The organism is Blastopirellula marina (assembly GCF_002967715.1).
GTDB lineage: Bacteria > Planctomycetota > Planctomycetia > Pirellulales > Pirellulaceae > Bremerella > Bremerella marina_B.
This window is the reverse complement of sequence record NZ_PUIA01000057.1, coordinates 1-57,671: the sequence shown is the minus strand read 5'-3', so window position 1 is coordinate 57,671 and position 57,671 is coordinate 1. Positions and strand designations below refer to the sequence as shown.

48 protein-coding genes (1 of these 48 running past the window's edge) are annotated in these 57,671 nt (G+C 54.2%); 24 read left to right on the top strand and 24 right to left on the bottom strand.

Annotated elements, in window-relative coordinates; genetic code table 11:
- The 9 genes from C5Y96_RS17385 to C5Y96_RS17345 form a co-directional block, all read left to right on the top strand.
- Window positions 1-1,911, top strand: partial view of a CHASE domain-containing protein gene (locus C5Y96_RS17385; protein ID WP_158261291.1) — the 3' portion only. It extends 1,674 nt beyond the left edge of the window; only the last 1,911 of its 3,585 coding nucleotides appear in the window; its start codon lies off the left edge, out of view; its stop codon occupies window positions 1,909-1,911.
- 171 nt (window positions 1,912-2,082) lie between these two features.
- Window positions 2,083-3,042, top strand: coding sequence for an AAA family ATPase (locus C5Y96_RS17380; protein WP_105355928.1), 960 nt, complete (start codon window positions 2,083-2,085; stop codon window positions 3,040-3,042).
- Between the two features lie 7 nt (window positions 3,043-3,049).
- Window positions 3,050-3,967, top strand: coding sequence for a DUF58 domain-containing protein (locus tag C5Y96_RS17375; protein WP_105355926.1), 918 nt, complete (start codon window positions 3,050-3,052; stop codon window positions 3,965-3,967).
- Entirely contained in the window at window positions 3,967-4,446 is a 480-nt protein-coding gene (locus tag C5Y96_RS17370; protein ID WP_105355924.1) for a DUF4381 domain-containing protein, read from the top strand. Before C5Y96_RS17375 ends, C5Y96_RS17370 begins: the two co-directional genes overlap by 1 nt.
- 8 nt (window positions 4,447-4,454) lie before the next feature.
- Entirely contained in the window at window positions 4,455-5,492 is a 1,038-nt protein-coding gene (locus tag C5Y96_RS17365; RefSeq protein WP_105355921.1) for a VWA domain-containing protein, read from the top strand.
- Window positions 5,489-6,427: a VWA domain-containing protein gene (locus tag C5Y96_RS17360; RefSeq protein ID WP_105355919.1), complete on the top strand. Its 939-nt coding sequence runs from the start codon at window positions 5,489-5,491 to the stop codon at window positions 6,425-6,427. Before C5Y96_RS17365 ends, C5Y96_RS17360 begins: the two co-directional genes overlap by 4 nt.
- Window positions 6,424-7,005, top strand: a complete 582-nt coding sequence (locus C5Y96_RS17355; RefSeq protein ID WP_105355917.1) for a tetratricopeptide repeat protein — start codon at window positions 6,424-6,426, stop codon at window positions 7,003-7,005. Before C5Y96_RS17360 ends, C5Y96_RS17355 begins: the two co-directional genes overlap by 4 nt.
- Window positions 7,002-8,258, top strand: coding sequence for a BatD family protein (locus tag C5Y96_RS17350; RefSeq protein ID WP_105355914.1), 1,257 nt, complete (start codon window positions 7,002-7,004; stop codon window positions 8,256-8,258). The genes C5Y96_RS17355 and C5Y96_RS17350 overlap by 4 nt, the downstream gene beginning before the upstream one ends.
- Before the next feature lie 243 nt (window positions 8,259-8,501).
- Window positions 8,502-11,279, top strand: a complete 2,778-nt coding sequence (locus tag C5Y96_RS17345) for a c-type cytochrome domain-containing protein (RefSeq protein WP_105355912.1) — start codon at window positions 8,502-8,504, stop codon at window positions 11,277-11,279.
- A 17-nt stretch (window positions 11,280-11,296) separates the two neighbouring features.
- Here C5Y96_RS17345 and C5Y96_RS17340 read toward each other — a convergent pair whose 3' ends face one another.
- The 7 genes from C5Y96_RS17340 to C5Y96_RS17310 form a co-directional block, all read right to left on the bottom strand.
- Complete coding sequence (locus tag C5Y96_RS17340; protein WP_105355910.1) at window positions 11,297-12,715, bottom strand: DUF1501 domain-containing protein; 1,419 nt, start codon at window positions 12,713-12,715, stop codon at window positions 11,297-11,299.
- Complete coding sequence (locus tag C5Y96_RS17335; RefSeq protein WP_105355908.1) at window positions 12,712-14,910, bottom strand: serine protease; 2,199 nt, start codon at window positions 14,908-14,910, stop codon at window positions 12,712-12,714. The genes C5Y96_RS17340 and C5Y96_RS17335 overlap by 4 nt, the downstream gene beginning before the upstream one ends.
- An 8-nt stretch (window positions 14,911-14,918) precedes the next feature.
- Complete coding sequence (locus C5Y96_RS17330; RefSeq protein ID WP_105355897.1) at window positions 14,919-17,156, bottom strand: DUF1549 domain-containing protein; 2,238 nt, start codon at window positions 17,154-17,156, stop codon at window positions 14,919-14,921.
- 244 nt (window positions 17,157-17,400) lie between these two features.
- Complete coding sequence (locus C5Y96_RS17325; protein ID WP_105355895.1) at window positions 17,401-18,351, bottom strand: amidohydrolase family protein; 951 nt, start codon at window positions 18,349-18,351, stop codon at window positions 17,401-17,403.
- The gene (locus C5Y96_RS17320) at window positions 18,352-19,596 is read right to left on the bottom strand and encodes an MFS transporter (RefSeq protein WP_105355893.1); all 1,245 of its coding nucleotides are present in this window, start codon (window positions 19,594-19,596) and stop codon (window positions 18,352-18,354) included.
- Entirely contained in the window at window positions 19,593-20,873 is a 1,281-nt protein-coding gene (locus C5Y96_RS17315; protein ID WP_233199005.1) for a M20 family metallopeptidase, read from the bottom strand. The genes C5Y96_RS17320 and C5Y96_RS17315 overlap by 4 nt, the downstream gene beginning before the upstream one ends.
- Before the next feature lie 76 nt (window positions 20,874-20,949).
- The gene (locus tag C5Y96_RS17310) at window positions 20,950-22,110 is read right to left on the bottom strand and encodes an aminotransferase class V-fold PLP-dependent enzyme (RefSeq protein WP_105355889.1); all 1,161 of its coding nucleotides are present in this window, start codon (window positions 22,108-22,110) and stop codon (window positions 20,950-20,952) included.
- Window positions 22,111-22,388: 278 nt separating this feature from the next.
- Between C5Y96_RS17310 and C5Y96_RS17305 the strand changes: the two genes are divergently transcribed.
- The gene (locus C5Y96_RS17305) at window positions 22,389-23,309 is read left to right on the top strand and encodes a LysR family transcriptional regulator (protein WP_158261289.1); all 921 of its coding nucleotides are present in this window, start codon (window positions 22,389-22,391) and stop codon (window positions 23,307-23,309) included.
- A 68-nt stretch (window positions 23,310-23,377) separates the two neighbouring features.
- Here C5Y96_RS17305 and C5Y96_RS17300 read toward each other — a convergent pair whose 3' ends face one another.
- From C5Y96_RS17300 to C5Y96_RS17235, 16 genes are all read right to left on the bottom strand, one after another.
- Window positions 23,378-24,112: a tetratricopeptide repeat protein gene (locus C5Y96_RS17300; protein ID WP_158261288.1), complete on the bottom strand. Its 735-nt coding sequence runs from the start codon at window positions 24,110-24,112 to the stop codon at window positions 23,378-23,380.
- Window positions 24,113-24,122: 10 nt separating this feature from the next.
- On the bottom strand, window positions 24,123-24,689 hold the full coding sequence (locus C5Y96_RS27450; protein WP_158261287.1) for a hypothetical protein: 567 nt from the start codon (window positions 24,687-24,689) through the stop codon (window positions 24,123-24,125).
- Window positions 24,690-24,724: 35 nt separating this feature from the next.
- The gene (locus C5Y96_RS17295; RefSeq protein WP_158261286.1) at window positions 24,725-26,584 is read right to left on the bottom strand and encodes a type II and III secretion system protein family protein; all 1,860 of its coding nucleotides are present in this window, start codon (window positions 26,582-26,584) and stop codon (window positions 24,725-24,727) included.
- Window positions 26,585-26,761: 177 nt separating this feature from the next.
- A complete protein-coding gene (locus C5Y96_RS28170) occupies window positions 26,762-27,166 on the bottom strand; it encodes a DUF192 domain-containing protein (protein ID WP_105355881.1) in 405 nt (134 codons plus the stop codon).
- On the bottom strand, window positions 27,166-28,086 hold the full coding sequence (locus C5Y96_RS17285) for a type II secretion system F family protein (protein ID WP_105355879.1): 921 nt from the start codon (window positions 28,084-28,086) through the stop codon (window positions 27,166-27,168). Before C5Y96_RS17285 ends, C5Y96_RS28170 begins: the two co-directional genes overlap by 1 nt.
- A 1-nt stretch (window position 28,087) precedes the next feature.
- Window positions 28,088-28,948, bottom strand: a complete 861-nt coding sequence (locus C5Y96_RS17280) for a type II secretion system F family protein (RefSeq protein WP_105355877.1) — start codon at window positions 28,946-28,948, stop codon at window positions 28,088-28,090.
- Entirely contained in the window at window positions 28,948-30,345 is a 1,398-nt protein-coding gene (locus C5Y96_RS17275; RefSeq protein WP_105355876.1) for a CpaF family protein, read from the bottom strand. Before C5Y96_RS17275 ends, C5Y96_RS17280 begins: the two co-directional genes overlap by 1 nt.
- Window positions 30,342-31,598, bottom strand: a complete 1,257-nt coding sequence (locus C5Y96_RS17270) for a CpaE family protein (protein WP_105355874.1) — start codon at window positions 31,596-31,598, stop codon at window positions 30,342-30,344. The genes C5Y96_RS17275 and C5Y96_RS17270 overlap by 4 nt, the downstream gene beginning before the upstream one ends.
- A 5-nt stretch (window positions 31,599-31,603) precedes the next feature.
- On the bottom strand, window positions 31,604-32,605 hold the full coding sequence (locus C5Y96_RS17265; protein ID WP_158261285.1) for a pilus assembly protein TadG-related protein: 1,002 nt from the start codon (window positions 32,603-32,605) through the stop codon (window positions 31,604-31,606).
- Window positions 32,606-32,649: 44 nt separating this feature from the next.
- On the bottom strand, window positions 32,650-34,509 hold the full coding sequence (locus C5Y96_RS17260; RefSeq protein ID WP_146115709.1) for a hypothetical protein: 1,860 nt from the start codon (window positions 34,507-34,509) through the stop codon (window positions 32,650-32,652).
- A gap of 15 nt (window positions 34,510-34,524) precedes the next feature.
- Window positions 34,525-35,382: a TadE/TadG family type IV pilus assembly protein gene (locus tag C5Y96_RS17255; RefSeq protein WP_105355868.1), complete on the bottom strand. Its 858-nt coding sequence runs from the start codon at window positions 35,380-35,382 to the stop codon at window positions 34,525-34,527.
- Between the two features lie 51 nt (window positions 35,383-35,433).
- Window positions 35,434-35,874 carry a prepilin peptidase gene (locus tag C5Y96_RS17250; RefSeq protein WP_233199004.1) on the bottom strand — a complete coding sequence of 147 codons (441 nt, stop codon included), beginning with the start codon at window positions 35,872-35,874 and terminating at the stop codon, window positions 35,434-35,436.
- Window positions 35,875-35,975: 101 nt separating this feature from the next.
- A complete protein-coding gene (locus C5Y96_RS17245) occupies window positions 35,976-36,326 on the bottom strand; it encodes a Flp family type IVb pilin (RefSeq protein ID WP_105355866.1) in 351 nt (116 codons plus the stop codon).
- Between the two features lie 403 nt (window positions 36,327-36,729).
- On the bottom strand, window positions 36,730-37,227 hold the full coding sequence (locus C5Y96_RS27115; protein ID WP_146115708.1) for a DUF2946 family protein: 498 nt from the start codon (window positions 37,225-37,227) through the stop codon (window positions 36,730-36,732).
- Window positions 37,228-37,355: 128 nt separating this feature from the next.
- Window positions 37,356-37,778, bottom strand: a complete 423-nt coding sequence (locus tag C5Y96_RS17240; RefSeq protein ID WP_105355864.1) for a carboxypeptidase regulatory-like domain-containing protein — start codon at window positions 37,776-37,778, stop codon at window positions 37,356-37,358.
- The gene (locus C5Y96_RS17235; protein ID WP_158261284.1) at window positions 37,775-38,737 is read right to left on the bottom strand and encodes a DUF1559 domain-containing protein; all 963 of its coding nucleotides are present in this window, start codon (window positions 38,735-38,737) and stop codon (window positions 37,775-37,777) included. The genes C5Y96_RS17240 and C5Y96_RS17235 overlap by 4 nt, the downstream gene beginning before the upstream one ends.
- A gap of 369 nt (window positions 38,738-39,106) precedes the next feature.
- Between C5Y96_RS17235 and C5Y96_RS17230 the strand changes: the two genes are divergently transcribed.
- From C5Y96_RS17230 to C5Y96_RS17160, 14 genes are all read left to right on the top strand, one after another.
- On the top strand, window positions 39,107-39,595 hold the full coding sequence (locus C5Y96_RS17230) for a hypothetical protein (RefSeq protein ID WP_146115707.1): 489 nt from the start codon (window positions 39,107-39,109) through the stop codon (window positions 39,593-39,595).
- Between the two features lie 477 nt (window positions 39,596-40,072).
- Window positions 40,073-40,531 carry a hypothetical protein gene (locus C5Y96_RS17225; protein ID WP_146115706.1) on the top strand — a complete coding sequence of 153 codons (459 nt, stop codon included), beginning with the start codon at window positions 40,073-40,075 and terminating at the stop codon, window positions 40,529-40,531.
- 44 nt (window positions 40,532-40,575) lie between these two features.
- Window positions 40,576-41,832: a zinc metallochaperone GTPase ZigA gene (gene zigA, locus C5Y96_RS17220; protein ID WP_105355856.1), complete on the top strand. Its 1,257-nt coding sequence runs from the start codon at window positions 40,576-40,578 to the stop codon at window positions 41,830-41,832.
- 1,181 nt (window positions 41,833-43,013) lie between these two features.
- The gene (locus C5Y96_RS17210) at window positions 43,014-43,238 is read left to right on the top strand and encodes a hypothetical protein (RefSeq protein ID WP_105355852.1); all 225 of its coding nucleotides are present in this window, start codon (window positions 43,014-43,016) and stop codon (window positions 43,236-43,238) included.
- Window positions 43,239-43,536: 298 nt separating this feature from the next.
- Window positions 43,537-44,793 (top strand): DUF58 domain-containing protein, encoded by a 1,257-nt coding sequence (locus tag C5Y96_RS17205; RefSeq protein WP_146115705.1) that lies wholly within the window; start codon window positions 43,537-43,539, stop codon window positions 44,791-44,793.
- Window positions 44,783-47,080: a transglutaminase-like domain-containing protein gene (locus tag C5Y96_RS17200; protein ID WP_146115704.1), complete on the top strand. Its 2,298-nt coding sequence runs from the start codon at window positions 44,783-44,785 to the stop codon at window positions 47,078-47,080. The genes C5Y96_RS17205 and C5Y96_RS17200 overlap by 11 nt, the downstream gene beginning before the upstream one ends.
- A gap of 62 nt (window positions 47,081-47,142) precedes the next feature.
- Window positions 47,143-48,057: an AAA family ATPase gene (locus C5Y96_RS17195; RefSeq protein WP_105356667.1), complete on the top strand. Its 915-nt coding sequence runs from the start codon at window positions 47,143-47,145 to the stop codon at window positions 48,055-48,057.
- 3 nt (window positions 48,058-48,060) lie between these two features.
- On the top strand, window positions 48,061-49,635 hold the full coding sequence (locus C5Y96_RS17190; protein WP_105355845.1) for a permease: 1,575 nt from the start codon (window positions 48,061-48,063) through the stop codon (window positions 49,633-49,635).
- Window positions 49,632-51,431 carry a protease modulator HflK gene (gene hflK / locus C5Y96_RS17185; protein WP_105355842.1) on the top strand — a complete coding sequence of 600 codons (1,800 nt, stop codon included), beginning with the start codon at window positions 49,632-49,634 and terminating at the stop codon, window positions 51,429-51,431. Before C5Y96_RS17190 ends, hflK (C5Y96_RS17185) begins: the two co-directional genes overlap by 4 nt.
- 78 nt (window positions 51,432-51,509) lie before the next feature.
- A complete protein-coding gene (gene hflC, locus C5Y96_RS17180; RefSeq protein ID WP_158261283.1) occupies window positions 51,510-52,481 on the top strand; it encodes a protease modulator HflC in 972 nt (323 codons plus the stop codon).
- On the top strand, window positions 52,478-53,563 hold the full coding sequence (gene hflK, locus C5Y96_RS17175; RefSeq protein ID WP_105355838.1) for a protease modulator HflK: 1,086 nt from the start codon (window positions 52,478-52,480) through the stop codon (window positions 53,561-53,563). The genes hflC and hflK (C5Y96_RS17175) overlap by 4 nt, the downstream gene beginning before the upstream one ends.
- Entirely contained in the window at window positions 53,560-55,500 is a 1,941-nt protein-coding gene (locus tag C5Y96_RS17170) for a heavy metal translocating P-type ATPase (RefSeq protein ID WP_105355828.1), read from the top strand. Before hflK (C5Y96_RS17175) ends, C5Y96_RS17170 begins: the two co-directional genes overlap by 4 nt.
- 47 nt (window positions 55,501-55,547) lie before the next feature.
- Complete coding sequence (locus C5Y96_RS17165) at window positions 55,548-56,306, top strand: sulfite exporter TauE/SafE family protein (RefSeq protein WP_105355826.1); 759 nt, start codon at window positions 55,548-55,550, stop codon at window positions 56,304-56,306.
- A 448-nt stretch (window positions 56,307-56,754) separates the two neighbouring features.
- A complete protein-coding gene (locus C5Y96_RS17160) occupies window positions 56,755-57,324 on the top strand; it encodes a recombinase family protein (protein WP_158261282.1) in 570 nt (189 codons plus the stop codon).
- Here C5Y96_RS17160 and C5Y96_RS17155 read toward each other — a convergent pair.
- Window positions 57,319-57,671, bottom strand: a 353-nt coding sequence (locus tag C5Y96_RS17155) for an integrase core domain-containing protein (RefSeq protein ID WP_146115703.1), incomplete at its 5' end; no start/stop codon positions are given. The two genes, C5Y96_RS17160 and C5Y96_RS17155, sit on opposite strands and share 6 nt — an antisense overlap.

Below are 57,671 nucleotides of genomic sequence, written 5' to 3'. Positions count from 1 at the left end.
GCGATTATCGGTCTGACCGACTCGGTGCTGAGGACGGAACTTACCGAAGATCAACGTGACTACCTGAGCACGGTGTCCGACTCGTCAAATACTTTATTGCAGATTATCAACGACATTCTCGATATCTCGAAAATCGAGGCTGGCAAAATCGAATTGGATGAAGAAGAGTTTCAGCCTCGTGAGTTTATCGCGAATTTGCTGCGTGCTGTGACTGCCAAATTGCAAGACCGTCCTGTAGAACTTGTTTGCCAGATCGAACCGAATGTTCCGCGTGTGCTGATCGGAGACTCCCGGAGACTTGGCCAGGTTCTTCTGAATCTGCTGGGAAACGCCATGAAGTTTACCGAGCAGGGTGAGATCGAATTGCGTGTCGCGAGAGTTTCACAAGAGGGTAGGGCAGCAGAAGAAGTGTTGCTGGAGTTTGCCGTAAGGGATACAGGCATCGGCATCCCGGAAAGCAAGTTAGGTACGATCTTTGATGTGTTCGAACAAGCAGATACTTCGACCACGCGACGCTATGGGGGGACCGGACTGGGGTTGACGATTTCTTCGCGGCTTGTTGATCGCCTTGGAGGAGAGATTTCAGTTGAAAGCAAACTAAATGAGGGGAGCGTGTTTCGCTTTACCGCTCGGTTCAAGCCGAGCATTAGTCCAATTCCAACGGCGTGGAAGGAAACCATTAGTGGGCTGCAAGGCAGGAGGGCACTGATTGTTGATGACAGTGAGACGGACCTACTCATGCTGCGGGAAGTGACGCAGTCTTATCAAATCGAAACTACTTCGGCGGATTCTGGGCATGCAGCATTAACGGAATTGGCAAATGCAATTCAGGCGGGACAACCGTTTGATATGGTTCTTGTCGATTTGAAAATGCCCCATTTGGACGGATATGAGGTTATCGAGATAATCCAGAATGCCCCAGAAAAATATGGGAAACCGATGGTCATTCTGATTTCCGCCAGCAAGATAGGAAGCAAGGACCCAACACACGGTTTGAAGATCGCTTCGCGAATTCGAAAGCCGGTCAAGCCTTCCGAACTTCTCGAGGCGATGGTGGCAGGCCTCGGGCTAGAAATTCCGGACGACCTTTCCACTGGAGATAACCCCGAAGCGGACACAAATACCCAGCCGCTGGAGATTCTCTTGGCCGAGGATAGCCGAGCGAACCAAAAGGTTGCGACAGCGATACTAAAGCGACGTAACCATAATGTATCGATTGCGGAAAATGGTATCGAGGCAATTCGTGCGATTCAGGAAAACACATACGATGTCGTCCTGATGGACGTGCAAATGCCGGAGATGGACGGCCTGACGGCCGCCTATCATATTCGTCAGTACGAGCAACAAGTCGGCGGCCATATTCCTATTGTGGCCACGACTGCCCACGCGTTGAAAATGGATCGCGAACGGTGCCTTTCCGCGGGGATGGATGAATATATCTCTAAACCATTATCGCCTGATTCGCTTTTTGCTGCGATCGATAATGCCATTCGTAAGAGTCGAGGAGAAAGGATCATTGCTTGCGTTCGGGGGCCATTGGTTGCATCGGACGAAGATGAAGCAAATGCCGAGCCTCCCGTTCCCTGGGAAACACTGTTGAAACGGCTCGAGAACGACCGCGAGGCACTTGTCGAGATTGTAAACGCCTATATCCCGGAAATGACGAAGGGGATGGATCGAATCGACGAGGCTATTCAACAAGCAGACGATCATCTGCTGACGATTTCAGCCCACAAACTCAAGAGCGCACTACGCTTCTTCCATCAAATGGAAGCGAGCACAATTGCCCAAGATCTTGAGCTGAGGGGAACGAGAAACGACTTTGAATCCGCAGAACAAGAGGCCAGCCGATTGAGGGAAATGCTCACAGGGCTTTTACCTTGGCTCAGCACGTATTGTCGTGAGCAGTGAACATCGGGCAGGCAAGAGCTTTACGCACATTCAGTAAACAAATATGCTGAGAGATTATAGGCGAGACGGACCTCCTTTGAATCTTCCATTGGAGTCGAAACGAGCTTGTGCCAGCGGCAGATCTGACTTGCCGGGCGATATCTTTCCACCTTTCGATATATGAAGCGATACATGGACGCTCGTGAATCCTTTCTTCAACTATCGGACTCGCTCAATCAAGCTGTCCTGGGACAGACGGAAGTCGTTGAGCGACTGCTGATTGCCTTATTGGCCAATGGTCACGTGTTAATGGAAGGTTTGCCTGGTACGGCGAAGACGCGTTCCATAAAGACTCTCTCAAAATTGATCGACAGCCAGTTTAGTCGCATTCAATTTACGCCTGACCTGTTGCCTTCCGATGTCACAGGTGCCGAGATCTATCGCGAGCAAAACGGTACATTTGATTTTCAGCAAGGCCCGATCTTCGGCAACCTGGTCCTGGCTGACGAAATCAACCGTGCTCCAGCCAAGGTTCAAGCGGCGCTATTGGAAGCCATGGAGGAACGTCAGGTAACCGTGGCATCGCAAACGCATCCACTGCCAGACTTGTTTCTCGTGATGGCAACCCAGAATCCGATCGAGCAAGAGGGGACGTACCCATTGCCGGAAGCGCAAATGGATCGGTTCTTGTTGTACGTACGCGTCAATTATCCTGCGAGTGACAACGAACTGGCCATCCTGCGACTTGTGCGAAGTGAAAAGTCCGGCCAAAACGAAGCTACCACGGCGAGGATCTCGCAAGAGGTGATCTTTTCAGCGCGGAAGGAAGTCAATGCGATTCATGTGGCAGAGGGAGCAGAGAAGTATATTGTTGATCTTGTTCTCGGAACGCGAGAGCCAGACCGGTACGAAGGGGATTTGCCCAAATGGATTCGAATCGGTGCGAGCCCTCGCGGAACTATTGCTCTGGATGCTGCTGCCAGGGCACATGCGTGGTTGCAAGGGCAGGACTTTGTCTCCCCCGATAACATACGTGCGGTTGCCCCAGCTTGCCTGGCGCATCGCGTTCATTTGACTTATGAAGCGGAGGCCGCTGGCGTTACTCGAACAGACGTCATTAACACGCTGTTGAAAGTCGTGGTTCCTACGTAATTCTGCCATGGATGATCGAATTCAAATTTCGCTGGAAGAAATGGTGTTGCTCAAAGCAGACGCTCGGGGCTTTTCATTGCTGCCGCGACAGCCGGTCTCTTCCCTCCTGGCAGGTCGGCACGCCTCCCGGCTTCGCGGACGCGGTCTAGCATTCGAAGAACTGCGACAATATCACCAAGGAGACGACGTTCGCACGATTGATTGGAAGGCCACGGCTCGTCTACGTTCTCCCCAGGTGCGAATCTACAGTGAAGAACGTGAGCGTCCTGTCTTGTTCGTCGTCGACCAGCGATCTCCTATGTTTTTTGGAAGCCAGAGGACCATGAAGTCGGTTGCTGCCGCCGAACTGGTTGCCATCGGTGCGTGGCGGGCCTTGGATTCGGGAGATCGCGTTGGCGGCATCGTTTTCAGCGAGCAAGAAATCGTCCAGGTTCGTCCGCATCGCAGCCAAACTCGCATGCTACAGCTGTTTCATGAGACCGTTCGTTTCAACAAGCAATTAACAAGCAGCGAAACGATCGCCGGCACGCACACGTTGAACGACGCTTTAAGGAATGCCGCGAACATTGCCAATCACAGTCACCTCGTGGTGGTTGTCAGCGATATGGATGGTGCCGACGAACAGACCGAAAAGTTGACGACGCAAATTGCGGCGCACAATGACGTACTCGTTGTCGCAGTTTACGATCCACTGGGGGCCGCTTTGGTCGGCTCGCCGGGGATGATCGCGGCTGATCGTGGTCAGATGTGGGACATTCCGGACAGTTCGCATTTTTCGGAAGCATTTCTTCAGTCGTTCCAGGAGCGACTCGATAAGTGGACGCAACTGTTTCATAACCTTCGCGTACCTGTCTTGCCGATCACTACGGCGGTTCCGGTTGCGGTTCAGATTCGTTCCTTGCTCGGAGACCGGACTGGAAAGTGATGACAGACGACCCTGCAAGTCTCGATCTTCTCCACGATATCGTCGTTCCGCCAGAGGTGCCTTGGTGGCCGCTCGCTCCTGGCTGGTATATCCTGTTCGCGATCGCGCTGCTCAGTTTAACGTATTGGGCCTATCGATGTTGGGCAAAGTGGCAGGCCAATGCTTACCGTCGAGTCGCGCTTCAGGAACTTTCTGCTGCCGGTAGCATCGCCGACGTCTCCCAGCTTCTTCGCCGTACTGCTTTGAAGATCGCGCCTCGTCCGGTCATCGCCTCCTTGACCGGAAGCGAATGGCCTGAGTGGTTGGCAACCTGTTTCCCCGAGCCTATGCCAGATGCATGCCGGACGCAACTGGCCGACGGGGGCTATGCCCGTGTGTCGTCGAGCTCTGATCTGGAGACGTTAAAAGAATATGCCCACCGCTGGATCAAGTTGCACCATCCACCTGAAGTTTGCAGCGAGGTAAAGCCACAGGCCTAACGATTGGTATGTTTGTTTTTGCCCATCCCTGGCTACTGCTTATACTGCCGCTTCCGTGGCTGTTGCGACTGATGCTGCCCCCAATGGACAGCAATTGCGTGGCAGTTCGTGTTCCCTTCGGCGAACGCCTGACGGCCGTGCTAGGTAACGCAGAAACAACCTCTACGGGCCGCCGGCTCACGCGCCCCTTGGTGGTTTCTTTAGTGGTCTGGACATTGCTGGTCGCTGCGTTGGCTCGACCCCAATGGATTGAACCACCGATCACCAAGGAGATTCCCACGCGTGATTTATTGCTGTTGGTCGATCTTTCCGGTTCGATGGATCAAAAGGACTTTGTCAACGCAAAGAATGAAAAGGTCGATCGGCTCACGGCTGTGAAAGAGGTTCTGGGTGACTTCCTCTTGCGACGTAAGGGAGATCGCGTCGGTCTGGTAGTCTTTGGAGACGCTCCATACCTTCAGGCTCCCTTTTCAACTGATTTGAGCCTCGCGAAAAGATTGCTAGACGAATGCCAGGTTGGCATGGCAGGGCCGAGAACTGCCTTAGGAGATGCAATTGGTTTAGGCGTCAACTTATTTGACAATAGCAATGCTCCAGCAAAGACGATGATTGCGTTGACCGATGGAAACGATACCAAGAGCCTGGTGCCGCCGGTCGAAGCTGCTCGAGTAGCGGCGCAGCGCGACATTCAGATCTTTACCGTCGCGATTGGCGACCCGCAGACGACGGGCGAAGACAAGCTCGATGAACAGACCCTGCGCGACGTGTCCTTGGCAACCGGCGGTTCCTATTACTTCGCTGCAGACCGTAATGCACTCGCTGGCATCTACGACGAACTCGATAAGATCAACGTGCATGAAGTCAAAACGGTAAGCCATCGCCCTCGACACGATTTGTATATATGGTGGCTTTTGGCGGCGCTATTGATTTCGATGATCGACAAGCTTGTCGTGACCTTCAAGGAAAAGCGATCTCGCGCGAAAGTCAACGCGGCAAGTCGCGTAAATGTCAATCCACGAACCGGGAAGTTGGAGGTTGTTTCATGATCGAATCGATCTCTCAGTTTCACTTCATTCGCCCCGGCTGGCTGTTGCTGGTGCCCCTGGCCATTGGGTTATGGTCGCTGTGGCTGCGAAGCTCAGAGCCCTTACGCGGCTGGCGTTCGCAAATTGCTCCTGCACTACTAAAAGCCCTGACGGTCGGAGGCCATGCCGCACACTCGCAGCAAGCCCGTTGGCTGCTCGCGGGCTGGCTGTTAGCTGTCATCGCAATCGCTGGACCTACCTGGCGAAGGGAACCAAGTCCGTTCGCCGAAGAGTCGCCACCGCTGATGATCTTGCTGAAAGCTGACAAAGGCATGGAGCCGGCTAATCAACAACCGACGAGTTTGGAACGAGCCAAGTTGAAGATTGCCGATCTAGCGAATGCTCGAAAGGGGCAGCCTCTGGGATTGATCGTCTACGCAGGCTCCGCTCACCTCGTGCTTCCTCCCACCAAGGATACCGCAGTGATTGCCGAAATGGCCTCGGACATCACTTCCAGTATTATGCCAGCCGCCGGTGACCGGCTCGATCTGGCCATCGACGAGGCGCGAAGGATCATGACTTCGGAGAACGTCTCCGGTTCGTTTCTCGTTATCGCCGATGCCGTCGACACGGATACTCAGCAACTGGCTGCCGCGGAAAAGGGCTCGCACGGTAACGGGATTCAGATTTTGGCCATTACAGACAACGATCCGAGTAAGCTGCGTTCGATTCAAAACGCGGCAAGCACGCTGCATGGTTCGATTGTGGAATTGGCGATCGATGGCTCGGATATCACGACCATCGTTCACAAAGCGGATCGAACTTCGTTTGCCAGCGTTGCGGGTGAGGAGACACGTTGGCAAGAGGCTGGTTACTGGCTTGTTCCAATTCTTGTGATCTTGATGGCATTGACCTTCCGGCGTGAGTCGTCGCAACTCTCGGGAGGTGCTTCATGAGAATAATATTCTGCTTGCTGGCCATCTCGTGGACTGGTTTATGGTTGACGCCTGATCAGGCCGGCCAACGCTACTTCGATAAAAGGAGGTTTGCCGAAGCGGCTGCGACTTTTGAAGATCCCCTTTGGCAGGGAGCGGCTTGGTATCGAGCCGGTGAGTTCGAAAAGGCGACCCAGTCGTTTGCTAGGGTTCCCACCGCCGAAGGAAAGTTTAACGAAGGAAACTCCTGGTTGATGTTGGGTAAATACGACCAGGCAATTGCGAGTTACGATCAAGCTCTTAAGAAACGCCCCGAATGGAAGGAAGCGCGAGAGAACCTGGAACTGGCCAAAATTCGCAGGGATAGGATCAAACAGGAAGGGGGCGACCTGGGAGATCAGAAAGAAGGGGCCGATCAGATTGTATTCGATAAGAAGAAAGAGGGAGGACAGGAGACCCAGGTTGACGGTGAAAAGGCCACCTCGGACGCCGCTGTACAGGCCATTTGGCTGCGGCAAGTGCAAACCAAACCGGCGGACTTCCTCAAGGCCAAGTTCGCATATCAATACGCGAACGACGCTGAGGATTCTAGCCCATGATGGTCCTTCGATTGATCGTGTGGCTGGCTGTCCTCGTGTCGGCCTCATTGGCCATGGGGGCCGACGTGAAGCCCGTGACCCTTCGCCTGCCTGATCAGGATAAGACGTTCTGGGTTGGTCAGCGAATTCCCGTTTTTGTCGAGATTCGAGCCAAGGGTACGTTCAGCGGAGCAACGAACTTTTCGTTGCCACAGATTCTTCAATCGGTCTTTGTCCAAGTTGGTAATCCGGTCGTTTCGTCGGAAGAGCATGACGGAGACTCGTGGTTCGTGCAAGTTCACGAATTCGCGTTGTTTACGCAATCATCTGGAAGTATCGAGATTCCGGCATTCTCGGTTCGATACAGCAATCATGATGGTTTCACTGGCCCAGTGACCTCTCATAACGAGATAGTGCCTCAAGCGAAGTTGGAAGTGAAATCACCTCCGGATCGAGAGTCGCACGGCTTTCTGGTGACGACCGATAAGATTGACATTTCCGAGACTTGGCAGCCGAAGCCTGGCAGCGTGAAGCAAGGAGACATTGCCGTTCGGACGATCACGCAGTCAGCCGACCAGATGATCGGCATGGCACTGGCCCCCCCTCCGAACCAGACCATCGACGGAATTCAAGTCTATCCCGGAACCCCCACGGTTTCTCTCGCAATGGAGCGGGGCGAATTCCTCGGAACAAGAACGGACGAGATAACCTATCGTTTCGATAAAGCTGGCACACTTTCCATTCCTGAAGTGACCTACACCTGGTGGGATCCTGATAAACAGCAGTACCACTCACATACGCTGCCTGCGGTGGATTTTGAAGTCGCGGCAGTTGTGCAGCCAGGAAGCGCAACAGATACTGCCAAGAATTCAACGCACTGGCTAGTCTGGCTGCCTATTTCACTTGCGTTGGTCGGCCTTGGAGCCTGGCAGTACCCCAAGCTGAAAGTTTGGGGAGCCTCGATTTGGCAAAAACTGAATCCACCGGATAAGGTTGCTACTCGACAACTGTTACAAGCATGTCGCACGCATGACGTCCAGCAAGCTGAGATCGCCTGGGCCCAGTGGCAATCGACACAGATGCAGCCCTTGGACCTCTCAAAGGACCTGGAGGACGCCGTCAACGAGCTTCACCGCGTTATCTATGGAGCCGGACCGCATGTGCCATGGAATGGCAACGCATTGGCACATGCCTTTGAGCGGCAACGCCGTAACGAATTGAAATGTCAGCTCGCAAGCGATTCTGCATTGCCGCAGATGAATCCGGCGAACTGATGGTGTTGGTCGAAGGCACCAGAATTACGGATTGTTGTTTCAACTGAAATTGAGTGTGATATTATGGTAGATAGTCTGGAATGGATATCCCGTGTTAGACGACAAGTTCCCACCAAGACCAATGTCGCCCCGTGATTATCCATTCATCGAGCGAGCGGTAACGCTTTCTGCCCGATAGTGACCTCCCGCCTTTTATTCCTGCCGTACTGACTGGGCAACACCCACCTGCTTCAGGGTCTAACTATGCGACTCTTTCTGCTTAGCTGCGCAATTCTCTTGAGCTGCTGTACTGCCATCTTCGGTGAGCCGATAGCTATTGCAGATTTGCAGCGATCCAACCCGGTCTCATTCGAGAACGAGATCCTGCCGATCTTCCAACGCAGTTGCCTTGCCTGTCATAGTGCCAGTGAGGCCCAAGGAGAATTGGTGTTGGAGACTCCCGCGACCATTCGCAAAGGGGGGGATTCAGGTGAGGCTCTCGTTCCAGGCAAAGGAGCCGAGAGCCTGCTTCTCAAGCTGGCGGCGCACCAGGAAGAGTCATTCATGCCTCCGCCAGATAACGATGTAAATGCACCGAATCTGACCTCTCAGGAGCTGGGACTGGTTCGCCTATGGATCGACCAAGGTGCAGAAGGCACTTCCTCTGCTCCACCGACAATGCCGCAAAAATGGAGTTCGATTCCAAACAATCTGGAACCCGTCTATGCCGCAGCGCTTAGCCCCGACGGGCAATTCGTAGCCGCCACCAGAGCCAACCAACTGTTCCTTTATCACGTTGCATCTGGAAAGCTGATCGGAAGTCTAGAGGATTCATCGCTTGAGCCGCCCGCGGCGCATCGTGATTTAGTCCAATCGCTCGCATGGGGAAGCGATGGTACGCTGCTCGCCTCAGGCGGGTTTCGCGAAGCAAAGCTCTGGGAAAGGCCGCGTGATGCACGCGAGATGTCCTTCTCAACGAAAGCGAAAACCACGGCACTGGCTGTAAGCCTCGATCGCAAGTGGATGGCTACCGCAGGCGACAACCACGTTATTCAACTTTGGAGCCTAGAGACGGCACAGCCTGGACCGAAGATGACTGGGCATAGTAATTTGATTACTTCGCTGCGATTCACGGCAGATGGAACGCATTTGATTTCGGCTTCGCTCGACAAATCTATTCGGATCTGGAACTCTTCGGATGGAACACAGACGGGCCTTCTACAAGTGCCAACAGCGATCCAAGCAATCGAATTATTGCCAGCAGTTGCAGGTTCTGCCCCTCAGCAAACCTTGGTTGCCGGAGGTGACGACAAGATTCTCCGGACCTGGTTGGTAGACTCTAAAGCAACGGCCGAGACGTGGGCAATGATGGAAGCAAAGGAACTGCCAGGGCACACGGATGCGATTACTGCACTGGCTGTAGCCCCTGGGCATCCCATGCACTTCTATTCCGCGAGCCGCGACGGAAGCCTGCGTTACTGGGACCTAGAGAATCAAAAACAGCTAGGGATGTTCACGCATGGCACGCCTGTGCTGGCGGTTGCCGTTCGATCGGACGGACTTCGAATCGCTTCCGTTAGTGAAAACAACACGGCGAAGCTATGGGACAAGGATGGCAAACAAATTGCAGAGATGAAGGGAGACCCGCGACTGCAACAGCATGCAATTTGGGCAAAGCATTCTCTCGGGGCGGCGCAGCAGCGATTGAACATCGTCAAGCAGCGGCTAGTGACGGTAGAAGAGGTGCTTAAAAATCGGGTCGAGGCGAAAGCAACTGCCGATAAAGAACTGGCTGCGGCTGACGAAGATCTCGCGCAGAAGAAGGCTGCGCTCGACAAGATCAACAGCGAGTCAGCCGTATCCGAGTCGGTTGCTGCCGAAGATGCCGAGAAAGAAAAGAAACCGGACGATGCCGAAACCATGGAAGAATCGGCTCAAAAGGCGATAGAAGAGTCAACATCAGCCCAGCAACTGGCGACCAAGAAACAGACCTCCGCTGAGGGGGCCGTCAAACAGGCAGAAGAGTCGGTCACGTCTGTAAAGCAGTTAGTTGAGCAGGCTGCCGCGAATGTGGAAGAAGCTCAGGCCCGATCCGATTCGGCGAATAAGCTTTCAACCGAGTCCGAGCAGCCACTGCGCTCGGTTAGCTTCTCGCTCGATGGGACGAAATTGGCGACCGCTGGTAATTTCCCTTCCGTACAGATCTGGGATGCCGATACAGGCAGCCCGGTGGATGCTCTGGCGAAACAACCAGGCTCGCTTTCTCCGATCACATTTCTCGACAATGATCGCCTGCTATCTGGGTTCGGAACGACGGAGGCTGTTGTCTGGCAGCTGAATCCCACTTGGCGATTGCGACAGACCATTGGTTCCTCGGAAAAGGATGATCCGATCATGGGACGCGTTACATCACTCGATATCGACGCGAATGACGCCCGACTTCTTATTGGTAGCGGCCTGCCATCACGCAATGGAGAACTCGGGTTGTTCCGCCTGGAAGATGGTGCCCGCATCCATCACCTGCCCAACGCACATTCCGATGTGGTTTACTCCGCGAGATTTTCGCCGGATGGTACCCAGTTCATTTCCGGCGGTGCTGACAAATATGCGCGACTCTGGAACCTGACTGGTGAGAATTCACTCAAGCAGCTTGAAGGACATTCCGACTATGTGTTGGGAGTCTCTTGGAAGGAGGACGCGACATCGATTGCAACGGCGTCGTCCGATCAAACCATCAAGATCTGGGACGTGGAAACGGCCGATCAGTCGAGGGCTATCTCAGGCTTCGGAAGGGATATCACCTCGTTACGGTACATCGGAGAGACGGCTCATGTGGTTTCGAGCTGTGGCGACGGCATCGTTCGACTACATGATGCCGCCAATGGCAAGTCGCTCCGAACCTTTTCGGCAGGAGTCTGGCTGCACTGTGTCGATGCGACGTCAGACGAAAAGTTAGTCATCGCCGGGGGAGATGACGGGCGGCTATTCATCTGGGATGGGACGAATGGGAAGCAGCTGAAAGCGATCAACGTGGGCGAGTAAACGCCCACGGGCTTGCTTCAGGAAATCAGTTCCGGAATCGGTTCACCATGATCAATGATCGGCGTTGGACGACCGTTGAAGTCTTTGATAAAGACCTTTCGGCCATCGATTCCCAGATGATGATAGATCGTCGATAGGAAATCGCCCGGTCCGCAGATTCGCTCAACGGAATCTTCTCCCAGTTTGTCGGTAGCGCCGATAACGCGGCCTGTCTCGATGCCGCCACCGGCCCAGATATTCGAGAAGGCTCGTGGCCAGTGATCGCGTCCTGGTTGCTTGGTGCCTGCCGCGGCACTCGCATTACCGGCACCGGTGCTCGGCTGGTAGTTGACCTTGGGGGTTCGGCCGAACTCGCCGGTCACGACCACAAGGACTCGTTCGGAAAGCCCACGCTGGTAAACATCTTCGATGAGTGCCGAGACAGCCTGGTCGTATGCCTGGGCCCGAAACTTCAGGGCGTCGAAAACATGATGATTCACCGCGTGATCGTCCCAATTGCTCACGCGTCCGCAGAGTGGCCCATGCAAACTTGTCGTGAGAATCTCGACACCTGCCTCGACCAATCGACGAGCCAGTAGAAGTTGCTGCCCCCAGGTGTTTCTCCCGTAGCGATCACGAGTCTTATCGTCTTCTTTGCTGAGATCGAACGCTTCCTTCGTTTTGGGGTTGGTTAGCAGGGTCATTGCCTGTGTCTCGAATTCGTCGAGCGCGTTCATCTCGCCAGCCTTGTCGAAGGCTCGTTCGAGGGTGTCGAGTCGTTGCCGTAACGAGGCACGTCGTTCGAGATGAATGGCTTCGCCCGGATTCGCAACTCCGATATTCGGCACGGCAAAGCTTGGGCTGTTGGGATCGCCTGTTACTGCAAAGGGTGCATAGGCATCGCCCAAGTAGGCTGGGCCGGTGTAGTTTGTGGGTGGGTTTACCCCAGCGTAGATGGGCAGAGGATTGTTGCGGTCGGCGTCTTGAGATCGCAGATAATTGGCAACCGACATCCAGTCTGGCAGGCGAGGCGCTGGTTTGTCTCGCGTATCGGGGTCGCCTGAGAGTAGCTGCATCGAACCGGCCGGGTGTCCCCCGGCCGTCTGACGCATGGAACGCAAGACCGTGAACTTATCGGCGATCGCAGCTTGCATCGGTAGCAGTTCGGTAAAGTGCAGGCCCGGGACTTTCGTCTGGATCGTGCTGAATGGACCTCGGTATTCCACCGGTGCGTTTGGCTTCGGGTCGTAGGTGTCGATATGAGAGCATCCGCCTGGTTGCCAGACCATGATGACGGCATTCTTCTTGCGACTCGGATCGGCGGGACTTTCGGCCCGTAGCCGAAGCATGCCGGGCAAGCTCAACGAGGCAAATCCCGCGAGTCCCATTCGCATGAACCCACGACGCGAGGCAGGACCCGGACAGATGGCTGATGATGCGTTGAATGGATGCGTCATTTCGAGGTAACCTCAGTGGCGGGAATAACACGAATCTGAATCGGTTTCGAGACGATGATGTCGACGATGTCTTTCGGAGCCGCTGCTTTCTGGATCGTTTGCAAGCGTTTCTCCGCTGCAGTGACAGCAGCTTTGGCTTTTTCCTGCTCTTCTTCAGGTGCTTGCTCGGCGGACTTCTTGGCTGCTTCCAAAGCGAGTTCCGCTTCGGTTACTGCTGCCGTGTTATACGAATACTTGGCAACCGCACTGCCGTAGAAAGCGATGGTGTATGTGCCTGGTGCGGGTTTCAGCTTGGCCAGATCGAGCGAGACTTCGGATGAATCCTCCTTGAGAGAGACGTCAAATGCACCGTTTTTATCGAACGGTTCGCCAAATGTCTTCATGCTCATCGTCGGCCCCGAAAACTCGCAGCGGCGCGAGAGTGTCAGTGGAATGGTTAAGGACTGACCTTCTACCACTTCCCAAACCTTGTCCTCGGTCGGGCTGACGCTCAAAGGGGTAGTCTCGGAACCGCCCACGGAAACTGGTACGTCAGCAAGCAGTCGCGGGCTGGGGATCTCGGACCAGGCATTGGTTACCGGCCAGGCCATCGACGCGTAGCTTCCTTGTCGAGTGACCATCTTGCCGTCAATTTCTGCTCGCCCGAACAAACTGGCACTGGTCAAACCGCGGGGAGCATGTTCCTCGGCGGTTACCAGCAGCGTTCCGCAGCACTTACCAGGCGGAATGGTCAAGCCGCTGGCAGTCACCCCTTCCGGTAGATTCTCCATGCCCAGTTCAATCGGGCCGTCGTAGCCATCTCGGCGGACAACGACCACTTCGATGGGCATCGTAGCTCCACCTCGCAGGGCAATCGGCTTGGACAACGCATTGCGATCCCCGTTACGCAAGTTCATGTGGAGTGCCCATCCAACGATCGCAAAATCGGGTTGGGCTTTGCGGATAATCAGGCGATAGATGTTTCGCTCATCGTCGCGTGTGCCACCGAACAGGTCGGTTAATCGCAGTCGATAAACGCCATCTTCTTTGATCTCGACTTTCCCTAGAATGTCGGAGGAACCAGCATTGTATGGTGGGCCGTCGTAGCTGTATCCGTTGCTCGAAACTTTCACAGGGCTGGGAATATCCGAGAGCTGGGTGACGTCGATTTCTTCCTCTTGGTCACCACTTTTCTTCACTTGGTTTACGGTAATGGAGGGATCGGTTGGAAGTCCTAGTCTTTCTGAGGCAACCTCAACCCACCACACTTCTCCCTTCTTGGCGGTAAACTCGAAGGTATCGATATCAGCTGCGGGGAAGAAACTGCCCTCGATATCACACGGAAGCGTAATCTGCTGGGCCTTGGTGGATTGATTGTTGGGCTCGACTTCCGTCGATGCTGCCGTGAGTGCCAGGTCGGTGGGGGGCCAGGAGAATGCGTTGACATTGCGGGTAGATGCAGGTCGAGGGACGACTGCATCGGCTGCGATCTCCTCGACGGCCAGTCGATAGAAATAATACGGGCCACCTCCATATGTCAGGTCGTGAACCTTAATGACGAATTTGCCATCTGCTTCAGGGGTGAAATCAATCGCGCCGCCACGACGTTCAACCTGTAGGTCATTGCCGTCTTCGTCGGCGACAATCAGCACTGACTTAAGTTTCGAGTCGATGCCTGCCGCAGCGCTAGTGACAACCAGCCGTTGTCCCTTTTTTGCCTCGAACGTGTAGTAGTCGATCGCCTTGGCTTTCATCTGGCCATTGCAGATCGAATTAACTTGCAGCGGAGTTGCTGTTTCGAGCGTGTTATGCGACTCGGTGGCAACAATTTCGGGCAATTTGCCGACGCTGAAAACACGAGAACTCGAAAGCCCCAAGCGAGACATGATGCGTGCTTCGTGTACTCCGGCCGGACAATCAGGGGAGATCGTCACAGAGTATTGATTGGGAAGCGGAATCCCGTCGTCGCCCATCTTCGGAGCCGCTGTGATCCCAGGATGCGAGAATCGTAGTTCTCCCAGGTCGTCGAGATTTTCGCCACTGATCGTCACGTCGACGGTCGTCCCTGCCTGGCCACCCATCGGCAACGTTGTCAGCAGTCGCGGTGCCGGCAAACAAACCGACTGTGCCGCCCCAACAGACGGACAGACGACTGCGAACAGCAATAGCGGAAAAATTCGGAGGCAGGTTATCAGGTATACGCGTTTGATTCTCATCGCGTCCTCTAGTGGTTGAACAGGAATTCTTTGGAGTTCATCAAAGCCCAGATCAAATCTTGGTAGTTCTGTCGGGCAGCCTGATTCGCATCGATTGGTTTTCCATCGGCGTCCGTGGGGATCTGCTGCACGTATTCGATGGCAACTTGCAGCTCTTCCGCGGTTGGTTCCCTAGAAAACGCGACTCGGTAGATCTCGCCAATCTTCTCTTCCACCGCCGTCTCTTGCCCTGCCAGGTTAGTGGCACGACCTTTGGCAGCACCCAGTTTCGATTTGATTTCCGAGGAATTGATCAGATGCAGGCTCTGAGCCAAACTGGAAGACTGCACGCGTTCGCACTCGCATACGCTAGAGTTGTCAGGACGCCCGAAGACTCGCAGGAAGGGGGATGCCTTGTTGTAGCTGTTGTCGGGCAAGGCCACCGCCCGCGTGCCCAGCGGAAGATTGGGGAAGTCCGTTGGGGAAGCGGTAAGGTCGTTTACCGCGTCGAGAAGAACTTCCGCTTGAAGGCGACGTGGGTAATAACGCGAGTAGTTTTGCTCGTCGATCAAGTTGAATTCGTTAGGAGCCGAACTGAGTTGGTAAGCTTTCGATCGAGTGATTGCGCGGACCAGTTCTTTCAGGTCATAGCCGCTGTTGATGAAGTGCTCTTCCAAGGCGGTGAGTAGTTCAGGGTTCGATGGAGGATTGGTGTCCCGAATATCGTCTTCCGGCTCGATCAGTCCTCGCTTGAAGAAATGTTTCCAATACCGATTCACAACTGCCTTGGCAAAGAAGGGATTGTTCGGCTTAGAGATCCAATCGGCCAGCAGCAATCGTGGATCTTGTTCCGGAGTAATATCGCCGACCGAATCACCCAGGGCCGCAGGCCGCAGCTTTTCCCCGGTTTTCATGTTCGTGGCGGTGGCGATCCCTCGTTTATGGAAGATCATATCCTCGCCTCGCGTCTCGGTCGGTTTGCGACCTACCTGGCTAAAGAAAGCTGCGAGGCTGTAATAGTCGTCCTGGCTCCAGCGTTCAAAGGGGTGATGGTGACACTGGGCACACTGGAGGCGAACGCCTAGAAACAACTGAGCGACATCTTCGAGTTGTTCTTTCGGCTCCTTCACTCGCTTGTACCAGGCAACCGGTGGATTGGCGACGACAGTGCCTGTGGCGGCTAGAAGTTCACGAACGAGTTGATCGTACGGAACGTTATCCAGCAGGCTATCGCGAATCCAGGCATGAAAAGCGAAGTTCGATGTAATGTCGCTGGCATCGTCCCGGCGATTCTTCAACAGTGAAGTCCACTTATTAGCAAAGAAGTCCGCATAGCCAGGGCTACGCAGGAGTCGCTCGATGACTTGGTCTCGTTTGTCAGCGTCGGTGCTGCTTAAGAAGACCTCTGTTTCCTTGGCCGTCGGCAGCCGCCCGGTGATATCAAGAGTGACTCGTCGGAGGAAGGTGGCATCGTCGCTGACTGGTGAAGGGGGAATGCCTATCTCCTGCAAGTTGCCGAAGACGAGTTCGTCGATAAAGTTGTTGGGCGGGGGCAACTCGCCGATCGGTGCACCCAAGGGAATTGCTGCCGTGAAGACGGCTGACTTGTCCTGGTAACGCAGCATGATCGCCACGCGCCCCGGGATTTGCTGGATCTTAACAAGCCCGTCGGAAGATACCTCGGCCATTGCTTCCGAGTTCGACTCAAACAAGGCGAACTCGGTAACGTCGCGTTTGCTGCCATCCGAGAATGTGGCCAGCGCCTGAAGCTGTTGTTGGGCACCCATTTTCACGACGTTACGGTTGGGAATGACCTCCAGGGTTTCTAGCTTTAGGTCATTCGCGGTCTGGAACGCCGCGCCTTCACTGATCCAGCGGCGGATGATTTCGTACCCTTCGGAATCTTTCGATAATCTTACGCCACCGCCATGGGGTGTTTCTCCGGCAGCCTTGCGAAGGAGCAAGCTCTCTTCGGGAAGGGGAGGGAATAAGCGGCGGCCGCGTCCCTCGCGAACAATGGCTTCGTAATCTTCCGCGACCTCGAATCCTAGCAGCGACAACTGAAACCCATTCTGGCCTCCACCAGCTTTCGCGTGGCAGCCGCCGGTGTTGCAACTTGCTTTTGTCAGTACCGGGACAACGTCGTTGACGAAACTGACGGGTTGCTGAACGATGTCCGCCGATTGGGCGACGGAAACCAGCAATATCGTGATTGCCATGCCGACGAACTGGCGGCTTTTTGCCCAGAGATAGATAGGCAACACCATAATTAATCGCCCCGGAAAGGGTGGGAGGGGACTAAACGCCAGGGGGGCCAGCGTCAGGTGAGGTTGTAGGTAGGGGGAACTGTAAGGATACCATTGCAAGCAATATCAGTCCAGTTTTATCTAACTATCAGGCCACTTAATACACCAAAAATAACTCGTGACATCAGGGACGTAGGAGTTGATGCGTGCCCACGGCAATCTAGGGAGGATAAATAGAATCCGCCTAGGCGGAAGTCAGCCTGAATCATGATGCCGACCAGTAAACTTTCTGAGCGGTCTTCTGCAGTATCCACGACTTGTCTTCCTCGGTCAGGAAATCGAGACGATCTCGAATGAGTTCGATCGATGCGGCATAGGTGTGCGCGTCTTGTACCTGGTAAGGGCAGTCGCTTGCCCACATAAGCCTCTCGGGCCCGAATTTCTCGTACAGTTGTCGGATCATCGGGGCCAGATCGAGGTAGGGCGGCTTCTTTTCGCCCAGTGCGTAGAAGGCGGATGTCTTGATGAAGACTTCGGGAAGGTCGGCCAGCTTGCTCAGATTGTTGAGATCTTGCGAGCGGAATTTGCCATCGACACCGATCCGACCGAAGTGATCGATTACGACGCGCGTTCGCGGAAACTTGCGACATAGCGATTCAATCGCCGGCAAGGCATCGGGGTTGGCGAGCAGACAGATGGCCTGTCCTGTATCGCCGGCCGTCTTCCACATCACCGCCATTTCCGGAGAGTTGATCCACGACTTGGCCGACTCGGCATTGGCATATAAGCGAAAGCCGGTGACCCCTTGCTTTTGCAGAGCTTTCATCGTGGCCGCGGCTGATGCTTGCTGGTGGTCGATAATGCCGACACCTCGAAACGTGTCTGGGTACTTTGCAATGGCATCGAGCATGTACCGATTGTCGAACTTGTAGAAGCTCATTTGAATCAGAACGATGCGATCAACTCCGACAGGCCGGCACTGGGCAAAGAGTTCGTCCGGCGTAAAGCTGGTGGGACGCATGTCCGACTTCTGGAACCCTTCGGCCAATGGATACGCTTGCGTATCAGGCGTCCAAATATGAACGTGGGCATCGATCCAGCCATTCTTGGGAGGTTCGTTGGCCCAAATGGGTTTCGAACTGGCAACGGCCGCTACGGCCGCTGCCTGGATGACTTGACGCCTGGAAAGTTGCTTCGATACGGAAGAGTTATCCATCTAAGTAGCCCCTTGAAGTTCGTGGCTTTGATGTTGCCACTCGAGAGGAACGATTTGTCTTACCATGACGAGATAGCAGAACACGGCTGCTATCAGCACGACCGAGGCCGCCGCGAACGCGGAGTAATAACTGCCGGTCTCCTGGACCAGCCAGCCTGTCAGTGCTGGGGAAATGGCACTGCCGATATTGCCGATGGCATTTTGCAGTCCGGTCCATTGTCCGGCAGCATAAGGACCTGCCATGGTTTGGGTGATTGCCCAGACATTCGAGGTGTAGAAGCCAAGCGAAGCACAGGCCAGGCACAGCAGACCAATGCAAACGCGGTGATCGTTGGCCAGTACTGCGCCAAACATTGGCAACGCGCAAAGGGCCAGGCCACCCAGCATGAACGACTTTCGAACACGCGTGGTCGATGCTCCGCCGCGAATCAAACGGTCAGAGAGCCAACCACCTAAAATAGAAGTGATGGCCATGGCCAGGAACGGCAGCGAACCGAAGATCGCCATCGACTCCTTCGAGAAGTTGCGAGATTCTTCCAGATAGGCAGGCAACCAGGAAAGCAGGAACGCCCAGGTATAGCCCAAGCAGAAGAATCCCAGGCAAGTTCCCCAAAACTCCTGGCGTCGTAGTAGCGCAGAAACCGGAACGGTCGTCCGAGTGGCTGCGTGCTGTTTGGTATCTTTCTTTTGCGAAGGAACCAGCCATAACCAGGCAGGCAGCCACAACAAGCCACCCAAGCCGACAACGAGAAACAGCATTCGCCATCCACTGCTGGCTACCAGCAAACCTCCTAGCAGCAATGCCAAGGTCGGCCCCAATTTCGAGGCAGCGTCCAACAGGGCATTGGCAAGACCTCGGCGATGTTCTTCGAAGTTCAAAACGATCAGCTTGGAAGAAGCTGGAAAGGCAACACTCTCTCCCAAGCCCAACAGCAGCCGCAAAAGCAGAAATACGGCAAAGCTACTCGATACGGCCATCGAAACGGTAGCCAGCGACCATACTAGGAATCCACCGGCGTAAATCCATTTCACGTCGGTTCGGTCGACGAGCCAGCCAGCGAATATCTGCGATAACGCATAGCTCCAGAAAAATGCCGAGAACAGGAGTCCCAATTGCGTATTGGAAAGTTCGAATTCCGTAGCGACATCGGTCTTCACGACCGACAGACTCCCGCGGTCAATGTAGTTGATGCCGATGGCGAAAACCAAAAGAATAAGCAGTGTTACGGAACTCGCAGATTTCATCGAGAGGCTGTCTCCTGCGGGCAAATGCTGCTGGTGTGCGAGGTAACTCGCGGGAGCGGGTTGCAAAACATACGATAGTAGACTTCCGTCGCCTGATAGAGTTGGGTAATTTCGAGCCACTCATCGACGGTGTGGGCCTGGGCGATTGAGCCTGGTCCGAACACGACTGACGGAATGTGTCCTCTCACAGAAAAACAACTGGCGTTGGTACCATACCAGGCTCCTTGTTTCTCGCGCGGGCCGGCAACCGTCGCGACTTCCGCCAGTAAATGATTGGCTAGTTCCTGATTGTCATCGTCAGACAAAGAGTCGGCGTCGATCCAAGGGGGCAGCATTTCAAAGTCTGCTGTTGTCTGCTCTCGGAGGAAGCATTCGATATAGGCCAACACGTCCGCGGAGCACTCGCCGGGAATGGTCCTGCGATCGATTTCAATTTCACATTCGTCAGGAACGATGTTAACGCTCGTTCCGCCAGAAATCTTACCCACGCTTAACGTGGGTGGCCCACATAGCGGATGGGGTGTGACCTGCTGAGCGAGGTCGTTGGCATAACGTTGGAGTGCCGATACCACCGACGTCATCGCGTATATCGCGTTACGTCCTTCGTCCGGGCGTGAACTGTGGCAGGCGCGGCCTATGGTTCGCAATTTCCAACGCACAACTCCTCGGTGGGCAACCATGACATTCAGCTCGGTCGGTTCCGCGACGATGCAATAGTCGGGAGGAGTGGATACCAGTTCGCTACGCTTGGGCTCGGTCGTCCATTGCCTGGCCAGGTGGCGAGCTCCCGTTGCGGTATATTCTTCGTCGCAAGTGCAGGCCATTATCACGCTGGCACTGCCAGAAGGTTTTTGCCGGACCAGCGTCGCGAAGGCAGAAAGCATCGCGGCCATGCCTCCTTTCACATCACAAGCACCACGGCCATAGATCCGACCATCGCGGATCGTCGGGTGAAAGGGATCGATCGTCATTCCGCTAACAGGAACGGTATCTTGATGTGAGTCCAGTAGAATCGTCGGGGCGCTACTGTCCGATTCGTACTTGGCGATCACGTTGTAGCGTCCTGGCGCTACTTCATGACATTCGACTGGCACACCAAGTCCCTGGAAAAAACGCTGCAACCACTGGGTCATCTTCCCTTCGTAGTAGTCAGGGCCGCTACAGTCGATGCCCATAGGGTTGACGCTGGGGATTGCGATCAACGTTCGCAAGATCTCGAGCGGATCAACCGCGGCGACCATGGCTGTGTCACGTGAGTATTTTTGTTCAGACTCCACAGGCAGGCTCCTCTGCAGTCGTTCGCTGAGTTGTCTTCGGAACTAAGGGGGAATACGGCCGTGTCGGTTCGTTGCCCTAGGCAGGGCCATGTATGGGAATGGGATCTCGATCTCGGACGCATGCCAATGCTTCCAGAAACTGTTCGATCTGCTGCTCGTTGTTGTACCAATGCACGGCAACCCGAATACGGCCGTCGTCTCCTTGCACATAGCACCCGTGCAGGGCGAGTTCTTGTTTCCATCTGGTCGCCGCAGGACAACGGAAGGAAACGATGCCTGCTTGCCGCGATGGCTCTTCAGGCAGCAGGACGTCAAAGCCCATCTCAAGCAAGCGTTCTCGCACGTGTTGAATCAGAGAGGCCTGTTGCGATGCTTGTTCTTGAACTCGCTGGGGGGTATGGAACGCCAATGCCTCAGCAACTGAGTAAACACTCGCAAAGTTTGGCATACCGGCTTGGAATCGCTGGGCATCGCGGCGAGGGTGGAACGTATCGAATCGGTCTTCCGTGAAGCACGATTCTGCGGAAAGCCATCCTGCTGGCCCGATTATTTGTGAATTCAGCACGCGCGAGCTCACCGACATGATGGCTGTTCCGTGGATTGAATTGAGCCATTTAAACGCGCTGGCGATTGTGAAATCTGCCACGTCGCCGCGGACGGGGACTCGCCCGGCGGCTTGAGTCGCATCGACGCATAAGATCGTGTTCGTATCACGGACTCGCTGCCAGATTGGTTCCGGGTCAAGCTGCTCGCCGGTGGCATAGCTGACCTGGCTGATGGTTACCAACTTCGTGCGTGGGTTGATGTTTTCTAACAGTTCATCGATCGAGATCCCTGTCGGACCGGGGCTCACAATTCGCAGTCGAACGCCCATTCGCTGCAACATCACCCATGGAAAAATGTTCGACGGAAATTCGATCGAAGTCAGCAGGATTTCGTCGCCTGGTTGCCAATCGATCGATTGAGCGATTGTGTTCAACGCTTCAGTTGTGCTGCTCACCAAAGCAATTTGTGTGGGATCGACGGAAAACAGTTGGGCAGCACTTTCTTTAGCGCGTTGATACTGATTCCAGAAGAACACACGCCCAGGTTCGCCCAGGCACTTCTCGGTGCTGTATTGACGAACCGCGTCCAGGCACGAAGCAAGCGGTAAGCCTTCTGCTGCCGTATTCAGGTAAGGCTTGTCGTGATAGGCCGAATCGGCAGAAAGAACATCGTAAGGACTGCTTACTGGCATGAACACTTTCTCGGCTGGTGGAGCATGAGAGGATCATGCCGTAGAGTACGGCTGAACGACATCGTCATGCATATAGCAGGTTCACAAGTGTTGGTGGTACTCAAACTCTCTAGCATTCAGGCATTCGGTTTTCTCTTGAGAAATCATTCGCAGGTGATTTCCTGTCTCGATCTTAGGCGGTTTTCAGCTAAAATACGACAGTTCACCAGGTGCAATAATGTGAAATAGGGCATTGCATTCAGTGCAATGATTGGCTATTTATGGCGAGGAAGGCATCGTTGAAGCATGTCTACAAGGACATGTCCTATCAACAACTGCGAAGTTACTGCGAAACGGTTCGTCTTGGGAGCATGGCCTCCGCAGCCGAGTCGCTTCAGGTCTCTCATCCTACGGTCTGGAAGCAGGTCCGTGCGCTTGAAGACTTGTTAGGGCAAAAGCTAATTGAGTCGGACGGCAGGCGAAGCGAGATCACGCCGCAGGGAAGGATTCTCGCGGAACTGGCAACGCCCATTATTTCAGAGTTCGAGTCACTTCAGCAGCGTTTTGAAAAGGCCTGCGACGCGGCCCCGCGAATACTGAAGATCGCCTCACCCCCACGCAGCTATACCGATGATCTGCTCGGTGTGATTGCCGCCTTCCGTCAGAAGTTTCCTGAGGTCCAACTCATCATGCGCGAGGTGTTCGAGTCTCTGGGCAACGAGATGCTCGAAACCCGCGAGGTTGATTTCGTCATTGGCGACAGTAAATGTTGTCGTCGTCCCGAAGAGTTGATCGTCGAGCAGATGTACCAAATTGAGCCCATGGTGATTATGCCGCTGGGGCACCCGCTCGCTTCTAAACGAAAGATAATGCCTCAGGATCTGGCCAAGTACCCAGTCCTCAATCATCGAGAGTCGTATCCGGACGAAGAAGGGAAAGCGATCCTTACCAAAGCAGGCGTCTTCATGAATCCCGCACGCGGGTTTGATCTGGTGTTGGCCGCCTCGATTCGGAGCTGCGTGAAACAAGGCCATGGGATTGGTTTGGTAGGACGCGTCATCCCCTATTCCCCGGGAGACCCCGAGTTAGTCGAAAGATCCTTAGCCCACTGTCTACCGCCGACAATCTGTTATGGATATCGCGAGCATCGAATCTCTGAAGACCCAATCTTGCAGGCCTTTATTGATATTACCAAGCAGCATCTAGCGTCCGATGGCTAAAACCATCGTTTCACATGAGACGGAATATGGCGCGGTTGACTGTTATCTGAAAACCAACATGGGCAAAGCTATCTCAACTGAGTGGTCCCATTCGATCGTTGACGATTCGCGATCTCGGGTAGATTATCGAGGCTGGCCAGGAACTCTCGCGAAACGTCGAGTTTCGGATCCGCCTTAATCGCCTCTTGGAAGGCCATGCGGGCCTCGTGATCTCGGCCTGCCTGTGAAAAGAGGACACCCATGTTGTGGTGGGCATTTGCTGTCCCCAACGCGTTTTCATAGGTTGCGTAGGCTTCCTCCAGGCGGTTTTGCTTGAAGAGTGTCCGAGCTAGATTGGATTGTGCTAGTTGGTGTTGGGGAGCGATTTCTAGTGCTTTGCGGAACTGTTGTTCGGCTCGGGTATTGTCTCCTCGTTCCAAGAAAAAGAAGCCGAAGTCGTTATGAAGATTAGCATCGTTTGGGGTCTTGTCTAAGGCTATGGCAAACTCGTTTTCTGCCTTGTCGGATACGCCAAGCTCATCATAGAGCACGGCAAGTTGTCGGGAGTAGTCATGAGCGTTGGGTGCCTCTGCGCGTGCTCGTTCCAGTAGTAAGGCTGCTTCGCGGTAATGGCCTTCTTGGTGTAGAGTCTGGGCTGTTACGAGACAGGCCTTCACCTTTGGGCTAACCGGTGTTTTTGTAGCCGAAGCAACCAGTGGCGTTTCATGTGAATCGGTAAGCTTAGTGGGATTCCATGTCTTGCAGCCGGCCATGGGTAGCGTCACGGTGACTAAAAAAAACAAAGTTTGCCAGCGCCAGATCATGCTTTGTTCCTTAGTAGCCAAACTGGATAGAATTGCCGGCACCTGGGTTGCCTGAGAACCCTTGAGCACCGCCGGTTCTGATTTGGGATCCACCCAGGTAAGTGCTTGAGACGCTGGGAGCTTCAAAGCCATACATCGGCTCTGCTTTGGCGTACCCCAGCACGACCCATTGCTGCGGTTCTGGGAAGTCGGTTTTGGCAAGGACATCTTGAATGTAGGTCAGGCGAAGTTGATCGAGTTCCTGATTTTCTGAAACTTCAATCACGATCGGCGAGCCCAGTCGCAAAGCTAAATCAGGTAGGTCGCCCAAGTGCCGTTTTCCGAAGGGGCCAAGCTCTGCCGAAGCTCCAACCCATTCAGCGCGGTAAATCGTCAGCTTGTCGAGGTCTGCCGCGTTGGTATGGACCTGCTGCCAACCACACGCATAAGTTCCCAAGGGCTGAGGAATCGCTCCGGGCGGAATATCAGCACAGCGATCCCAGCAGAAAGGGCTGCCGCATTTGGCGCAGCAACCGGTTTGCCACAAGCAAATTGCCAGCACCAGCAGGGACCAGGCTTTGTTTTGATGTTGGGTCATGGCGGAATTTCTCGGGCTTCCGTTTCAGCGTGGCGTTATTTATACAGGATTGGTTGGTCGCAGCAGTTGAATGCACGCCCTGTAGGGCCGATTAGGAACTGGCATTCGTCGCAGTGATTGCCAACATGTTGGCGATGATGGTCGGTACGGACAGGGCTGCGGTAGCCTTTGGTGTGTCGACCTTCGAGTCGGTTCAGCAGGAAAAACTCAATGTCATTGGGTTCGTGCATGTCATCGCCAGGAAGTGCTGGCCCGGTGCAGGCATCGATGGGGTGCACCAGCTGGGGAGTAATCAGTACCACGAGTTCTTGCTCGTCTGCTGAGGTTTGGTTCAGGCCGCCTGTGTTTCCAATGATAGGGAGATCGCCCCAGAAAGGAATTCGCTGAGCGTTACTACCGAAGTTATGTTGAATCAAACCGGCGACTGCGAGTGTTTGTCCTTCACGCAACTCGACTGTCGTGCTGAAGTCATTCGATTGAAGCCCTGAAACACTGGTACCGCCTGCGGAACTGCTACCGCCGACATTCGTTCCGAGGTTTTCATCGCGGCTGCTGACCGTAGCATTGACTACAAGCCGAATTCGGTCGCGATCAACAATATTGGGTGTAAAGTTGAGCTGCACTCCGAAGGGGATAAACTGCACGCCTTGGGCCGACCCGCCGTTAGTGATGATTGCCGAAGGAACGGGGAATTGGCCGCCGGCGCTAAAGCTTGCCGTCTGCCCGTTGAGCGTGGTAAGCGTGGGTTCGGCCAACGATTTGGCGAGGTCCAGTTGGCGAAGTGCTCGAATGGCAATGTCCACCTGGCCGCCATCCAGTGAAGCCATGATATTTCCGGCATTAGCCGATGATGTAAGCCCGCCAGATAGAATACCGGCTGTCGTTTGTTGGAAAACGGTCCCGGCGTTGTTGGCCACTGAGAAATCCATCCCAATACTTCTTGCGGCGCTACGGTTCACTTCTGCAACGGTTACTTTCAACATGACCTGCTGGTCGCCGGGAATCTGCAGCAGGTTGACGATATTGGCGTCGCGAAGCTCTTGAGATAGCGACTCGATCTGCTGTTGAATGACATTGTCTGTCACCGTAGCAACCGTTTGATTTCGTAGGACGATTTCCCCGTCTTGAAGCTGTGGACGTGATGACGTACCTGGGGCGTTGGCAGCCACGACCTGCAAGATCTGGACGGCCTCGATCGAATCCTTGGCTTGTCCTCGAACCATCAATTGATTGCCAACAAACTGTAGTTCGACGTAGCTATTGGGGAAGGCCTGATTGATTTCATTGCTTAGATTGACGTAGGTTGCGGACAACTGCTGAGCTGTTTCAACATCCGGCAGAACACGAATCAAATAGCTAAGAATCCGCTGGCCATTCGGCTGCGTTGGATCAGCCACCCAAATATTGAGGACGGTCGTGCCTCGGCGAACACCCACCAATGAAATCTCTCGGTCGGAGATCACCTGATAGGTTGCTATTCGATCATCCGGCAGGTAGATCCGGATGGGGGTTTCTTTGAAGACCAGGATCCGGGGACGCCCCTCAATGATGGTGAGGGTATTCTCCGGATCGATCGTTCCCTGGACGAACTCGTTATATGTCTTCTGCACGGCTTCCGATGGTTGAGGGACCCGCAGTCCAGGTGGCAGATTCTCGAGGCGTTCCAGGCGATCGACTTGCGGTGTAACCGACGGTTGATTCAGCAGAATCGGAGGCTGGGCGACTTCGATCGGGCGATCAGGGGCCTGAGCTAGTCGAAACGCAGGCGTCTCACTTGCTGGCCGAAAGTCATGAACCAGAGGCTGCCGGGCAGTCTGAGCAATAGCAGTGGTAACCGTGCCAGATAGGACGATCAACCAAGCTAGAGTCGTTGGAAATAAGAAAGCACGCAACATCGAGCCATACCTGGTTCGAGGAAATACCATGCACACCAAGCGCAAGAACGCCGGCATGGTCTGAATAAATACAAGTCCCTTTGCGTGCTACCAAATAGTAACACTCTTTCATATCGACTTGATCGCCATATTCGATTCAGGCCAATTTCTCGTTTCAATCGGGATTCTGGCAGAGGCTTACGATTTAATGACGCTAGCGAGATGTCGGTGCCCTGAGAGTTTCTTAATCTCATCTCCCGCAAGAAAAATTGTTTGCCCAACTTCTAACAAAGGGTTTTCGCGAGCAGGGGTTTCAATCGCGAAGCTAGCGTTGCGATTAGCGGCAACGCTAATCCATGGTTTTGCGTTGAGCTTACGTGACAGCACCGTTCCAGTTGCCGAACAGAAGTAGATATCGATGGCAAACCGCATGAATTGCGTATGCACGGATCGGCAAGGAGCCAGTAGAAGTCCTTCGTCCCCAGCAAGTGGTGGCGAGAGTTGTAGGCCCCGAAAACGACTCCAGAAGTGGATAGCCAAGCGAAGGCGAGGGATCAGGACGACATCCGTCTGCGCGTCGATTAGTTGGATAACCCCGCGCATTAGAAATTCCGCACTTGAGTAAACGTATCCGCCATTTGAATTAACTGAATGAAGACAGGCCCCAGTGTCCAAACGAAAAGCCCAGGCAAGAAGCAGATCACCAGCGGAAACATTCGCTTGGTAGCCAGGCCCATGGCAAACATATTGGCCCGCTCACGGCGACGGGAACGTAGATCGTCAGCTTGTCGTCGGAGTACATCGGAAATCCCCATCCCAACCTGGTCCGCTTGCACTAAGGCCGAAGTGAGAATGGAAAGCCCCGGCACGTCCGCTCTCCAAGCCAGACGCCGCAGGCATTCCGAGCGTGCTCGGCCAGACATCACGTCTGCCTGGTAGCTTCGCAATTCCTTGCCCAGAGGGCGGACTGCCAAGCGGGTTTCCATCACTCGGGAAAGTGCCGCATCAAATCCGAGGCCTGCCTGGCTGAGTGTTGCGAGCAGTTCCATCGCCAGTGGTAAGTCCTGCTCAATCTTCAGGACTCGATCGCGTCGCCGCTGTCTAACGATTAGCCAAGGCGTCATTCCAAGAGTTATCGCCACGAACCAAGGAGCCAGATAAGCCAGCGGCAGAAAGACTTCGCCGGTTCCACCGGGGACGAGAGTGATCGTGCGAATCATCAATGTTTGCACACCGCTGATCACGAATAGTGTAGCGACGACGGCACCAATCGCCACGAACATGATTGTCGCGACCAGCCACCATGTCAAAGCTCCCTCGTTGCGATAACCGGCTCGGTAGAGCCATCGTTTGAGCCAGTGCATGTCACGAAGATCGGTTTCGCTCGTGGCTGCGGGCTCTTCGTGTGCTTCCCAGCGAGATTGGGTCAACTGCCACACCCGCAGCAAACGCCACAGAAAGACGATTCCAATGAATGAAATCATCCAGAAAGTAACGGCAATAAAGATCCATAACGCGTTCATTTCAAAACTTCGGTCGGCTCATCCAGTGCATCCAGACGATACCAACGGCTTGCAAAAGCATCGATCCTGCAACGAAGAACTCGCCCGTCGGTGAAGTAACGAAGGCCTCCATCTGATCTGGGCTGTTCCTCCACATCACCAAAGCAATAAAGTAAGTCAATCCCAGGATAGCAATGGTTGATATATCAGACTGAGTCGCATTGGAGCGAATACGTCGGGCGATTTCCAGGCGGTCGCGAATCGTCTGCCCAACGGCCGAAAGGGTAGGTGTTAGATTTCCCCCCACTTCCCAGTGAACCGACAAAGCGGATGCAAAAAGCAGGTAGGTGTCGAGTGGAACACGAGCAGCCAGTTGGGCGAAGACGAGTCTGGCATCATCCCCAAAGTTGATCCTGCCCAGCAACTCTTGGAACAGACCACGCAGTGGGTCGCGGAGTTCTTCAATTACAACGGACATGGAAGTGCTGAGACCTGCACCCGCACCGAGCGTGCCGATCATAAGGTCGATTGCTTCGGCTAGTTGCTCTTCTAGTTGGGCAGCCTGTCGCTGGGCATTCCAGACTTCTACGATCACGAACAGTAATGCCACAATCAGGCCCATCGTCAGAGAAATCACGGCACTAAAACCAACCAGCCAGAACGCGATGACCGAAGCGATTGCCCCACAAATCCATGGCAACCATAGGTAACGTCGAATGACTTGGCGCGGCTGCCTGGTTTTGGCGGGTTGCTCAGTGGTCGGTTCGGCGAATTCGATGGTCTGAAAACGATCGAGTGCCAAGGCCCGTAGTTGCACCTGGTGCATGCGATAGGCGACGATGCCGAGAACCCCGATCGTCCCAAGAAGAATGACCGTACCCACTATGCTCCTCCCGCCTGAAAGAGCGACATGGGCAGGTCAGTCCCCAGGGCACGTAGTTGATCAACCACGCGTGGGACGATTCCGGTGCAGTAATGCTGCCCCTGGATGCGTTTGCCTTCGCGTCCTTGGTGACGAAAGCGGTAAATCTCCTGGAGTTGAGGTGTATTCCCTTCCAGACCGGCGATCTCAGCGATCGCTTCCACCCTGCGGACGCCATCTTCATAACGACGTACATGCACAATGACTTGAATGGCAGAAACTATCTGTTCGCGAATAGCACGGGACGGAAGATCGAGCCCGGCCATCAAGACCATCGTCTCCAAGCGACTCAAAGCGTCCCGAGGGCTATTGGCATGGATCGTCGTGAGGCTACCATCGTGACCTGTATTCATGGCTTGCAGCATATCGAGTGCCTCGCCACTGCGAACTTCCCCCATAATGATCCGGTCGGGCCTCATGCGTAGCGAATTTACCATCAGATCGCGCGCCGTGATGACGCCTCGTCCTTCCACGTTGGGCGGACGGGTTTCCATGCGGACCACATGGGTTTGATCAAGCATCAATTCGGCCGCATCTTCGATCGTAACGATCCGTTCGCGGTCAGGGATCGCTTCGGCTACTGCTCCGAGGAACGTTGACTTCCCCGAACCGGTACCGCCCGAGACCAGGATGTTTCGTCGCCCGATCACCATGTATTGTAGAAACTGATGCATCGTTTCTGAAAACATTCCCAGTTGCATCAAGTCGTCCGCACGCAAGCGGCGTTTCCCAAAACGTCGAATAGAAAGCGTAGGCCCGTCGATCGTTGCAGGCGGGAGTGTGGCGTTCACACGACTGCCGTCGCCCAGGCGGGCATCAACCATGGGCGAGCCTTCGTCGATACGTCGTCCTACCCTGGAAGCTATTCGCTGAATGATTCGGATGAGATGGTCATCATCGCGGAACTGAGTTTTGGTTAGTTCCAACTGACCGAAACGTTCTACATAAACCTGGTGCGGACCGTTGACTAGGATGTCCGTAACGGCAGGATCGGCCATCAGGCTTGCCAAGGGGCCAACGCCAAGCGTCTCCTCCAGCAGGTCATCCACCAGGCGAGTTCTCTCCTGATCGTTCAAAGGAACGACCGTTTCTTCGAGTGCCTGGTCGACGAAGTCACGAACAAAGCGATTCAGGTCCTCTTCACTCGCTCCGATCAAGTTCCTTCGATCGAGATCATCAAGAAGCGTACGATGCAGATCGGCCTTAACATTCAGGTAGTTGACGCTACCAGAATCATTGGTCAGCGGCACGGGCGACTGGAGAGTCTGACTTCGTTTCTTCTCCTCGCGTTTTATGCGCTGAAGAGGCACGGCAGCCGTGTTGTGACCAAATAGGTCGCGTAGTGAGTCCTCGCTCATCGACTCTCCTCCACCGCTGCATTAGCAAAGTTGAGGCCGTTCCTTGGGGCGGTATTTTCTTTACCGTTAACGGGGTGCGAAACTCCATTGGCACGTAAATCACCGCGTGTGTTCGTCACATCACTAATGAATCGCTTCAGCTCGCGACCAAAACCGAAATAGCCACGCATAGTCGTTGCGATCGGGATGCCGGTGTTGGCGGCACCAATCACGTTTCGATCGTAAGGGAAGATCCAGTCGATCGGCCTTCCCAGTCGTGCAGCGATGTCGTGTGGCCTTAAGCTGCCGGAAACACGTTGTTGGCGGTTCAAAATGATTTCCGTTTGATCCGCGGGATAGGAAAACTTGTCAAGAAGCTCGATTAGTTTGGCCGTTCCCAATAGGGTCGGAATGACATTTTCGGTAACAACAAATGCCTTCGAGGTCAGGTCGAGGATTGCCAGAGAGATAGCGTCGAAGACTGGAAATGTGTCAACCACCACGTAGTCGTAAGAACGTCTCGCGAGTGAGAGAACTCGGGTCATGACCTCCTCGTCGACCTTCGCCGCTTCGACCGCATCGCGCGGGGCCGCCAATAAGTGCAAGCCTGACGAATGGGCTATGGCCATTTCCTGCATCAGTGTTGTATCGAGTCGACTCTGTTCTTTGGCGACTTCCGTCAATGTAGTGGCCGGGCGAAGATCGAGCATCGAGGCCGCAACGCCAAGTTGCAACGACGCATCCACCAGCAGAACGCGACCGGGGAATTGCTGAGCCAATCCAACTGCCGTATTGATAGCTAAAGTCGACTTGCCAACGCCCCCCTTGTTGCTCACGAACGCGACAACCGCGCCGAGCTTTGCCGGCGTCTTTTGGGCGTTCTGCTCGACACGGCGGACAAGTTCGTTTAGTTCTCCTAGCGAAAACGGATAGTGCAAAAAGTCTTTCACTCCGCTACGCAGCACATCGATAACAATTTGGCTTTCGGAAGCGTTGCCCGAGAAAGCTCCGTCGCGAATAACTCCCACCACCGTCGTGCTCGGAGAAATGGCCGCCATTTCGCGGGCGAACGTTTGAATCGGCAAGCTGCTTTCGCGCATCTCAACCAACGCGATCTCCGGCTGGCGAGTTCGCGCCACCTCCACGGCCTGACGATTGTCCTGAGCCGAGACCACCACAAACGAACGATCCTCAAACGAGGAGAGCAGGTCCTGCAGTTCGTCCCGCAGCTTAGGATCGCGGGTTACGGTGAGTACTTGGGGTTTGGTAGACACAGGCGTTAGTCTTCTTGAAATTCGTCAGCGGGGGTTGGCGACAAGCATATCGTCTGAACGAAACTATCCCCGATAATGTCAAAGAGCTGATGGTATTCAGCGAGGCTTGGGGGGGACGACGCATTAATCGCAGGAAATATGGTGCTGGTCGCATTTGCCGGTGCTATATGGCCAAGTTCCCTAGTTCCATCTGCGATAAAGCCGAAGCCGGCAATCCGATTCGGTTCTGTTGTCAACGGATCGTAGATTGCAATGTAGCCTGTTGGCAAAGTTGCTTGGATTGTCAGGCCAATCGGCGCGACGTCACCAACAGTGTATCGGGTTAGCTCCTCGCCGGGCTGGATTTCATGGACGATGGAATTCTCCCATTCGTTAATCGTTGCGACATATTGAACGCCATCAATCGTCTCGCCCGTCGGTTTAACAACTGTAGGCCCCATCGAAAGAGCCCGCGTCGTCGATGCTAGTGACGCCGACTTGAGGCTCATTCCTCGATAGATCGCTTCGCTTGGTCTGTTCGTCGTTCGTACAGTTGCTCGACCGAACAAATAGGGCAGCGGAGGCGAGTCATTTCTTACTCCGTCAACCGGCGTAAGAGTTGAATGCCGAAGACGTGCATAGAATGCTGATGAACCTGGAACGTACTCTAAATCTCCCTTGGCGATGTTGTCGGTGTTGGGTTCCAAGTTTGGTACCCAGCGCTTTCCACGAGGATCATCCAAGAATCCACCAGATGGTGGCGTATCGTCAACGATACTCAAGACAGCTTGTTGGGTGGCGTACGTATCAAAATCCTGATCGATGTCAGGATGAAACGTCTGAGCTGCCAGCCATCGTGCTTCGGTACGATCGGCCGTGCCTGTCAGTTCATTCTGCAGGCCAGCCAGGGCGGCGGTATCGGTAGCGGACTGCATCTGTCGATACTTGACCCGGGCCAAACCCAAATCAATCACGAGGGCAGCCACTCCCAGCAGCACCCAAAACAGCATCGCAAACAGCACCAACACATAACCGCGTCGCGATTGTCGTCGTGTTGTCGTACCGAGTCGCTTCATTGCACGGCCTTATCAGTAGCGGGGGTTACTTCCTCTCGTGGCAACAGGTCGCGCAGATTCAACGGCTTTGCCGGCGTGCTATTTCGTTCGCCCAGAAAGACGATCGGCTCACGGTCACCTCCAATCATCGAATCGAGCACATGTACTGCTTCGGTTGGATCTGCCGAATCCTGAATTGGAGTGGCATCGGCGTCGTCGACTGCACGAAGAATTGCGGTCAATTGTGTCCCCGTCGCCAGGACTTCGCTCAGTTTGTTGATCTCTTTCGGAGAAACCGCGATCATCATCGGCGTTTGGATTTCCTGCTTTTTGCTTCCGGTGACCGTCCCATGCATTCGCATCGCCGACGAGCCAGGAGGGGCGATCACCGTTGCACCACGCAGAACCACTTGCGTATGGGCACCGGCATCAAGCCGTAAGGCACCCTCACGAATGGCAGACGAAACTGCCAGGTCTTTGGCACCAATCCGCTGGGCCATCTTCTGAAAGTCGACTGGACGGGTTGCGATCAGATCGAAATGGTCTCCCAGGCCAAGACCAGCGATCCCGTTCATCTTGGATGCGTCGATAGTGTAAGCAACTTGACCAGCAGGTACGGCAGCGGCAAGCCCGGCAGGTGTGCCCATGGGGAAGAAATCATTTTCGGTGAAGAAGGTCCCCGGCGACTTGGCTCGGCGAACGACTCGCCCGACGATCTGATCGGCCCTCGCCAGGATTTTCAGGTCTTTGACTTGTTCTTCGGCGAGCAGGATGGTTCGTGGCTCTCTCGCTCCGCCAGGAACGAGTTGCGATAGATTCAATTCCGTGTAGGGAATCGTGTCGCGGGGAGTTACCACAACCCTCACCATCCCTTCGGGTGCCGTATTGTCTTGTTCCGCTACGGGGCGTCCCGAGTGGGCGACGACCGTGAGCGGGACGTTCATCCCCAAGACTTCGGTAACTGAAGGGACGTCAAGTTCGTGAACGGCCAGCACGACCTCTTCGACCGGGGCTGTACGCGATGAAGTACCATTGAGCAGAGAAGACGAAGAGGTTGTCTTGGCGCGGCGATAAACGGGAGTGATCAACTGCGCGTCGCTGGCGATCAAATGCGTTTCCGAACGTTCTTGGTCGCGTGACCTTGCTGGCTGAGCGTCAACGATCAAGGAAGCTGAAAGCAGGCCATTCGCGGAAAGAGCCCCGCCGCTGCTTACCTTTTCAACTGGGACGCTCGCGAGCAGATCGAACTTGTCGCCGATGTTGAGACCATGAATGCCAACCAACTTACTAGCTTCCAGCGTATACGCTTTCATGCCGGTAGGAACACCACCAACAGTGCCGGACCGGGTGCCTTCGGGAAGAAAGTTCCCTTCCGTAAAGCCAAAGTTTGGTGACTTTTCGCGATCGAGTACCCGCCCGATAATATTCCCCAAACGCAAATAGGCCCCTCCCACTTCATCGACATTGGGTAACGGAACCTCTTCGCCGGATGCTAGAAGAAAGACGGGATAGGTTGCTCCCTGGATCTCTTTCGTGGCAACCGCTTGCACGACCCCTTCGGCTACTTCACCACTCAGGGTGGTTCCTTTTAGTTTGCTGCCCACGGCCGATCGCGGTGGCATCTTCATGTAGCGAATCTGCCCCGTCTCGAAATCGACCAGATCATTCCGCCCCACACGATGGTAGGCAGCCAGCGGACGGGGGTTCGCCGGGATCTGCAAGGTCGGAGGTTCGGGCCCCTTCATAAAGGGAATTTCGATTCCCAGTGCCATCAGGGTTCCCAGCGTGCCTGCGAACAGCATCACAGGCAATACCAGCACCAACAGCAGTGGTAACAACATCGAAGGACGTCGGGATGAGGTATTTCGTTTGGCCATAGTCAAATTCGCGAATTAATGCGTGAATACTTCTCTGCGATAGATCGCCTGGCCTGATACGATCCGTCGATATGGCCTGACCTGGGTTCCCCATGCATATTGGCGACCGAGTCCTCGGTTGCCACCATAAAGTTCCTTCTCGGGGTTCAAATACTCGGGGCGATATTCCCCAAATTCCGATGTGATTTCGCTCGCGTTATCGCCAGGAGAAACCTTGACATAGTTGGCGTTTGGATCGCCGAACTTAGCCTCCTCTGGCAGCGGATGCATCGCAGTAAAGAACGGAGAATGGACTGGGTAGTTAATACGAAGGGCAACGACACCGCCTGAATCACTGCCCGGTGGATAGAGGCTATTCTCAGCGGAATCGGTTAGTTCCTCGACCACATCAACCCAGCCCTCGTCGACAGGGTTTCCCGGCGTAGGTAAGGCCGCTTCGTAGCTTGTCGCAATACGATAGTGAGGATCGTCGGTTGTTCCATGATTTACGATACCTGGGTACTGAAAGAAGCCATCGACCTTGGTCATCACTACCGAGAGCATACGGTTAACGATGGGCCAAGTCTTGATCTCCTCTCTCAAGTCTTCGGGGCTGTCAGGGTCTTCGAGATCAAGAAGATTGAAGCGAAGCTTGGATTCGTCATAGATGCTGCTTTTGACAGCCTGATCCTGCATCGCCTCTCTCAGGTTCTCACCATTGACGCTCAAGGGTGTTCGCGAAACCTCCCTGGCCAGAAGATCGGCCGACATCTGCACTTGCTGTGCGACGTAGAGAGCATGGCCGAACGTGAAAATGGCCCCTAGTAGCAGGTACAACACTAGTGCGACCAGGGCGAATTCGACCAGGGATTGACCTTTCCTTTGCGTATTCATGTCAATTTCCGAGGTTATATCTTGATGTGTTTTTCGTTAGCAGTCCTATTGCTATACGAGGTCAATCTTGTAAAGCCATTCACATAATCCACAGGCCATCAGGCCTGCTAAAATTGCCGGGACGTAGGCATAGTCTTTCTGCCCTCGTAGCGTGGCAATAAGTGCCAGCACGCCCCCAGTCAGGGCCATTGCCAGCAAGGTGATCAGCAGCCCAACCGGGCCGATTACCCACCCCAAAGCGGTAATCAGTTTGACGTCTCCTCCACCCAGGCCGCCAAGCCAGAAGAAGGGTAGCGTCACAGCGAGTCCTAAGCCAAAGCCCATTGCCAGGGCCATCCAAGGGAGTTCGGTCCAACCGGCAAGCTTCGCCAACAGGCCCCACACCAGCAGGGCAATCGAGAGCCAATCGGGGATCTCCCGCGTCCGCAGATCGCAAATGGTCGCGATCGCCAGCACGCTGAGGGGAACCAGGATTGTCCAATCGATGGTCACGAAATGCCTGACGAGGTTTCGGTTGGAAAATGAGAACCCCCGCGGGCCGCACAAGGCAAACCCGCGGAGGTCCTACGCAAAGGTACGCTTGGTATGCGTAGTTACGGAGTGTAATCTTGCTCGACCACAAGGCCGCCAAAACTAGCAGGGGTTTCGAGTCCAACGTTCACGCCGAGGCGAGCGGTATTGCTGTTTGTAGCGATTGTGGAAGCATCCAAATCAATTGCTGTATTGGCACCTGCAGCAGTTTCAATCAATTTGCCACTTGTAATCGGCGCGTTGTCTTCAGCGTGTGCACCTGGCAGAACGGTTGCCACAGCAGCGATCAGGTCGCTGGTCTTGTGACCGAAGACGGAAACAGCAGCGGCACAGATCAGGGCCACGCCGGCGATGATCAGACCGTATTCGACCAGACCTTGACCCTTACGGTTGCGAAATAGCTTCATAATCATGGGGAGAAAACCTTGTAACAAAAAACTAAACGTGAAACACAATCCCGCCGTAAATGCAGGATACAATTACCTTTGCGTCCGCACGTTTGTTGTGGCGCCGATTGGTCGTGGGCTACCAATCTTGATTTGTATGTGTCTGCGAGCATTTCGATTGCGAAGTACCAAATGGCTGGTCGCAAAGCTGCCCTGCTACGCAAACTGGATAGGTTAGAACGCGTCAGCGGTTCGTTCTTCGGAGCAGCGGAGAACTACTTCGAGACGGTTTGCGCTGATACATAGTCGCGGCGAGAAAACTTCCAAAGAGCACAAGCACGTCTTCATTCATGCTGCCGGAACAACGATGGCCAGGTTTAGATCAGCTGGACTACGAGTCCCATGCGTGCTTACGCAATGGATTCGCCACTTAGAGAGAGATAGGTGGGGCGCGTCCCTGATAAGCCAGAACAATGTTCGACTCAGGACGTTGTGCTAGTGAATTGAATTGAGCAACTGAGAGGGAATGCCACTGGTGCATGGCCACACTGGAAGGTGTGACTTGCTTCAGGCTGGCCAGCAGTTTACATAGGCCACACTCGTGCTGGTCACGCATGTCGCCGGAGGAAGTATCTTCGGAAGAACTTCGGCCATCTTCATCGGTGGCAATGCTCGTCTTAGTTGAACTATGAGAATGCCCGCAGCATGATTTCTTTCCAGCATGCGAGTGGTGAGCGTGTCCGTGATCATCGTGAAAGTGCCCGAGATGTCCATGGGCATGATCTGATCCGGCATGACATGCCAAGCCGTGGCAGTGCCCGGCGTGCCCCATTCCAGGCAGCATATGCAAAGCGTCCCCCAGCCCTGTTATGAGAAGCAGGGCAGCGGAAAGCATCAGTGCGGTGCTGCGGTGAAGTAGGGGGTTCATGTGCTGATGGTTGAGCGAAAGTGAAAGTGGACTTTAGGCATTCTCGTTAGGATGCAAAATAAAGTCAACGGGAACAACAGAGATTACTCATTGATTTAACATATTAAATATGGAAATGGCCATTCCTACTAATGTCGTGCCTTCGATACGGTTAGTACGCAGTGGTTGTCTTGTTGTTCGTGTACGTTCATCGAAAGTCCTGATTGGGCGTAGTCTGCGAATCTCGTGGAAACCACCTCTCCATGGTCGTGGTTGATCTGCGATGCTTTCTCACTGCCCAGAAATTGGACGACAATCACGTCGTGCGGGCCGGCAACGGCACCGTCTGCTTCGTGAAAGGTTGTCAGCTCGAAGCTGCCATCACGTTGTATCTTTCCTCTCGCATTAACGCGATGCTCTCGCGAGATCGTTTCAACGTACCCACTGCGTACTGGCGTTCCGTCCTCGAATTGGACCTGCCCTTGTACGGGATACGTCGGAAGCCCAGGTGTCTCGCAGCCTGAAAAAATTATTAACGCTGCCAATAAAGCAGCGATGGTCATGGTCCTCATGGATTAGCTCGATTCGTGAACTGCCCAAGTGTTACTGTATCGAGCTGATTGGAAAGGGCTTTGGTCGAGCCATCGGCAAAGGTGAAATGGCAGACTCCAGGATGCCAACTTCCAAAGCCCCGAATGGGGATAGTGGTGTCTCTCGGGTCACGCGCTATTGGGATGCCTGGGCCGCCGATGCGGGCAAACGCGACGAGATCCTCTCCGTTGTACATGGCACCATTCTCGGGGGCCTGCGACAGTCGCCCTATCGGTACGTGCATTTCGCCTGTTAAGGCTGTGTTACTTAGACCATCCACAATATCTTTGGGCCGGATCTTATCGATCCAGCCTTGCGGAACACCGAGTTTGCAAAGCCCGCGGCTAGAGATAAGGACGCCTGTGCCGTTGCCCCCTTGCCAGTAGTCCTGTGGGCTTCCGGTCGATCCTCCGGTGAAATCGCCATGGTTGCCGGCGTAATCACTAACAGCTCCGCCGCGAACCTGAATTAGACCGCCACTGCAGCCACACGGAAGTGTGAGCACCTCCTCTGTATCTGGCACCCTGGCGTTGGATGCATCGCGCCGCGACGGGCACAAAAAGGTAGTAACCACGTTGTAAGTTGCTTCTGGCAGTTGTTCGGAATAGGGCTTCAACAAATCCCATTGCCGGGAAGCGGTATCTTGTTCGAGGAAAGGAAGGACTCGGGCGAACCAGGATGGCTGATTCCCACCACAAGCCAAATCTACAGGATCACCTTGCCTGGGGAAAATGCGGGCAGGTGGGTAAAGGCCGTGTGTGTCCTCGAATAGGATGGTGGCCAAGCCAATTTGACGTAGATTGTTTTGGCACTGTACTTTGCGAGCGGCTTCTCGGGACTGCATCACTGCTGGTAGAAGCAGGCCGATCAATACGCCGATGATCGCAATGACAACCAGCAATTCGACAAGCGTAAATCCGAACCGCTTGAGACAGGCCAATGGTGATCGCCCGCACTCAGGCTCATGGAGATTGTCGGATCGTAGATCGAGAAACGAGACGTTTCTTGGTTTTGAACTTGAGATACGCAAAGTGTTGTTCCAAAGACGAGTCCTTGGCCTATAGGTGTAGCGTCACCCGGCCGAATACGACAAGTCGAAACAGCTACACGCTCCTGAGAGAAGCGTATGACAATAAAAAAATGACCTTTGCGTGACTTCAGTCTAGCTATCGGTACAATCCGTTGCAAGCAAAGGTAATCCGTATGTTGTCGGTGTAACGAGTGTCTATTTCCGTGAAGCGCAACGTAATCTCTTGCATCGCAACAGTCTGTACAGTCTTTCATTGCTTTCTGTAAAGGGCTTCCTGTCATGATGTTACGTATTACTCTGGCGATACTGTTTATCGGTTGCCTACTGTCTCCCGCGACGGTGTTGGCCGACGAGAAAGGGCATGCCGATGACGAGCATGCCGCCATGGAAAAAGAGCACGCCCAGGCTGATGCCGACCACAAAAAGTGGCTCGCAGAAATCAACAAAATGCAGATTGAGCATCGCAAGGCCCTTGCTGCTTTATCCAAACTGCAGGCCGAAATCTTCGAGCATGAAGCGATGCTTGCAGAACAAGCCGAAGAGATCCGACTTCATGCCGAGCACATTGCCGAACACGAAGAAGAAATTGCCGAACATGACGACGCGGATCATAAGAAGTTGGCTAAACGTCATGAAGAGATCCAAACCACTCATGATAAGTTCGCCAAGCAATTTGAAGAAATCAAGCACGACCACGATGACTTGATCAAGTCACTTCTTGGCCTCGTGGATAAGCACCTGAAGAAATTTCACGCCGCACACGACTAGGCGTTTGCACGATCAATTGAAGGGAACGCCGGATTGGCGTTCCCTTTTTCAATTCGTTTGGGCTGGCGTTTTTCAGGAGGAATGTCAAAACGCCTCTGGCAAGGCTTGGAGTCTAGATTCTTGGCGAAGCCACGCCGCATTTGTCAGCAAGATAGTTGACTTCTCCCCTGTGTTTATAGGCTCGCGAGCCTATCTATCGAGAGCATTCTCGGCTCTCTTGCAGTGAAAAATAGCCGGTGGGGCTGCCGTTCAGCGGAATTCTCTTGGGAAGGGTGTATTGCTTTAGGGATCTACTTGCAACAGAGTTGCAAAAATGTAGAATTTGCTCTGTCTTGTTAAATGCAAGTTAGTTGCATGTGTGTTTAGCCGGTAAAACAGGGAAGTTGCGTAACTCTTTATCGGGAGAATGTGATGGTCCGTTCGTCGGTAGTCTGGTTGATCACCATGGTCGTGACTTGCTCAGGAAGCTCGTTTGCGTTGGCACAAGACGAAGATTCCGAGGTAATTCAGATTGGCACCAGTCAACCTCGATTGGCAAAGTGTGTTGCCATGCTTTTGGATGGAAGGGTTCATACGGCAACTCTTCTGGATGGGCAGGATTATGCCGTCTGGCTTCGAACTGGCGACTTGCCGCCCTATCAGGCAATCAATCGGAAGGCGATTCAGTTGCGGTCCTGCTCTGTCTACTTTTCACAGGGAAGTAGCGCAGTTGCCTGCGATGCGATCTGGCGAGAACGCCTGGGCGGTTACGGGACACAGATTATTGAAGTTCCCGAAGGAATGACGGAAGTCAATTTGATATTCCTCGCCAAGGAACTTGCTGAACTTCTTCCAGGAAAACGCGAAGTGATCCGTGAAAGGTTAGCCCAGCTTCTTGATCGGCAACGACGAACTCAGGCAAGGGGCGATTTGGCCGTGAACTCAATCGCCAAATAAGCCCCCTTTTGCATTGGTACTTATAAAAAACGGAAAGGCAAATCATGATCTCCAATACTTCTTCGTCACGTCTGCCGGTTACGGTTCTGTCAGGCTTTTTAGGAGCTGGAAAAACAACCGTTCTCAACCATATTCTCGCCAATCGCGAGGGCCTGCGGGTAGCGGTCATCGTCAATGACATGAGCGAAGTTAACATCGACGCTGCGATTGTTCGGGATGGGGATGCGGCATTGAGCCGGACGGAAGAACAATTGGTGGAAATGACTAACGGCTGCATTTGCTGCACGTTGCGAGAAGATCTGTTGGTTGAAGTAAGCCGTCTGGCTCAGGAAGGACGCTTCGACTATCTGTTGATTGAAAGCACTGGAATCAGCGAACCGCTTCCCGTCGCCGAGACGTTTACTTTTATCGACGAAGAAGGACAGAGTCTCTCAGACTTTGCTGATTTAGACACGATGGTGACTGTCATTGATGCCCAGAACTTCTTGATCGACTTTGGATCTTGGGACGATCTCGTCGATCGGGAAATTGGGCTGAGCGAAGAGGATACCCGGAATGTTGTCGATTTGCTGGTCGATCAAGTCGAGTTCGCCAATGTCATCCTGGTTAACAAATCGGATCTAGTCGACGCGGATCAATTGAGCTTGTTGAAGTCGATCCTCAAGCGGCTCAATCCTGCTGCCCAGATTTTGACGACCGAACATGGAAATGTGCCTCTTTCGCGTATCCTGGGGACGGGGCTTTTTAGTTTGCAGGAAGCGGAGCAGCATCCTGAGTGGCTGGCAGTCCCCCGCGGAGAAGAAGAGAAAGAAACGGAAGAATACAACATTGGAAACTTCGTCTTCCGATCTCGTCGACCGTTTCATCCGGAACGACTTTGGAACATGCTCAATAGCGAGGAGAGCATTCTGGCCGGCGTGCTGAGAAGCAAAGGTTTCGCCTGGTTCGCGACTCGTCACGACTATGCCTACCAATGGTCGCAGGCAGGCGTCTCGATTCAACTCAATCCGGCAGGGATCTGGTGGGATGCCGCCAGCGATGAATACTGGCCGGATGAACCCCAAGAGCGAGCGCAACTACTCAGTCAGTTCGACGGCAAGTACGGCGATCGCCGGCAGGAACTTGTGTTCATCGGTATTGATCTAGATCGAGACTTGATCGAAGAGCGTCTGCAGCAATGCTTGCTAACTGATTTGGAATTCGCATCTGGCCCTGAGCTTTGGGCGCAACTGCCCGATCCTTTGCCAGCCATTAGAGTCGAGGAGGACGACTCCCAGGAGGTGGCGTCGAATGATCTCTAAGAGAGAGTGGCAGTTGCTCCAGGGCCCTGTCCAGGCAACTGGAGCAAGAGTCCACTTCGATACCGAGAATTTGAGGCGTCTGACAAGCGTTCTTCAAAACGCAACCGACCTATTTAATCAGCAGTGTTGGTGCTGGGGACGGGATATCGTGAGGCCAGAAGGAAATTGGCTCCTGGAGGTTGGTTTCGAGAGGATTCCTCCTCCGCCAGAGCGGACAGACTGTTCGAGTAGTGTTTATCAACTTTTGCTTTCTGGGGGACGTCGCGTTGTCCTGCGCGGATTCGGTACGTTCTTCGGGAATCCTGACTTCGGGGGAGTCTTTCTGTCGCGAAACAAGTTTGTGCCAGGTTACTCCTCACGCCCAGTTCTTGATCGCCCTCCGTGGTCAGACACCGATCTACCGGAAATGGAGCACCTCTCGCAGATGAACGTTGATCGCTGTTTAGGGCTTACCAGCGAATTCTTCCTGTGGATACATGAGTATGAAGCTAACGTACTCAGGCATCTTGGGTTAGAGTACCGACAGGCTACGCTTTCGAGTTGGCCCCGCGGCAAGCGAACGCTCGTGGGTGCGGAGGACTTTGCGGCATCGTGGCAAAGACTTTCCACGCAACTCTCGCCTGCATCAGTTTCCCATTGAGCGAAGCAGGACTCCGTTCATCGCTCGTGAATCTATGGCAATCCGTTTTCTCGGTAATATCGCTTGTTACTGAGGATTTCGCATTTTGCAAATAAATTGCAGAAGCATATCTGTTGCCATTTGTGGATTTGGGGGACTATACTTCGAAAGAATATCGTGGATGAGGCGTGACCGTGAATTCCGGTCAATGACGTTGTGAGGAGTGTGTGAATTTTCCCGCATCCGCCGCAACAACAATTGACGACCGGCTGCACCCTGAAGCAAAATGCCACGAGATTCGGTCAGATTAGTGCGACCATCTTGGACAATATTTGTGAAGCGAGTTCTCTCAATCCGAAAGTTTGCTGCATGGCTTTGCCTTGCCGTGATCCTGTTTGGGTCCGGCGGAGCACAGTTGCTGCACGCAATTCCTGGGTTGGGACATCACGATCACCATTGCTGTCATTCCCACAGCCATGTCTCAGTCTCAGAGCATGTTCATAAGCATTCTCATTGCAGTCATGGTCACGATCATGGCCATCGCCACGAATCAGTGGTGGCAATGCCTGTTGAATCCGAGGTGGATGGAAGTGGCAAGCAATGGAGCGTTGAGCATCACTGCGTGCTGTGTGAAATCATCGCGGTGCTGCACCAAGGCACGCTGTTGATCGATTCGCCTGCAACTTCGACAGAGGTTTTCTGCGGACAATTCTATCTTGGCGAGGCGTCTCAGCAGAATTGGCGTCATTTGGGCGTGCCGGCCCCTCGTGGTCCGCCTATCTCTTAGCCACGAAGCAGATGATCCTTCGACTGGGATGAAATATGCGCGCGATGCGTGCCCCAGGCCAGGCATCTGATCTTTTCATGTGGATTGAACGGAAAACTCCCTAGCAATCCGTCCCAGCGGGATGGGGTTGTGGGTAGTGGAATTCTAGTTCGATCTCTCTGAACGAAAGCTAATTTCAGACCACCCTTTCGCATAGATAGGCGAAGTGGTCGCGTCATTGATCTTCGTTGATATCGAAGACTCCAGAGTCTGCGCTGGTCCGCAAGCTCTGTACGCCAACTCCTTGGGGATTTCTAAGATGAGTACCACTCAAACGTCTGATAGCCGTTGGGCCTGGCTGACCAGTGACTATACGCCGTGGGCGAACAAGTATGTCTATTGGCTGAAGACACCGATCGGCATTTTGCTGGTGTTGGCTGCGGTGGCATTGGCCATGGGTATCTTTGTGACGCCTCAAGGTTACGTGCTTCTACTGACGATCCTGGCTGTAGTTGGGCTGGGAGTGGTGTGGCCGTGGGTTGGGCTGCGAGGCATTTCGTGTGAATTGAAGTTCCGCACACGTCGTTGCCGCGAAGGAGAGAAGGCAGAAGTCATTGTCGAAATTGTCAATCGCTGGCCCATTCCGGTGTGGGGTTTAGCAATCGAAAACGGCTTCTTTGTCGAGGACTCGGCGAGCGACGCCGCGGTGGCTCTGGCTCGGATTCCCGGTTGGTCGCGATGCGAATTCGTCTGGCGCTTTCAACCACTCCAGCGTGGCGTCTACCCACAAGCTCCGCCACGGATTGTTACTGAATTTCCCTTTGGGCTATGGAAAGCCAAGCGACCCGTGAAGGTCCAGCAGGAACTGACGGTCTGGCCGAAGACGTATCGCCTGTCGAACTTTCCATTACCGCAAGGCAACCATCGCAATGTAACGTCCCCCAGCGATCAACGGACCGGCCAGGAAGGAGAACGCACCGGCGTTCGCCCGTTTCGACAGGGAGATTCGCTCCGCACTATTCATTGGTCGCTAACTGCCCGGCATGGTCGATTCATCGTTTTGGAGCGACAAGGTTCCGCTCAAACTCGGGCACGCATCTACGTCGATCTTGATCGCAATTCTCATCAAGGGTTTGGGCCGGATAGCACGTTTGAATGGGCGATCCGCATTGCGGCGAGTATTGCCACAGAACTCGTTCAACAACACAACGTCGTCGTGCTGGACTTTGGGACACACGAAGAACTGATGACTGGTGCCCAGGCCAGTATGCATCGGACCATGGATCGGTTGGCTCGTCTCAAGCCAACCAAAGAGCCGGCAACCATGCGAAGGACTGGCAATGGGTGCGATTGGTCGGTTTCCGTTGCTACCGATCTCAGCCCATCCGAGAAGCTGACCATGCGGACAATTGTTCTACGAAGCGGTGGTTTTCGAGCGGCACCAGAAGCTTCCCAGAAGCAGGCCGTATTGGCACATGTCAAACCTTGGATTTGTGTTGAAGGCCATGACGGCGCTGCGCGCCAGTTGCTTTCGCAGTGGGCCGTGAAGGGACGGGAGGCTTGGTGTGGTAGCTGATAAATTCACCCAAAGAATTCATCTGGCGATGGTTTTGACTGCCGCGTTGGGCGTGCAGTTGGCGATCAGCCACGGCGAACTAGGCCATTGGTGGCAGTGGTTGGAAGTTGCCATGGTGGCTGCGGCCGCCTGGCTAGGTGCCCGATACTTGGCGTCACCCGATCCGATACGTGACACGCGCGTGATAGGGCTATTGATTGCCGTGGTTGCCGGTCACTTCGCGCTCGAGCAAGTTTTCTATCATGCTTTCCCCAGGGCAGGTCAGCTGTTCGAAGGTCAAGTGTCCCTGGCCCTGCGCAACCTCATGATTGCTTCTCTACCGTTCCGGGCTGAGCGACGGATCGCCAACTTGGCTACTCTGACGAGCCTGGCATTGATGGCAGTAAGCGTCTTCATGAGTGTTTACTGGTCGGTAACGATCTGCGGAATTGTTTACGCAGTGCTTGGCGTCGGTTACCTGGTGACCACCTATTGGGAACGGATATCCGGAAGATTTCCCGAAGGGACTAAGTCAGAGATTCCTCGTGGGGCTATCGGGCTTGCTTTTTGTCTGGCCGTACTACTGGCCGCAACTGCTATCGGTATCGCAGGAACGAACCACGCGACACGAGCTCTGGCCGGATTCATGCCCAGTTCCGGAGGGAATCGCGTTTCAGACACTCGTTCGCAAGGAGGGGTTGGCGATGGCGACGACCTGGTTCAAGGAACCAAGGATGCCATGAGCTTTGGGCCGACCGAGAGCGAAGTGTTTCTTGAGTCAAAGATGCCCAGCCTGTTCGACGTGTTTGATGACACTTACGATGCCCCAGTCATTAAGAAGAAAACGCTTCAGAAGGCGGTAAGTCTTCCGCCGTCGAATCTTGAGCACCGTCATTCACGTGTTGCAACGAGCAAGTCAAAAGGTAATGACTTCAGTCTGCTGCGAAGAAATGAGGCTCGCCGCCAAAAGGCGCTGGAAGACAAAAAGTCACCCGCATTGTTCTATGTGAAAGGCCGCGTGCCACTGCATTTGCGGACTACCATCTATGATCAATTTGATGGCGTCAACTTACAAGCAGCCGATAGTCACGATGAACCTCCCCTCAAGTTGATTAAGGAGGATGGAGTGCCATGGTACAACATTTCGTGTCCATTGTCGGACCAGCACATCCATTCCACCGAAGAGCATCTGCTGAAGTTCATCAATTTAAAGACAGATCGCATTCCATCCCCTCCGCATCTGGCACGCTTTCAAATCAAGGATGTCGATCGAGAGGATATGTTTGGCTTGGCAGTCGATGGGCATCCTCGGATAACCGTGGACTTCATTCCGCAGCTTACGGTCATGCGGGTGCAGTCGTTCCTGGTTAGCTCCCAAACGCTGTTCAGCGACTATGCAACCAGCAAACTTCAACAAAGCATCTCGCTTCCAGACCAGGAGACTTCGGTTCCACGAATTCGTGAACTTGCTCACCAGTTAACCGCCGGTCTGCAACCAGGATGGCAGCAGGTCGCGGCGGTGCGAGATCATCTACGAAGTGAATACGCACATGCGCCCGATAGCCAATTGAGTGAGGATGTCGAGTTCCCTGTTGAGACGTTTCTGTTCGATGCGAAACGGGGGCCTGACTACCTCTTTGCTACGGCCACCTCGCTTCTCCTACGCGAATTGGGGTACACATCACGCGTGGTAAGCGGATTCTACGCGGATCCCAAGTATTTTGATGCCGGGACCTGGCAAACTCCCATCGCTAAGGAAGACGCTCATTTCTGGGTGGAAGTCTCCTGGGATGGCAAAGTATGGCATCCCGTTGAACCCACCCCCGGTTACGAACTGTTAGCACCGAGGCTGACTCCTTGGCAGCGAATCCAGGCAGCCTGCATCGCTGTAGGCCAGTGGTGCGTCAGGAATTGGATACCACTCATCGTTGCTGCCATTCTTGTTGTCATCGTCTATGTGGCGTTCGCCCGTCTGGCTGATATCGCACTTCGTCTGGCCAATCGGTACGCCTGGTTTGGCAGCGATCGAAGTCGAATCCTCTGGACGGCGCGTTTAATGCAGTGGCGAGCGAGGATTCAAGGCCACCGTCGTCCGCAAGGAAAGACCTTTGCCCGATGGATTCAAGAGTGCTGCCAACCCATCTCGCAGGACTTTGTTGCTGCTACAAATTGGGCGCTCTATTCACCGGCGTTAAGTTGCCCATTCTCCCATCGCGAAATCGATCGTGTTTGCAACGAAGCTTTCACCGCGTTTGTTCATTCCCCTTCCCCGAAAAGTCCAGCATCCGCTTCCAAGGAGCTATCGTGAAAACTGTGTCCGAAAATAATTTGCAAGTTCTCGCCCCTGAAGGGGAGTGTGAATTTCAGCCAATGATCGACGGCATTCGCCAAGCGCTAAATCAGACCCTGAAGGGAAAGCAGGATGTCGTAGAGAAGGTGATTGCCTGCGTGTTGGCTCGGGGGCACATCCTGCTGGAAGACCTGCCGGGCCTCGGAAAGACTACACTTGCCAAGGCGCTTTCAACTGCCATTGGAGGTGACTTTGCCCGTGTTCAGTGCACGCCGGACTTGATGCCCAGCGACGTTACTGGCTTCAACATGTTCAACCAGAAGACGCGTGAGTTCGAGTTCGTCCCGGGACCGGTCTTTTCCGACGTTCTGCTTGCCGACGAAATTAATCGTGCCACGCCGCGTACGCAGTCCTCGCTATTTGAAGCAATGGCGGAACGGCAAGTCACCATCGACAAGCATTGCCACCGCCTGTCGGAATCATTCTTTGTGATCGCCACCCAAAATCCTGTTGACAGTCACGGCGCGTATCCCTTGCCGGAAGCCCAACTCGACCGGTTTGCCATGCGGCTGAGCATTGGCTACCCCGGCAAGGAGAACGAGATCGAGATGCTGGCCTCCAATATCCAGCGTGGCGATCGAGAGCGGGCAGATATTGGGACCGTGCTAACGCCTAGGCAATTGCAACAACTGCAGAATCATGTTGCCCAGGTTCATATCGAGAACAACCTCTTGCGGTATATGGTCGAACTGGCTGAATTCACCCGCACTCGCAGCGAAGTCACACTGGGCGTCAGTCCTCGTGGGCTATTGACCTTGCAGCGCGTGGCCCAGGCCTGGGCGCATTTGAATGGTCGCGACTTCGTCACGCCGGACGACATTCAAGAGATGGCTCACCCCGTACTGAATGTCCGCTTGTCGGGCGAATTCGACGATGCTGCGGAACTTATTGAAGAAATGCTGCGAACCGTCCCTGTTCCCGTTACGCGGGGTTGATCCATGGCATTTGGAGATTTCTGGTACACATTCTCGGTCGAACAGTCGGTCGTTACGTTGCTGATAGCGATGGTCCGCATTCTTGTGGAGTCTTCCGCCACGATTCTCATCGGAATCCTTGGTGCTGCGGCCATTCGCGTCAGCGGTGGCTACCGCGCGTTGCAGGCATGGATGGGCCCCGCCGGCAGCTTCGAGCGAACGTTTCGTCTTCTGGTAGCTGGTTTATGTGTGCCAGTGTGTGCTCTTGGTGTCATTCCAATCGCGAAGGAGCTTGCGGATGGAGGTATGCCGCGTCGTGACCTGGCCGTGCTGTGGCTTGTTGCTCCATTGCTCAATCCCTTGTCGCTTCTCTACGCGATTAGCGTTTTGCCTATCTGGCAATTTGGTGTCTTTCTACTCGTTGCCTGCTTCTACGCCGTTGTCGTTGCCGAGGTTGCCGGGCGGTTCTCCGATGAGCCCCAGAACATTAATACAACTTACGTTCCCGAGGTAACCAACGGCACAACGAGACTCTGGAATACCGCCGTCGCGGCTGGGCAAATCGTAACTGGGTGGTCTATCGTCTACATCTTGCTCGGCATGGTTATCTCAGGCCTGATAGTCGGTTTTATTCCGTCTGGAGCCTTCGAGAAGATATTGTCATTTCAGAATACAACAGGCCCTTTGGAAACAATGGCGTTGACGGGGCCGCAGATGGTAACTCCCATCACGTTCACCATGGCAGTGTCAGCCATTCACTCCACACACCTCGCGTTCGCGTGTGCCATTGTCCTGCAACTACTTGGTGTTGCGTGGTGTGCAGGTACCGTCCTGGCGATGCGTTCGGTTTGGGGAACCCAGCGTACGCTGGCACTTCTCCTGGTAACACTCGTTCTGGCAACGACTGTCAGCTACGGGACTTATTCCTTGTTTCCACCGTCCCCTGGTGACGAAGAGGAAACCCACGGCCTCGATACACTGGCCCGCCCCTACCACGCGACGTTCGACCAGTTCTCTCTGGCGTTGAGTCAACAACTGAACCATACCGACCTGATCATGCAGGCCGGCACCACGCTATTAGGAATCCTTGTGTTGTGGGGCATCGTGGTTCGCTCCCGGGGCCTTCGCTTTCGTGAAGATCCTATCCCTGCGGCCGAGGCGAAAGCGTCCGCTGGTCGCTGGAATGTCGAGTTAACGCCGGGGCAAGTTGGCATATCGCTTATCGGTGTGGCCGCTGTTGGAATCATCATGCTGATGTATTCCATCTTCCCAGGCGTGGAAGAATCGTTCGAGCAAATGAAAAAGGTATCCGCAGACGCGGTAATCGCGGTGAAGACCAACAAGACGCATGTTGCCCAACAGAAACTTGCCGAGTGGGATACGGTTGCTGCACGGATGCCGGTTGGGTGGGTTCTGAGGATGGGCGTTCCCAATAGTCAACAGGCAACCGAAATTCGCGCACTTCGTGAGTTACTTTGGAAGACGCGTAAACAGTTCACTCAAGCCGAATTGACTGATGCGGAAGTGAGAGAACGAGGAAACGAATTGATCGATCAATTTCAATCGTGCCGAGTTGCCTGCTTGGGAGATAAGACATGAGTAGTGTGCCTGAGCAAGATTCGCACATCCCCCCATCTCCTGAAGTCCGTGCTTGGATCGGGCAGCTTTTGTGGATGGTTGGCGTCAGTACCGCGTTAACCTTTGGCTATGCGTTCTATAGTGAGTCGGCACTGTTTCGCGGTCTGGGGATTCAACTGCTGCTGATGGTCGTCCTGCTATGGTCGACTCGTCGCTCAATCGACATCAGAGCTTCAACTCCGTCGGGACAACCTACGTCTATTGAAGCCTGGTCGCTGCATACGATATTTACCGCTGGGGCTTTGGTCGTGCTGCTGGTTGGCGTGATCATGTCACTGCTTATTGGTCGCGTTGAAGTCGCTCGTCCACTTTCTCCGCAAGAGATCGCGACTTCGGCTATTCTCGCTGTGCTGGCAGCAAGCTTGTGGACTGCTTTGGGGAAGGTGACCCAGGGGATTGCCGGGGAATCGTCCAACGATCTAGCGTTGATCAGGTTATCACTTCACGAGGCCCGCGTGGGGTGGTTCCTCGCTGCAGCGGCTCAACTGGCTTCGTCGGGTCTGGCGAGTATCCCCCAATGGCTTGCCGTCATCATTCACGTCTACCTGGCCGTCGTAATCGGCGAGAGCGTGCTGCGATTGCTGGTCGCCTGGTTCCAACTGGAACGCATTGCCAGCACTAGCATTGAAGAATTGCCCCAGCCCCTCGACTCGCTGTTTCGTGAAATTCTCCTGTCGTCACTAAATCCTGTTGACACATTGTTTCAGATTGCAGAGCGGCGTTTTGGGTTGAGTCTTCGGTCTTCCTGGTCGATTCGATTCTTCCGCCGGGCAACGCCGGTGGCTCTGTTGCTATCGCTACTGGTGTTATGGTTGTCGACTTCGCTCGTGATTGTACAGCCTGACCAGTTGGCACTCTCCGAAGTATTGGGACGCGTCCAAGAAGATCCGCTACAGCCAGGTTTGCACTGGAAGTACCCTTGGCCATTTGGGGGTGTGCGGCGTGTATCTGTGGGAGAGATCCGCACGCTTCAAATTGGGTTTTCGCAGCCGGTGGATGAAAAGGCCGTCGTCGCCGTCGATCTGCGCTCGATGCTCTGGACGGAACCCCACGCCAATGAGTTCGCCCTGGTACTGGGGACTCAGTCGGAGTTGGTCGCTGTCAACGCTCAGATCTATTACCAGGTTGGTAAGAACGTTGAGCAGTTAAAAGACTATCTCGTTCGGCATGCGGATCCAGCACAGACGCTCGAAGCTGTCGCCTATCAGGTGCTCAGAGAAGAAACTGAGAACGCGACACTTGATCAGGTGCTTACGGAGGATCGCCAGGCATTCGTTCAGCGAATTGCCAGCAAGGTGACCGAGAAGTCGCGGAAGATGCAGTTGGGGATCGAGATCGTGGATGTCAGTTTGCTGAGTCTGCATCCCCCCGTCGAAGCAGCCGACGCCTATTTGGATGTCAGCAACGCCGAGAGCGATGCCGAGCGAATCGTAATTCAAGCACGCGGCGACGCCCAAGCCAAGCTTCTCACTGCGGAGAAAGAATCTGCTGCGCTCGTCGCATCCGCCAAGCAGGCTGCCGCAAAGCGTGTCGGCCTGGCCGGTCAAGAAGCGTCTCACTTTGCGGAAGCCAGCAAAGCCTATCGCGCAGCCCCGGAAACGTATCGAACACGACTCTGGTTCGATACCTACGAGAAAGCACTGCCTGGGCGGCAGGTCTACGTGATCGATTCTCAGCTTCAGGATGTGCTCGTTACGGAACCCAATACCTCTTTAACTCCTACAGTCATACCACCACTCACATCACCTTCTCCTTAGTTGGTCGGCACAATACGTCTCATGGAAAACGCAATCGAAAATCAATCGAATCAGGCAGCACCACTCTGGACGAGAGTCATGAGGATCGGCCTGGGAATTTCGATCTTCATCCTGCTTGTGGCCTATCCCTGCTACCTGCAGGTAGCCGAGGGGACGTCGGTCGTGGTCACTCGATTCGGCAAACCAACCCGGCAGTTGATGGAACCTGGTGCCTATTTCAAACTCCCTTGGCCCGTCGAGGAAGCACGCGTAGTCGACTTGCGGCAACATGTCTTCAATACACCCTACACGGCAACCCTAACGCATGATCGCCGCAACGTGGTTCTCTCGACATTTGTGGTATGGAACGTCGCGGACCCATTGCTGTTTATTCAGTCCTCCGGAAGTGTCGAAGCCGTATCTGCCAAAATCGATGGAATGGTTACCGCCGCCAAGAACACGCGAATGGGCGGTTACGATCTATCCTCGTTGGTTTCAACCGATTCGGCTCAACTTCAAACCGAACGCATCGAACAGTTACTTTTAGAAGATGTGCAGCAGGATGCCCGCGACAAGTTCGGAATTCAGATTTTACAAATCGGGATCAATCGAATTGCCTACGAGTCTTCCAATGTCTCGGCAGTGCTGGCCCAAATGAAAGCCGAACGGGAAGCGGCAGCCAAGCAGCTGCGAGCCCTGGGCGAGAAAAATGCCAACGCGATTCGCGACGATGCCGTTGTGCGGAGCGAAGAGATTCTGCGAGACGGCCGATTGGAAGCAGGCCGTATTCGCGCCGATGCCGAGCAAAAGGTATCCGAAATCTATGCACAAGCTCACCTGCGAGATCCAGAGTTCTACCGGTATTGGCGTTCGTTGGAAGCACTCAAGCGAAGCCTGGGAAGCGACTCGACAATTATCCTACGCACCAATGAAGGGTTCATGGACCTACTAACGCAACCTCCATCCCTTCCTAAGACGGCGTTGCCGTCCACTCAGTCGACGACGACACAAGACCACACGGCCCAAATTCCTCAAGACGCATCGAGGGGAACGGCAGAGGTCCAGCCATGAGTGGTCAACGTGATTTTCCTCTTCCACCACCGCCGAAAGAAAGCCGCTCCCGCCGTACCGAGCAGATCGGGGCCGGCGTTGGTGCCGGCATGCGGATCATTGGATTACTTGCCGCACTGTTGATTATCCTGTTCTGGTGTTCCGGCATTACCATGGTTCAACCAAACGAAGTTGCCTTGTTGACGCGCTTTGGCAAGCTGGTCGGCGACACACCCGGTGACCACGTCCAGCCGCCTGGAATCTTGTTGGCGTTGCCTTATCCCATTGATGAGGTCATTCGCATTCCTGTCAAAGAAGAAAGGGAAGTCGCGATCGATCGGCTGCAACTTGGTGCTGCCAGTAACAATGCAACGGCACTCGATCCAATTCGTGATGGCTATGTCCTTTGTGGGGACCAGCACATTTTGCAGACCAATGTTCGTGTGAAATATCGGATTTCCGATCCGGTTGCGTTTCACTTTCAAGCTGATCGGCCGGAACACATCCTCAAGGAGGCAGCTGCCGCTTCGATTGTCCAGACGATTGCTGGCTGGAATGCGATGGATACTCTGCGTTTGCAACGTTCAACGCGTGCGGAAGAGGTCGAGCGTTTGCCGATCGCAGTTCGCGACAGCCTCCAGCAACGACTCGATCAACTTGGCATCGGCATCCAGGTCAGTGCGGTTGAATTTCGTGAGATTATTCCCACGCCACAACTAGCCGAAGCATTCGAGAATGTTCAGAGCGAACAGATTCATATTGAAACTCGAAAACGCGAGGCCGAAGGCTTTGCCGCCCGAACGCTCCCCAAGGCCGAGGCCGATCGCTATACACTGGTCAACGAGGCAACCCGCTTCCAAACCGATGTGACTACCAAAGCAGACGAGGAGGTAACCCTCTTTGACAAAGTCTATGCCCAGTACCTGGCTAATCCCGAATTGGTTTGGTCGCGTCTCTACCTGGAAGCCATGGAGCAGATTATGCAGTCGGTCGGGCGTCTCAAGTTTGTAGCCCCAGGGACTCGGATTGTCATCTCTCCCAAGAGTTCTTTAGAGAAGTCTCCTTCTGTTGTTAGCAACCCAGCCAAGGAGCAAGGCCCATGAGTTCCGTATCGGTAGCGAAAAGAATCCAGACCGACCTCGACGCTGGCCTCACTACATACGAAAAGTGGCGAATGAGCATTCGCTTCAGCACGGCCTTAGTCGCTGCATCGCTGCTGGTGGTTGGAATTCTGATTGAGCGTTTAATGCCAGCCGAGCAGCTATCACTGGGGGCAGCATTTCAGGCAGCGGCAGCACTCCTGGTACTTGCTCCGATCCTATGGGAAGCCTTGTGGGGGCTATTTCGCGAATCGCCAGAATACTATAGCGCCCAGTTGGTAAGCATCGCGGCGCTTGCCGCATTCGCGATTGGTGATTTTACTACGGCAGTTATTGTTCCGGTGATACTGAGTGTAGCGTTCTTTCTGGAAGAACGCAGCATCCTCGGCGCAAATTCGGCGATAGCTGGTCTTCAAGCGTTGCAGTCGAACCTTGCTCGCAGGCTTGCCGAAGACGGAACGGAACTTTCCATCGCGGCATCGGTGTTGAGAGTCGGAGATACGATTGTCATTGCGCCCGGTGAAAGCATTCCAGCCGATGCCGTTGTTTTGCATGGACATGCGGCAATTGATCAGTCATCGATCACTGGCGAATCGACCCCAGAAGAAGTCAGTCCCGGTTCGAAAGTTTTCGCTGGTTCCATGAACTTGAACGGGTTGATCCGAGCCCGAGTCACTTCAACCGGTGACGACACAACCCTTGCGAAAGTCTTAGAGTTGTTCCAAGAGGCCGAGCGGTCGAAGACGCGCGTTCTTCGTTTGGTGGAACAATATGCGAAGTATTTTGTTCTGGCCGTATTGATGATCGCCGGCATTACTCTTTTCCTCACACACGATGTGACCCGTGCCATCACGGTATTGGTCGTGGGTTGTCCTGGACCATTTCTCATCGCCGGTCCTGCGGCCATGGTCGCAGCCCTGGCAGTGGCATCCCGGCATGGCATTCTCGTGAAGAATGCTCGGTTCCTCGAGGCCCTGAGCGAGATCAATAGTGTCGTTTTCGACAAGACTGGGACTGTGACCACCGGGCAATTGGATGTTTGTCGTGTTGTTTCGTTTTCCTGCGAGGAGCGAGAGGTCGTTCAGGCCGTACTGGCAGGCGTCTCTATTAACCAGCATCCCGTTTCCAAGGCCATTGCCCGGTATGGCAAACAGCAAGATCTGTCTTTCGTTGACGCCGAGGATGTCGAAGAAGTCCCTGGCCTAGGTATTCGGATGCACTACCCGGACGGACGAAATGTCCTCTTGGGGCGTGAAAGCTGGCTCAACCAGGAAGGAATTAAAACGCAGGCGATCGAACACTTCGGCCCTATGGTCTGGGCCGCCGAGATCTCTGGCGAGGCAAAACGACCACTTGGATGTATCTGTCTTTCCGATCATGCACGTGCCGACTCGTCGCAGGTAATCCAATTGCTGCGAGACTTGCGGGTCGAACGCACCGTTCTGCTAACAGGGGACCGTGCAGCGGTAGCCTTGCAGATAGGCCAAGAGGTCGGTGTCGACGAGATTGTTTCTGAGGTACTTCCATCCGAAAAACTACAAGTGGTCGAGTTGGAAAAGCAGGCAGGCTACAACGTCATGGTCGTGGGAGACGGAATTAATGATGCCCCGGCACTTGCCGCAGGCAATGTTGGCGTAGCGATGGGAGTCGGCGGTGCGGACATTACGATGCGTAGCGCCGATATTGTCCTGATGACCCATCAACTGGATCGACTACCCATGGCGATGGTACTAGCCGCCAAAACCAAAGCAACGATCCACCGCAATGTGCTCATCGGTGCGGGACTCACGCTGTTGATGCTCGGAATGGCCTCGGCCGGAACGATTACTCCTATCGCAGGTGCGGTCCTTCAGAACATCGGCGAAGCATTCGTCATTATCAATAGTGCGGCGATTTTGCGCTGGAAATGGCAACCCACTAACCAATCGAGAATGTCTTGAGATTGTCCGCTGCGTACCGCCCATGCTTTTCCTGACAGGATAATACGATGCATAACCACACGCATGAACTGACTCTCGGATTTGCCTTTCTCCTGGGAGCCATCCACGCCCTGGAACCGGGGCATGGAAAGACGGCCATGTTGGTTTACCTGGCAGGAGAAAAGAGGAGTCTCTGGCACCCGGTCGTCATGGGACTGAGCACCGCTTTATCCCATTCGCTTTCCCTGTTTGCGATTGCGTTTGCGGTGCACCTGACTCATCACGTCGTGTCTGGCGACCACCACCACGAGCATTTCGTGTCCGACTTGCTACAGTGGATAAGCGCCGGCTTGGTTCTCTGCGTAGGGGCCTGGATGTTGTGGAAGGCAATGTCGGGAAAGAAAACGGCTTGCTGCCACCACCACAAGCATGACTCCTGCTGCGAACACAACGAGTTGATCCAACTTGAGTCGTCGAGCAATCCTGGTGCGAATAATTCTCTAGAAAAGTCTTCCAGCAGAAACAGCTTTTCAACAACTGCCTTGCTGGGGATCGCGGTTGGGCTGCTACCTTGTCCATCGGCCTTGGTCGCCTACTTCACAGGTCTTTCTACCGGCCAGCCCTGGGTTGCCTATGGCATAATCGCCCTCTTTGCCGCCGGCATCGCCACGTCCCTTTCCGGGGTGGGCATCTGTCTTCAGTTATTTGGAAAACGATTAACAAACGTCTCCCAAAGGGCCAGGAACTTGCCCTGGCCCCACATCCGAGCCCTTCTGATACTTGCGATCGGGCTTTTTTATATGGTGCGTTTAACTAGCTACGCCTGACTGGGGTAACTGCCACAAAAGATACCGGACCTCCCACGGTTCGTGTTAGCTTGTGAGGTATTTCGCCCTGCAGCAAGCCAACCATCTTTCATGATGACCGATTTTGTCCCAATCGACTGGGATAAAAAATAAGGCTCGCCGTAAAGCCTTTTAAGTGAAGACCTTACGGCGAGCCTTATTCCGAAAGCGGAGAGAACGGGATTCGGAAAACGCTATTTTGTAACTTATGTTACAGATTGAGTTTGCGTCGATAAATCCAAGACGTTAAACGAGTTGTGAATAGCCAGGTTTGGTCATCGTTGGTCACGTTCTCTCATCTAATGTGGCTTTCTTTGTCACACTGTGACAACGGTCTGACCTCGGGATTTCTGCGATTCAACAGAGGTTCCAAAAGTCGATGTATATTTATCCCACTCCTCTCATTCCCAGGGTGCCTAATGGACCTCTCGTGACGGTTGCGATTGGTCGAGTTTCAAAGCCCAAGGAATCAGAGGCTAAAACTCAGTTGGATCTTCAATCCTCATTTGCAGCAGTGCGGAACGTTTTGTCAGGCATTTACGACGGTCCTCTTGACCTGACGGAGTTGGGGGAACAATCAAGCGGACTGATCGCTGATCGTGCAACTGCGCTAGAAGCCATGGATCTCATATCGACGGGCAATGTTGATCTAGTGATTGCGGAGGATCTTAGCAAGATTTTCAGGAATCCTCGCCTCCAATGGATTTTCGTCCAGGACGCAGTCGACGTTGGTACTCGTGTAATTCTGTTCGGCGATAATCTAGATACCGCTGATCCGGATTGGGAGATTCAAATGGGCATGGCCACACTCCGCCATGGTCTCTACATACCAGACGCACGTAGACGAGTACGGCGCACTGCGACGTTTTCATTTCACAAGGGCGGACATGTACAAAAGATCAAGTATGGCTTCCGTAAATTGTCCCTCGATGAGGCGCAATCTGGAGAGTACGGGCCAGTCGGTCTTGAAATGCCCCAAAAACCTGGCCCACCGTTATGAGAGTTCGGATTGGGTAAAAGGAATCGCAGTGGGCTGCTGGAGTGAGGGCGTAGCCCGAACGGAAGCAGGCCACTGCGACGCGAAGTCTGCGGGGGTCTGACCGCCCAGACTGCCGTGCGGGCGACGGTGGTTGTATGTTTGTCTCCACGCCGTGATGATCGTGCGGGCCTCGGCCAGCGTCGCGAACAGTTCGCAGTCCAGGCATTCGTCGCGGAGGCGGCTGTGGAAGCTTTCGACGTATCCATTCTGCCACGGGCTGCCAGGTTCGATGAACGACGAACCCACGTCGATCTTCTTTAGGAACTGCTGCACGCGACGGCTGATGAACTCAGGGCCGTTGTCGCTAC

Excerpts from the sequence above, each read along its gene's own strand:
- C5Y96_RS17380 (WP_105355928.1), top strand. The coding sequence starts at position 2,083 with ATGGACGCTCGTGAATCCTTTCTTCAACTATCGGACTCGCTCAATCAA.
- C5Y96_RS17375 (WP_105355926.1), top strand. The coding sequence starts at position 3,050 with ATGGATGATCGAATTCAAATTTCGCTGGAAGAAATGGTGTTGCTCAAA.
- C5Y96_RS17370 (WP_105355924.1), top strand. The coding sequence starts at position 3,967 with ATGACAGACGACCCTGCAAGTCTCGATCTTCTCCACGATATCGTCGTT.
- C5Y96_RS17365 (WP_105355921.1), top strand. The coding sequence starts at position 4,455 with ATGTTTGTTTTTGCCCATCCCTGGCTACTGCTTATACTGCCGCTTCCG.
- C5Y96_RS17360 (WP_105355919.1), top strand. The coding sequence starts at position 5,489 with ATGATCGAATCGATCTCTCAGTTTCACTTCATTCGCCCCGGCTGGCTG.
- C5Y96_RS17355 (WP_105355917.1), top strand. The coding sequence starts at position 6,424 with ATGAGAATAATATTCTGCTTGCTGGCCATCTCGTGGACTGGTTTATGG.
- C5Y96_RS17350 (WP_105355914.1), top strand. The coding sequence starts at position 7,002 with ATGATGGTCCTTCGATTGATCGTGTGGCTGGCTGTCCTCGTGTCGGCC.
- C5Y96_RS17345 (WP_105355912.1), top strand. The coding sequence starts at position 8,502 with ATGCGACTCTTTCTGCTTAGCTGCGCAATTCTCTTGAGCTGCTGTACT.
- C5Y96_RS17340 (WP_105355910.1), bottom strand. The coding sequence starts at position 12,715 with ATGACGCATCCATTCAACGCATCATCAGCCATCTGTCCGGGTCCTGCC.
- C5Y96_RS17335 (WP_105355908.1), bottom strand. The coding sequence starts at position 14,910 with ATGAGAATCAAACGCGTATACCTGATAACCTGCCTCCGAATTTTTCCG.
- C5Y96_RS17330 (WP_105355897.1), bottom strand. The coding sequence starts at position 17,156 with ATGGTGTTGCCTATCTATCTCTGGGCAAAAAGCCGCCAGTTCGTCGGC.
- C5Y96_RS17325 (WP_105355895.1), bottom strand. The coding sequence starts at position 18,351 with ATGGATAACTCTTCCGTATCGAAGCAACTTTCCAGGCGTCAAGTCATC.
- C5Y96_RS17320 (WP_105355893.1), bottom strand. The coding sequence starts at position 19,596 with ATGAAATCTGCGAGTTCCGTAACACTGCTTATTCTTTTGGTTTTCGCC.
- C5Y96_RS17310 (WP_105355889.1), bottom strand. The coding sequence starts at position 22,110 with ATGCCAGTAAGCAGTCCTTACGATGTTCTTTCTGCCGATTCGGCCTAT.
- C5Y96_RS17300 (WP_158261288.1), bottom strand. The coding sequence starts at position 24,112 with ATGATCTGGCGCTGGCAAACTTTGTTTTTTTTAGTCACCGTGACGCTA.
- C5Y96_RS27450 (WP_158261287.1), bottom strand. The coding sequence starts at position 24,689 with ATGACCCAACATCAAAACAAAGCCTGGTCCCTGCTGGTGCTGGCAATT.
- C5Y96_RS17295 (WP_158261286.1), bottom strand. The coding sequence starts at position 26,584 with ATGTTGCGTGCTTTCTTATTTCCAACGACTCTAGCTTGGTTGATCGTC.
- C5Y96_RS28170 (WP_105355881.1), bottom strand. The coding sequence starts at position 27,166 with ATGCGCGGGGTTATCCAACTAATCGACGCGCAGACGGATGTCGTCCTG.
- C5Y96_RS17285 (WP_105355879.1), bottom strand. The coding sequence starts at position 28,086 with ATGAACGCGTTATGGATCTTTATTGCCGTTACTTTCTGGATGATTTCA.
- C5Y96_RS17275 (WP_105355876.1), bottom strand. The coding sequence starts at position 30,345 with ATGAGCGAGGACTCACTACGCGACCTATTTGGTCACAACACGGCTGCC.
- C5Y96_RS17260 (WP_146115709.1), bottom strand. The coding sequence starts at position 34,509 with ATGGCCAAACGAAATACCTCATCCCGACGTCCTTCGATGTTGTTACCA.
- C5Y96_RS17255 (WP_105355868.1), bottom strand. The coding sequence starts at position 35,382 with ATGAATACGCAAAGGAAAGGTCAATCCCTGGTCGAATTCGCCCTGGTC.
- C5Y96_RS17245 (WP_105355866.1), bottom strand. The coding sequence starts at position 36,326 with ATGATTATGAAGCTATTTCGCAACCGTAAGGGTCAAGGTCTGGTCGAA.
- C5Y96_RS27115 (WP_146115708.1), bottom strand. The coding sequence starts at position 37,227 with ATGAACCCCCTACTTCACCGCAGCACCGCACTGATGCTTTCCGCTGCC.
- C5Y96_RS17240 (WP_105355864.1), bottom strand. The coding sequence starts at position 37,778 with ATGAGGACCATGACCATCGCTGCTTTATTGGCAGCGTTAATAATTTTT.
- C5Y96_RS17230 (WP_146115707.1), top strand. The coding sequence starts at position 39,107 with ATGATGTTACGTATTACTCTGGCGATACTGTTTATCGGTTGCCTACTG.
- zigA (WP_105355856.1), top strand. The coding sequence starts at position 40,576 with ATGATCTCCAATACTTCTTCGTCACGTCTGCCGGTTACGGTTCTGTCA.
- C5Y96_RS17210 (WP_105355852.1), top strand. The coding sequence starts at position 43,014 with ATGCCTGTTGAATCCGAGGTGGATGGAAGTGGCAAGCAATGGAGCGTT.
- C5Y96_RS17205 (WP_146115705.1), top strand. The coding sequence starts at position 43,537 with ATGAGTACCACTCAAACGTCTGATAGCCGTTGGGCCTGGCTGACCAGT.
- C5Y96_RS17195 (WP_105356667.1), top strand. The coding sequence starts at position 47,143 with ATGATCGACGGCATTCGCCAAGCGCTAAATCAGACCCTGAAGGGAAAG.
- C5Y96_RS17190 (WP_105355845.1), top strand. The coding sequence starts at position 48,061 with ATGGCATTTGGAGATTTCTGGTACACATTCTCGGTCGAACAGTCGGTC.
- hflK (WP_105355842.1), top strand. The coding sequence starts at position 49,632 with ATGAGTAGTGTGCCTGAGCAAGATTCGCACATCCCCCCATCTCCTGAA.
- hflC (WP_158261283.1), top strand. The coding sequence starts at position 51,510 with ATGAGGATCGGCCTGGGAATTTCGATCTTCATCCTGCTTGTGGCCTAT.
- hflK (WP_105355838.1), top strand. The coding sequence starts at position 52,478 with ATGAGTGGTCAACGTGATTTTCCTCTTCCACCACCGCCGAAAGAAAGC.
- C5Y96_RS17170 (WP_105355828.1), top strand. The coding sequence starts at position 53,560 with ATGAGTTCCGTATCGGTAGCGAAAAGAATCCAGACCGACCTCGACGCT.
- C5Y96_RS17165 (WP_105355826.1), top strand. The coding sequence starts at position 55,548 with ATGCATAACCACACGCATGAACTGACTCTCGGATTTGCCTTTCTCCTG.